The sequence below is a fragment of the Burkholderia ubonensis genome (genome assembly GCF_902833085.1).
GTDB lineage: Bacteria > Pseudomonadota > Gammaproteobacteria > Burkholderiales > Burkholderiaceae > Burkholderia > Burkholderia ubonensis.
The window spans coordinates 115,344-170,698 of record NZ_CADFEB010000005.1; the positions used below are offsets into that span (position 1 = coordinate 115,344).

General features: G+C 68.8%; 55 protein-coding genes, 1 pseudogene and 1 riboswitch (2 of these 57 cut by a window edge). Of the genes and pseudogenes, 31 read left to right on the forward strand and 25 right to left on the reverse strand.

Annotation, left to right across the window (positions count from 1 at the left end; genetic code table 11):
* Positions 1-245 carry the 5' portion of a hypothetical protein gene (locus HWX31_RS14930; protein WP_244143752.1) on the reverse strand. The gene continues 373 nt to the left of window position 1, outside the view, so the window shows 245 of its 618 coding nt (coding positions 1-245); the start codon lies at positions 243-245; its stop codon lies off the left edge, out of view.
* Positions 246-375: 130 nt separating this feature from the next.
* Here HWX31_RS14930 and HWX31_RS14935 point away from each other — a divergent pair, with 130 nt between their 5' ends.
* A complete protein-coding gene (locus HWX31_RS14935; protein ID WP_174965804.1) occupies positions 376-588 on the forward strand; it encodes a hypothetical protein in 213 nt (70 codons plus the stop codon).
* 56 nt (positions 589-644) lie between these two features.
* Here the strand turns inward: HWX31_RS14935 and HWX31_RS14940 are convergent, their stop codons facing one another.
* Both HWX31_RS14940 and HWX31_RS14945 read right to left on the reverse strand, forming a co-directional pair.
* Positions 645-917 (reverse strand): hydrogenase maturation factor, encoded by a 273-nt coding sequence (locus HWX31_RS14940; protein WP_174965805.1) that lies wholly within the window; start codon positions 915-917, stop codon positions 645-647.
* A 375-nt stretch (positions 918-1,292) separates the two neighbouring features.
* Entirely contained in the window at positions 1,293-1,607 is a 315-nt protein-coding gene (locus tag HWX31_RS14945) for a hypothetical protein (protein WP_059773803.1), read from the reverse strand.
* 274 nt (positions 1,608-1,881) lie between these two features.
* Between HWX31_RS14945 and HWX31_RS14950 the strand changes: the two genes are divergently transcribed.
* The 3 genes from HWX31_RS14950 to HWX31_RS14960 all read left to right on the forward strand — a co-directional run bounded on the left by HWX31_RS14950 (position 1,882) and on the right by HWX31_RS14960 (position 5,044).
* A complete protein-coding gene (locus HWX31_RS14950) occupies positions 1,882-3,036 on the forward strand; it encodes a CaiB/BaiF CoA transferase family protein (protein ID WP_174965806.1) in 1,155 nt (384 codons plus the stop codon).
* A 36-nt stretch (positions 3,037-3,072) separates the two neighbouring features.
* A complete protein-coding gene (locus HWX31_RS14955) occupies positions 3,073-4,239 on the forward strand; it encodes an acyl-CoA dehydrogenase family protein (protein ID WP_174965807.1) in 1,167 nt (388 codons plus the stop codon).
* Positions 4,240-4,300: 61 nt separating this feature from the next.
* Positions 4,301-5,044: an IclR family transcriptional regulator gene (locus HWX31_RS14960; RefSeq protein WP_174965808.1), complete on the forward strand. Its 744-nt coding sequence runs from the start codon at positions 4,301-4,303 to the stop codon at positions 5,042-5,044.
* Between the two features lie 141 nt (positions 5,045-5,185).
* Here HWX31_RS14960 and HWX31_RS14965 read toward each other — a convergent pair whose 3' ends face one another.
* The 5 genes from HWX31_RS14965 to cobG all read right to left on the reverse strand — a co-directional run bounded on the left by HWX31_RS14965 (position 5,186) and on the right by cobG (position 11,206).
* Complete coding sequence (locus HWX31_RS14965; protein ID WP_174965809.1) at positions 5,186-6,544, reverse strand: chitinase; 1,359 nt, start codon at positions 6,542-6,544, stop codon at positions 5,186-5,188.
* Positions 6,545-6,755: 211 nt separating this feature from the next.
* Complete coding sequence (gene cobJ, locus HWX31_RS14970; RefSeq protein WP_174965810.1) at positions 6,756-8,480, reverse strand: precorrin-3B C(17)-methyltransferase; 1,725 nt, start codon at positions 8,478-8,480, stop codon at positions 6,756-6,758.
* Positions 8,477-9,211: a precorrin-2 C(20)-methyltransferase gene (locus tag HWX31_RS14975; protein ID WP_174965811.1), complete on the reverse strand. Its 735-nt coding sequence runs from the start codon at positions 9,209-9,211 to the stop codon at positions 8,477-8,479. The genes cobJ and HWX31_RS14975 overlap by 4 nt, the downstream gene beginning before the upstream one ends.
* On the reverse strand, positions 9,208-9,834 hold the full coding sequence (locus HWX31_RS14980; protein WP_174965812.1) for a precorrin-8X methylmutase: 627 nt from the start codon (positions 9,832-9,834) through the stop codon (positions 9,208-9,210). Before HWX31_RS14980 ends, HWX31_RS14975 begins: the two co-directional genes overlap by 4 nt.
* Entirely contained in the window at positions 9,827-11,206 is a 1,380-nt protein-coding gene (cobG, locus tag HWX31_RS14985; RefSeq protein ID WP_279613153.1) for a precorrin-3B synthase, read from the reverse strand. The genes HWX31_RS14980 and cobG overlap by 8 nt, the downstream gene beginning before the upstream one ends.
* A gap of 104 nt (positions 11,207-11,310) precedes the next feature.
* Positions 11,311-11,501, reverse strand: a riboswitch (cobalamin riboswitch).
* A gap of 208 nt (positions 11,502-11,709) precedes the next feature.
* Here cobG and cbiE point away from each other — a divergent pair.
* The 4 genes from cbiE to cobM are packed head-to-tail and all read left to right on the forward strand — an operon-like array spanning position 11,710 to position 15,537.
* Positions 11,710-12,939, forward strand: a complete 1,230-nt coding sequence (gene cbiE, locus HWX31_RS14990) for a precorrin-6y C5,15-methyltransferase (decarboxylating) subunit CbiE (protein ID WP_174966169.1) — start codon at positions 11,710-11,712, stop codon at positions 12,937-12,939.
* Complete coding sequence (locus HWX31_RS14995) at positions 12,939-14,036, forward strand: cobalt-precorrin-5B (C(1))-methyltransferase (RefSeq protein WP_174966170.1); 1,098 nt, start codon at positions 12,939-12,941, stop codon at positions 14,034-14,036. The genes cbiE and HWX31_RS14995 overlap by 1 nt, the downstream gene beginning before the upstream one ends.
* Entirely contained in the window at positions 14,033-14,764 is a 732-nt protein-coding gene (locus HWX31_RS15000) for a cobalt-precorrin-6A reductase (protein WP_174966171.1), read from the forward strand. Before HWX31_RS14995 ends, HWX31_RS15000 begins: the two co-directional genes overlap by 4 nt.
* A 44-nt stretch (positions 14,765-14,808) precedes the next feature.
* The gene (gene cobM, locus HWX31_RS15005) at positions 14,809-15,537 is read left to right on the forward strand and encodes a precorrin-4 C(11)-methyltransferase (RefSeq protein ID WP_059617465.1); all 729 of its coding nucleotides are present in this window, start codon (positions 14,809-14,811) and stop codon (positions 15,535-15,537) included.
* 74 nt (positions 15,538-15,611) lie between these two features.
* Here the strand turns inward: cobM and HWX31_RS15010 are convergent, their stop codons facing one another.
* A complete protein-coding gene (locus HWX31_RS15010) occupies positions 15,612-16,787 on the reverse strand; it encodes an MFS transporter (protein ID WP_175933938.1) in 1,176 nt (391 codons plus the stop codon).
* Between the two features lie 129 nt (positions 16,788-16,916).
* On the opposite strand from HWX31_RS15010, the gene HWX31_RS15015 reads away from it, so the two are divergent.
* Positions 16,917-17,432 (forward strand): MarR family winged helix-turn-helix transcriptional regulator, encoded by a 516-nt coding sequence (locus HWX31_RS15015; protein ID WP_174966149.1) that lies wholly within the window; start codon positions 16,917-16,919, stop codon positions 17,430-17,432.
* Positions 17,433-17,534: 102 nt separating this feature from the next.
* On the opposite strand, the gene HWX31_RS15020 is transcribed toward HWX31_RS15015, so the two are convergent.
* From HWX31_RS15020 to HWX31_RS15030, 3 genes are all read right to left on the reverse strand, one after another.
* Positions 17,535-18,239, reverse strand: coding sequence for a glutathione S-transferase N-terminal domain-containing protein (locus tag HWX31_RS15020; protein WP_059654066.1), 705 nt, complete (start codon positions 18,237-18,239; stop codon positions 17,535-17,537).
* Positions 18,240-18,488: 249 nt separating this feature from the next.
* Positions 18,489-19,613: a porin gene (locus HWX31_RS15025; protein ID WP_174966150.1), complete on the reverse strand. Its 1,125-nt coding sequence runs from the start codon at positions 19,611-19,613 to the stop codon at positions 18,489-18,491.
* Positions 19,614-19,765: 152 nt separating this feature from the next.
* Entirely contained in the window at positions 19,766-22,471 is a 2,706-nt protein-coding gene (locus HWX31_RS15030; RefSeq protein ID WP_174966151.1) for a winged helix-turn-helix domain-containing protein, read from the reverse strand.
* 245 nt (positions 22,472-22,716) lie between these two features.
* Between HWX31_RS15030 and HWX31_RS15035 the strand changes: the two genes are divergently transcribed.
* The 6 genes from HWX31_RS15035 (at position 22,717) to HWX31_RS15060 (ending at position 28,661) form a co-directional block, all read left to right on the forward strand.
* Positions 22,717-23,616 carry a universal stress protein gene (locus tag HWX31_RS15035; RefSeq protein ID WP_175933939.1) on the forward strand — a complete coding sequence of 300 codons (900 nt, stop codon included), beginning with the start codon at positions 22,717-22,719 and terminating at the stop codon, positions 23,614-23,616.
* An 18-nt stretch (positions 23,617-23,634) separates the two neighbouring features.
* Positions 23,635-24,615 (forward strand): quinone oxidoreductase family protein, encoded by a 981-nt coding sequence (locus HWX31_RS15040; protein ID WP_174959899.1) that lies wholly within the window; start codon positions 23,635-23,637, stop codon positions 24,613-24,615.
* 10 nt (positions 24,616-24,625) lie between these two features.
* On the forward strand, positions 24,626-25,474 hold the full coding sequence (locus HWX31_RS15045; RefSeq protein ID WP_174959901.1) for a TauD/TfdA dioxygenase family protein: 849 nt from the start codon (positions 24,626-24,628) through the stop codon (positions 25,472-25,474).
* 51 nt (positions 25,475-25,525) lie between these two features.
* The gene (locus tag HWX31_RS15050; protein ID WP_059635605.1) at positions 25,526-26,581 is read left to right on the forward strand and encodes a beta-keto acid cleavage family enzyme; all 1,056 of its coding nucleotides are present in this window, start codon (positions 25,526-25,528) and stop codon (positions 26,579-26,581) included.
* A 157-nt stretch (positions 26,582-26,738) separates the two neighbouring features.
* Entirely contained in the window at positions 26,739-28,067 is a 1,329-nt protein-coding gene (locus HWX31_RS15055; RefSeq protein WP_174959903.1) for an MFS transporter, read from the forward strand.
* 18 nt (positions 28,068-28,085) lie between these two features.
* Entirely contained in the window at positions 28,086-28,661 is a 576-nt protein-coding gene (locus HWX31_RS15060) for an RBBP9/YdeN family alpha/beta hydrolase (RefSeq protein WP_174959905.1), read from the forward strand.
* Positions 28,662-28,761: 100 nt separating this feature from the next.
* On the opposite strand, the gene HWX31_RS15065 is transcribed toward HWX31_RS15060, so the two are convergent.
* Together HWX31_RS15065 and HWX31_RS15070 are read right to left on the reverse strand one after the other, a co-directional pair.
* On the reverse strand, positions 28,762-29,277 hold the full coding sequence (locus tag HWX31_RS15065; protein WP_174959907.1) for a hypothetical protein: 516 nt from the start codon (positions 29,275-29,277) through the stop codon (positions 28,762-28,764).
* Positions 29,274-30,482, reverse strand: a complete 1,209-nt coding sequence (locus HWX31_RS15070; RefSeq protein ID WP_174959909.1) for a DUF6402 family protein — start codon at positions 30,480-30,482, stop codon at positions 29,274-29,276. The genes HWX31_RS15065 and HWX31_RS15070 overlap by 4 nt, the downstream gene beginning before the upstream one ends.
* A gap of 484 nt (positions 30,483-30,966) precedes the next feature.
* Here HWX31_RS15070 and HWX31_RS15075 point away from each other — a divergent pair, with 484 nt between their 5' ends.
* The 5 genes from HWX31_RS15075 (at position 30,967) to HWX31_RS15095 (ending at position 35,825) form a co-directional block, all read left to right on the forward strand.
* Positions 30,967-32,133, forward strand: coding sequence for an extracellular solute-binding protein (locus HWX31_RS15075; RefSeq protein WP_174959911.1), 1,167 nt, complete (start codon positions 30,967-30,969; stop codon positions 32,131-32,133).
* 72 nt (positions 32,134-32,205) lie between these two features.
* The gene (locus HWX31_RS15080; RefSeq protein WP_174959913.1) at positions 32,206-33,285 is read left to right on the forward strand and encodes an ABC transporter ATP-binding protein; all 1,080 of its coding nucleotides are present in this window, start codon (positions 32,206-32,208) and stop codon (positions 33,283-33,285) included.
* A 151-nt stretch (positions 33,286-33,436) separates the two neighbouring features.
* Positions 33,437-34,306, forward strand: coding sequence for an ABC transporter permease (locus tag HWX31_RS15085; RefSeq protein WP_174959915.1), 870 nt, complete (start codon positions 33,437-33,439; stop codon positions 34,304-34,306).
* The gene (locus tag HWX31_RS15090; RefSeq protein ID WP_174959917.1) at positions 34,306-35,247 is read left to right on the forward strand and encodes an ABC transporter permease; all 942 of its coding nucleotides are present in this window, start codon (positions 34,306-34,308) and stop codon (positions 35,245-35,247) included. The genes HWX31_RS15085 and HWX31_RS15090 overlap by 1 nt, the downstream gene beginning before the upstream one ends.
* A 140-nt stretch (positions 35,248-35,387) precedes the next feature.
* Positions 35,388-35,825, forward strand: coding sequence for a hypothetical protein (locus tag HWX31_RS15095; protein ID WP_174959919.1), 438 nt, complete (start codon positions 35,388-35,390; stop codon positions 35,823-35,825).
* Between the two features lie 21 nt (positions 35,826-35,846).
* On the opposite strand, the gene HWX31_RS15100 is transcribed toward HWX31_RS15095, so the two are convergent.
* Positions 35,847-36,143, reverse strand: coding sequence for a DUF4148 domain-containing protein (locus HWX31_RS15100; RefSeq protein WP_174959921.1), 297 nt, complete (start codon positions 36,141-36,143; stop codon positions 35,847-35,849).
* 209 nt (positions 36,144-36,352) lie between these two features.
* Between HWX31_RS15100 and HWX31_RS15105 the strand changes: the two genes are divergently transcribed.
* Entirely contained in the window at positions 36,353-36,565 is a 213-nt protein-coding gene (locus tag HWX31_RS15105) for a hypothetical protein (RefSeq protein WP_174960185.1), read from the forward strand.
* A gap of 130 nt (positions 36,566-36,695) precedes the next feature.
* Here the strand turns inward: HWX31_RS15105 and HWX31_RS15110 are convergent, their stop codons facing one another.
* Positions 36,696-37,670, reverse strand: a complete 975-nt coding sequence (locus HWX31_RS15110) for a D-2-hydroxyacid dehydrogenase (protein ID WP_174959923.1) — start codon at positions 37,668-37,670, stop codon at positions 36,696-36,698.
* 278 nt (positions 37,671-37,948) lie between these two features.
* Here HWX31_RS15110 and HWX31_RS15115 point away from each other — a divergent pair, with 278 nt between their 5' ends.
* The 4 genes from HWX31_RS15115 (at position 37,949) to HWX31_RS15130 (ending at position 41,594) form a co-directional block, all read left to right on the forward strand.
* Entirely contained in the window at positions 37,949-39,139 is a 1,191-nt protein-coding gene (locus tag HWX31_RS15115; protein WP_174959926.1) for a CaiB/BaiF CoA transferase family protein, read from the forward strand.
* A gap of 24 nt (positions 39,140-39,163) precedes the next feature.
* Positions 39,164-40,141, forward strand: coding sequence for a hydroxymethylglutaryl-CoA lyase (locus HWX31_RS15120; protein WP_415493126.1), 978 nt, complete (start codon positions 39,164-39,166; stop codon positions 40,139-40,141).
* A gap of 31 nt (positions 40,142-40,172) precedes the next feature.
* Complete coding sequence (locus tag HWX31_RS15125) at positions 40,173-40,556, forward strand: VOC family protein (protein ID WP_059635626.1); 384 nt, start codon at positions 40,173-40,175, stop codon at positions 40,554-40,556.
* A gap of 141 nt (positions 40,557-40,697) precedes the next feature.
* On the forward strand, positions 40,698-41,594 hold the full coding sequence (locus HWX31_RS15130) for a LysR family transcriptional regulator (RefSeq protein WP_174959928.1): 897 nt from the start codon (positions 40,698-40,700) through the stop codon (positions 41,592-41,594).
* Positions 41,595-41,628: 34 nt separating this feature from the next.
* Here the strand turns inward: HWX31_RS15130 and HWX31_RS15135 are convergent, their stop codons facing one another.
* Together HWX31_RS15135 and HWX31_RS15140 are read right to left on the reverse strand one after the other, a co-directional pair.
* Complete coding sequence (locus HWX31_RS15135) at positions 41,629-43,506, reverse strand: sialidase family protein (protein WP_244143753.1); 1,878 nt, start codon at positions 43,504-43,506, stop codon at positions 41,629-41,631.
* Positions 43,507-43,542: 36 nt separating this feature from the next.
* Positions 43,543-43,896: a hypothetical protein gene (locus HWX31_RS15140; RefSeq protein WP_174959930.1), complete on the reverse strand. Its 354-nt coding sequence runs from the start codon at positions 43,894-43,896 to the stop codon at positions 43,543-43,545.
* 321 nt (positions 43,897-44,217) lie between these two features.
* On the opposite strand from HWX31_RS15140, the pseudogene HWX31_RS15145 reads away from it, so the two are divergent.
* The 3 genes and pseudogenes from HWX31_RS15145 to HWX31_RS15155 all read left to right on the forward strand — a co-directional run.
* Positions 44,218-44,307: pseudogene (locus HWX31_RS15145) on the forward strand (GntR family transcriptional regulator); the annotation flags it as partial.
* A 250-nt stretch (positions 44,308-44,557) separates the two neighbouring features.
* Positions 44,558-44,761, forward strand: coding sequence for a cold-shock protein (locus tag HWX31_RS15150; protein WP_013591514.1), 204 nt, complete (start codon positions 44,558-44,560; stop codon positions 44,759-44,761).
* A 280-nt stretch (positions 44,762-45,041) separates the two neighbouring features.
* Positions 45,042-45,266, forward strand: a complete 225-nt coding sequence (locus HWX31_RS15155; protein ID WP_059654025.1) for a hypothetical protein — start codon at positions 45,042-45,044, stop codon at positions 45,264-45,266.
* Between the two features lie 114 nt (positions 45,267-45,380).
* On the opposite strand, the gene HWX31_RS15160 is transcribed toward HWX31_RS15155, so the two are convergent.
* From HWX31_RS15160 to HWX31_RS15170, 3 genes are all read right to left on the reverse strand, one after another.
* Positions 45,381-46,829 carry an MFS transporter gene (locus tag HWX31_RS15160; RefSeq protein WP_174959932.1) on the reverse strand — a complete coding sequence of 483 codons (1,449 nt, stop codon included), beginning with the start codon at positions 46,827-46,829 and terminating at the stop codon, positions 45,381-45,383.
* Positions 46,830-47,088: 259 nt separating this feature from the next.
* Positions 47,089-47,700 carry a peptide chain release factor H gene (prfH, locus tag HWX31_RS15165; RefSeq protein ID WP_174959934.1) on the reverse strand — a complete coding sequence of 204 codons (612 nt, stop codon included), beginning with the start codon at positions 47,698-47,700 and terminating at the stop codon, positions 47,089-47,091.
* The gene (locus HWX31_RS15170) at positions 47,700-48,842 is read right to left on the reverse strand and encodes an RNA ligase RtcB family protein (RefSeq protein WP_174959936.1); all 1,143 of its coding nucleotides are present in this window, start codon (positions 48,840-48,842) and stop codon (positions 47,700-47,702) included. The genes prfH and HWX31_RS15170 overlap by 1 nt, the downstream gene beginning before the upstream one ends.
* A gap of 717 nt (positions 48,843-49,559) precedes the next feature.
* Between HWX31_RS15170 and HWX31_RS15175 the strand changes: the two genes are divergently transcribed.
* Together HWX31_RS15175 and HWX31_RS15180 are read left to right on the forward strand one after the other, a co-directional pair.
* Entirely contained in the window at positions 49,560-50,435 is an 876-nt protein-coding gene (locus tag HWX31_RS15175; protein ID WP_174959938.1) for an RNA ligase family protein, read from the forward strand.
* Between the two features lie 66 nt (positions 50,436-50,501).
* The gene (locus tag HWX31_RS15180) at positions 50,502-51,635 is read left to right on the forward strand and encodes an AAA family ATPase (RefSeq protein ID WP_174959940.1); all 1,134 of its coding nucleotides are present in this window, start codon (positions 50,502-50,504) and stop codon (positions 51,633-51,635) included.
* A gap of 103 nt (positions 51,636-51,738) precedes the next feature.
* On the opposite strand, the gene HWX31_RS15185 is transcribed toward HWX31_RS15180, so the two are convergent.
* Entirely contained in the window at positions 51,739-52,080 is a 342-nt protein-coding gene (locus tag HWX31_RS15185) for a DUF4148 domain-containing protein (protein ID WP_174959942.1), read from the reverse strand.
* Positions 52,081-52,363: 283 nt separating this feature from the next.
* Here HWX31_RS15185 and HWX31_RS15190 point away from each other — a divergent pair, with 283 nt between their 5' ends.
* Positions 52,364-53,383: an aldo/keto reductase gene (locus tag HWX31_RS15190; protein ID WP_174959944.1), complete on the forward strand. Its 1,020-nt coding sequence runs from the start codon at positions 52,364-52,366 to the stop codon at positions 53,381-53,383.
* 126 nt (positions 53,384-53,509) lie between these two features.
* On the opposite strand, the gene HWX31_RS15195 is transcribed toward HWX31_RS15190, so the two are convergent.
* From HWX31_RS15195 to HWX31_RS15205, 3 genes are all read right to left on the reverse strand, one after another.
* Positions 53,510-53,932 (reverse strand): hypothetical protein, encoded by a 423-nt coding sequence (locus tag HWX31_RS15195; RefSeq protein ID WP_174959946.1) that lies wholly within the window; start codon positions 53,930-53,932, stop codon positions 53,510-53,512.
* Positions 53,933-54,209: 277 nt separating this feature from the next.
* Complete coding sequence (locus HWX31_RS15200) at positions 54,210-55,154, reverse strand: cyclase family protein (protein ID WP_208456083.1); 945 nt, start codon at positions 55,152-55,154, stop codon at positions 54,210-54,212.
* A gap of 22 nt (positions 55,155-55,176) precedes the next feature.
* Positions 55,177-55,355, reverse strand: the end of a protein-coding gene (locus HWX31_RS15205; protein WP_174959950.1) for an alkene reductase. The gene runs 937 nt beyond the window's last position; 179 of the gene's 1,116 nt are visible here — the last part of the coding sequence; the start codon falls outside the window, past its right edge — the gene reads right to left on this strand; its stop codon occupies positions 55,177-55,179.

Here is a 55,355-nt window from a genome sequence, read left to right on the forward strand (position 1 = left end):
TCGACGTAGCCGCGCGACTGGCTCGCTTCGGCAAAGTCCTCCCAATCCTGATCCGCGATCAGATACGCCTTGTTGGCGAGGAAATCGGTTTGGTCGTAGATGACGGTTCCGCAGATGCAGGCGAAATTCATGGGTATTGGTAATGGTTTCGGAAATCGCTTCAGTTGGCCGACGTACAGCCGGAACAGCCGGACCGGATGATAGCAGCGCGGTCCCGCGTCGCGCCGAAACGACACCTCAAGCACGCATCGTCAGGAAAATCGTCGACCCATTTATGGCCGGATATAGTCGAGCACCGGAAGGTGACGATGCGCGGGCTCATGCTCGCTGCGCATCGCGCCTGACCAGAACAATATCGGCTACGGGTGTAACGACATGAGCGACTTCGACAAGACCACTTCCGGATCGATCGGAGCACTGATCGCGGGCATCGCGATGATTGCCGCCGGCATCGGCGTCGGCGTGTATCCGGCGTTGCGCGAAGCACCGGCCCGGCTCAGCGAATTCGTGGCCGTCGGCATCATGATGCTCGGCGCCTTCGTCGTCGTGTATCAAGGCCGCGAACTTCGGCGCAAACGATTGCGCTAAAGAGCACCTTCGCGTTTCTCGCCGGCGTCGGCGCGCCACGCCGCGCCCGGGCTGCGTCAATACGAGCCGGCGCTCGACAGCAGGTCGTCGACGATGATCTCGCCGGCCGTGCGGCCCGCGCTGAGCGCGTCCAGGCTGTCGGCGAACGGTTGCCCGCGATCGTCCGCGAGCCGCACCGGCGAGAAGAAGATCGACGTAGTATGGCCCGCCCGCACCTGGACCACGGCGACGTAGCCGGGGGCCGGCGCGGCCATGTCGGCCGCTTCGGCCGGCTGATGCTCGCAGCGCACTTCGATCGTGTATCCGCGGTAGGTGTACAGGCTCGTCATGTCGGGCTCGCTGAAAGTGACGCGACGTCACGCGCGCGTCGTGGGTGCAACCGGCTTGCTACGCACGGCGTCGGCGGAATCGCGATGCCGATGAAAAATCCTGGCGGCCGCGCACGTGCGCGGTGTCCGCACCTGTCGCACGCGAGCCGCTTGCAACAGGCCGATAACGGGTAACTGTCCTTCGTCTGACATATTCGGCGTGCCGCTGCCGCTGCCGATGCGGCAATCGGCGGCCGCTCTTCCCGGGACGCACGAAGATGCGTCCGACCGAGCGCTCACCGCCCACGCGTTGCCGAAAGAATAGGTTAACTCGTGCGAAATGGTGAGCAAAAAATGCATCGCATCCGAAACAATGGATAGCGTGCCGCCGCCGCTTCACGAATACCGGTAGATCCCGTGTCGCGTCGGCCTGACATGCCGCACGTGGTGGCGATGCCGTTTGACTGCCGCGTGGCGGTGATGCCGGTGCAGCCTCGCGTGCGGCCGCCGCGGCGCGGGCCGCGACGTCGGCACCGCGCCCTGCGGCAGCGGCGGCGTCTGCACCGCGCCCGGCAGCGGCGCGGGTTGCGCCGGTTGCGCCGCGCCCTGCGGCTGCGTCCCGCCTTCGCCGAATTGATAGGTCTGGGTCTGCGCGTGCGTGACGCTCAGCGTCGCCGCGATCGTCACGGCGGCCAGCAGCAAGCGTTTCATGAAAGCTCCGGATTCGGGACCGTCGGAATGCCAGCTTAGCGAACGGCAGCGCGGCGCGGCAACCGGATCGCGTCCGTCCTCCTCGAGGCTCGCCCAATGCGCCGCCGTCGCGCACGCGCTCGTGCGATCAGCATTTTCATCGCTTGACACGAATATTCCCGTGCGTGAATATAAATTCACATACAGGAATTCAGCGTCGAATCGAAGCCGGCCCGATCGCCACGCGGAGCCCGCCGATCCGGCGTGCCGATCGACCGGAGCAGGAGCGAGACACATGGCGGAACACGAACAGCAGGGTGCGCTGACGGGCTTGCGCATCGTCGATCTGTCGCGGGTGCTGGGCGGCCCTTATGCGACGCAGATCCTGGCCGACCACGGCGCGGAAGTGATCAAGGTCGAGCCGCCGTCGGGCGACGAGACGCGCACCTGGGGGCCGCCGTTCGAAGGCGACACGGCGTCGTATTTCCTCGGCGTGAACCGCAACAAGCTCGGCGTCGCGCTCGACCTGTCGCAGCCGGCGGACCGCGAACGGCTGCTCGGCCTGCTCGAGCACGCCGACGCGCTCGTCGAGAACTTTCGGATCGGCACGATGGAGCGCTGGGGGCTCGGCTTCGACGCGCTGCATGCGCGCTTCCCGCGGCTCGTCTATTGCCGCGTGTCGGGCTTCGGCGCGGACGGGCCGCTCGGCGCGCTGCCCGGCTACGACGCGGCGGTGCAGGCGTGCACCGGGTTGATGAGCGTGAACGGGGAGGCGGGCGGGCCGCCGCTGCGGATCGGCGTGCCGATCGTCGATCTCGTCACCGGGCTGAACGCCGCGCTCGGCGTGCTGATGGCGCTGCGCGAGCGCGACGCGAGCGGCGCGGGGCAGTTCGTCGAAGCGACGCTGTTCGACAGCGCGCTGTCGATCCTGCATCCGCACACGCCGAACTATTTCCATTCGGGCCGCGAGCCCGCGCGCACCGGCAACGCGCATCCGAACATCACGCCGTACGACAGCTTCCGCACCGGCACGGTCGACATCTTCGTCGCGGTCGGCAACAACGGGCAGTTCGCGGCACTATGCGCGGAGCTCGGCGCGCCGGCGTGGCTCGACGATCCGCGCTTCGCCGACAACCGCGCGCGCAACGCGAACCGGGCGGCGCTGCGCACGTTGCTCGAAACCCGGTTCGCCGCGCACGACGGCGCGGCGCTCGCCGACCGGCTGATCCGCCGCGGCGTGCCGTGCGCGCCGGTGCTCGGCCTGGCGGCCGCGCTCGACCACCCGCATACCGCGCACCGGGCGATGCGGGTCGAGCTCGGCAAGCATCGCGGGATCGCGTCGCCGATCAAGCTCGGCCGCACGCCCGCAACGTACCGGATGCCGCCGCCCGCGCTGAACGAGCATGCGCAGCAAGTGTTCGCACCGGCCGACGACCGCGCGCCGTCATGAGCGGCGCGGCCGCCCACGTGTCCCGGGAGGCATCCCATGCAATTCGACCTGACCGACGACCAGCGCGCGATCGAACGCGCGATCGAGCAAATCTGCGCGCGCTTCGGCGACGACTACTGGCTCGAGCGCGACCGTGAGGGCGGGTTCCCGGCCGACTTCCACGCGGCGCTCGCGCAGGCCGGCTGGCTCGGCATCGCGATGGACCCGGCCCACGGCGGCGCCGGGCTCGGCATGACCGAGGCCGCGCTGATGATGCGTGCGATCAGCGCGTCTGGCGCGGGGCTGTCGGGCGCGTCGGCCGTGCACATGAACATCTTCGGGCTGAACCCGGTGCAGGTGTTCGGCACCGACGCGCAGAAGGCGCGCTTCCTGCCGCCGCTGATCGCGGGGCGCGACAAGGCGTGCTTCGCGGTGACGGAGCCCGACGCGGGCCTCGACACGACGCACCTGACGACGCACGCGCGGCGCGACGGCGACCACTACGTGCTGAACGGCCGCAAGATCTGGATCTCGACCGCGCAGGTCGCGAACAGGATGCTGATCATCGCGCGCACGACGCCGCTCGAGCAGGTCGCGAAGCCGACCGACGGGCTGAGCCTGTTCTATACGGCGCTCGACCGCACGCGCGTCGAGGTGCGCGAGATCGACAAGATGGGGCGCAAGGCGGTCGATTCGAACATGCTGTTCATCGACGACCTGCGCGTGCCGCGCGACGACCTGATCGGCCACGAGGGCGAAGGCTTCCGGTATCTGCTGCATGGCCTCAATCCGGAGCGGATCCTGATCGCCGCGGAAGCGATCGGGCTCGGGCAGGCGGCGCTGCGGCGCGCGACGCAGTATGCGCGCGAACGCGTCGTGTTCGGCCGGCCGATCGGGCAGAACCAGTCGATCCAGCATCCGCTCGCGCAGGCGTGGATGCAGCTCGAGGCCGCATGGCTGATGGTGATGAAGGCCGCGACCCGCTACGACGCGGGGCAGCCGTGCGGCGCGGAAGCGAACGCCGCGAAGTACCTCGGCGCGGAAAGCGCGTTCCAGGCCTGCCAGACGGCGATCGCGACGCACGGCGGGATGGGCTACGCGAAGGAATACCACGTCGAGCGCTACCTGCGCGAGTGTATGATCCCGAGGCTCGCGCCCGTGAGCCCGCAACTGATCCTGTGCTACATCGCGGAGAAGGTGCTGGGCCTGCCGAAGTCGTACTGATCGTATCGACCGGGCGGCCCGTTCACGGCGCGGCGACCTTCCACCGTTTCGACCGCTCGTCATGGACGTCAAACTTGTCGCTCGGACGCTCGACCTGTTCGAGCTGTTCGCCGCCGAACGGCGGCCGCTGCCGCTCACCGAACTCGCGCGCCTGCTCAACGTGCCGGCGTCGAGCTGCCTCGCGATGACGCGCACGCTCGTCAGCCGCGGCTACCTGTACGAAGTGCGCAAGCGCGGCGGCTACTATCCGACGCGCCGCCTGCAGACGATCGCCGCCGCGATCGACGCGACCGACCCCGTGGTCGACATGGTGCATCCGCACCTCGTCGCGCTGCGCGACGCGAGCCGCGAAACCGCGGTGCTCGGCAAGATCCACGGGGCGTCGGTCACGTATCTGGACGTCGTCGAATCGGAGCAGGCGATCCGCTATACGCGCCAGCCGGGCGAACTGCGTCCGCTGCATGCGAACTCGATCGGCAAGGCGATCTTCGCGGAGTTGCCGCCCGACGCGCAGCAGGCGCTCGGCGCGGTGCTGTCGTTCGAGCGCTTCACCGACGCGACGGTGACGAATCTGCCCGCGCTGATCGAGCAGGCCGCGCGGTGTCGTGCGCAAGGCTGGGCCGACAATTTCGGCGAGAGTGCGCCGGAACTGTCGGCGGTCGCGGTCGCGCTGCCGATCGACGGCGACTGGTACGGGCTGTCGATCGTCGGGCCGACGGAACGGATTCGCCAGCATCACGACGCGCACGTCGCCGCGCTCGTCGACGAGAAGGCGCGCGTGCTCGCCGAGCACGCGCGCGGCTGAACGTTCACAGTGAGCGGGCAGGGCCGTCGAGCCGCGCTCGCTTGCGGCCGGGCCGCGCCGGCGAGGACTGTCGCCGACGCGCCCGGCTTGCATCACAGGAGCGCCATTAGCGGCCCGCGCTGACGGCCCGCATGCGCGCCGTCACGACTTCACCCACACGCCGCCCGCGCTCGGCGTATCGCCCTGGGTCCACCATTTCGCGCAGTACTTCGCGCCCTGGTACATCACGCACGCGCCGGCCTGATAGGCGGTGGTCGCCGACCAGGCGGGCGTGCCGCCGTTCACGGCCTTCCACACCGACGACTGGCCGGGGATGTCGCCCTTGGTCCACCATTGCGCCTGGTAGGTGACGCCCTGGTACGTGACCGTCGCGCCCGCCGTGTACACCTGGCTCGCGGACCACGGCGCGCCCGGCTGCGGCGTGCCGCCGCCGTCCGAGCCGCCGCCGTAGTTCGGGTCCTGCGTGACGCCGGTGCCCCACTTGGCGTCGAGCTTCTTGAAGATCGACGCGAACGCGTACGGCTGCTGCGTGACGCCCGAGCAGATCGGCGATGCATAGCCGCTGTTGCTGTCGCACTGCTTGTCGCGGGTCGCCGACCAGTAGCTGATGAAGCCGTAGCCGTTGTTGATGCCCGCGTTCAGCACGCTTTGCGCGTTGTCGAGCGTGAACGTCTCGCCCTGCGTGTCGTTCACGCCGATCATCGGCGTGACGCCCACCATCTGCCACAGCTGCGAGCTGCTCAACGGCCGGCCGGCGGACTTGTATGCGGTGTCGAGCTGCGAGTAGAGCCCCTGCGCCGCGCTGATCGCGGCCGCGCCCATGTCGATGCCGGCGGGACCGTAGTCCATCGTCATCACGTTCACCGCGTCGAGGTCGACCTTGCTCGCGATCGCCGCGTTCAGGACGTTCAGGCCGTCCTGGATGAGCCCGGTCGGCATCGCCGGCAGCGTCAGCGTGACGTGCAGCGGCTTGCCCTTCGCCGCATAGTCGGCCTGCAGCTGCGCGACCGCCTGGAAGTTGCGGGCGACGGCCGCCGAATCCAGCTGCGACGAGCCCTCGATGTCGAAGTCGACGTGCGTGAGGCTGTACGTGTCGATCACGGTCTGGAGCGCGGTCTTCAGCGCGGGGACGCTCGTGCACGCCTGCATCAGCGGCGTGCCGTTCGCGCCGCCGAACGACACGGCGACTTCGCCGCCTTTCGCGCGATAGTTCGTGACGGCGGTGCCGATCGACGTGAGCAGGTCGCCGGTCGCGCCGTTGCCGATGGCCTGTACGCCGCCCCACGACGGCGTGCAGCCGTTGCCCGCGACGACGAACGCGAGCGTGAATTGCTGGATGCCTTGCTGAACGCCGATGCGATCCACGAGCGGCGTCGGGTAGAGCGTCACGTCGACATAGGGCGCAAAGGCGCCCGCCGCCTGCGACACGCTCGCGCCGGCGAGCAGACAGCCCGCGGCGATCGCGCGCGGGATGAGATGCGACAACACGCTGTTTTGCATTGTGTTCTCCATGGTGATGAGCGCTACGCTGGTTTGCGTATCACCGCCGTAATCGGACCGGGCATGGGTTGGACCCGGACGGCGGCGTGCTCATCTTGGAGGATTGCAGATCAATCGGGAATCCTCGATTACGTTTTTATTTGGTTTGAATCGCGGTGCGAAATGATTGCGTGCATTCGATACGGCGCCGGGCGCGCGGCCCGGCGCGCATTCAGCGATACCAGCGCGGCGTGTAGACCCAATCCCGTCCATTGTTGACGGAAAAGCGCCGCGTGGTGGACGAGCCGACGATCACCATCGTGCGCATGTCGACCTGCTCGGCGCGCAACGCGCCGAGCGTCGTATTGACGAGCGTCGCGCCGGGCCGGCCGATGTCGCGGCCGAGCACGACGACGGTGTCCGGCGCGCGATGCGCGCGCACCACGTCGAGCGCGCGATCGAGCTGCCACGGCCGCGCGCGCGAGATCGGGTTGTAGAACGCCATCACGAGATCGGCCTCGGCCGCGTGCGCGAGGCGCGTCTCGATCACGTCCCACGGCTTCAGGTTGTCCGACAGCGAGATCACGCAGAAGTCGTGACCGAGCGGCGCGCCGGCCTGCGCGGCGGTCGCGAGCGACGCCGACACGCCGGGCTCGACGCGCAGGTCGACCGCGGCCCAGCGCGGATCGCGCGCGTCGTCGAGCGCTTCGAGCACGGCCGCGGCCATCGCGAACACGCCCGGGTCGCCCGACGACACGACCGTGACGCGCCGGCCCTCGGCCGCCAGCTCGAACGCGTGGCGCGCGCGCTGCATTTCCTCGCGGTTGTCGGTGCCGTGCACGCGCTGGTCCGCGCGGAACGGCCCGGCCATGTTCACGTAGGTCGTGTAGCCGAGGATGTCGGTCGCGTCGGCCAGCGCCGCGCGCGCGGCGGGCGTCAGCCATGCGGCGGCCCCGGGCCCGAGGCCGAGCACGGTGAGGCGGCCGCGCGCGCGGCCGAGCGTCGCCGGATCGACCGGCTGCGCGGCGACCGCGCAGGCCAGCCCGTCGAGCGGGGCCTGCCGCGTGTGCGGCACGCGCAGTGCGCGTTCGAGCACGTCGGACGCCACCGCATCGGGATCGGCATCGACGTCGGCATCGACGAAGCGCAGCGGCGCGCCCAGCGCATCGGCAGCCGCTTCGAGCGCCGCGTCGCCGATCATCGCCGCCGGCGCGACGAGCGCAGCCAGCGCTTGCGACGCGAGACCCTGTGCGTCGAGCAACGCGCCGATGCGCGCATCGAGCGGGGCGTCGTCGCTGGCCGATGACGGGAGGCGCGCACCGATGCCGATCACCACGCTGCGCGGATGGATCACGAGCTCGTCGCGCGCGCCGCGCCATGCAAGCGGCGTGACGCGGATCGCATGCGCGGCCGCGTCGTCGCGCGGCAGCGCGACGTCGTCGAGCCACGGCGCGGCGCCGTCGATGCGCGTCGGCGCGCCCGCGAGCAGGTCGGACACGAAGCGCTTGCCTTGCGCGAGATCCGCGAGCGCGTAGCCGTCGGGCGGATTGAGCACGCATGCGCCGAAGCGCAGCTCGCCGCTCGTCGTGATCGCGGGCGCGACGCCGAGCCAGTCGGCCAGCTCGCGCGCGATCAGGTTCACGCCGGTCAGGCCGCCGAGCAGCGGCACGACGGCCGAGCCGTCTTCCGCGACCGCCAGCACAGGCGGCTCGACGCCCTTGTCGGCGAGCGCGGGCGCGATGCAGCGGATCACGATGCCGGCCGCGCACAGCGCGACGATCGGCAGGCCGCGCGCATACAGCTCGCGCAGATGCGCGCCGAGCTCGTCGAACGGCACGTCGGCGGCGACGCGCGACGCGAGGCCGTGCACCTGCGCGCCCGGATAGCGCGCCTGGATGCGCCGCGCGGTGTCGAGCGCGCCGGCGCCGAGCACCACGATCGCGGGCGGGGTCGTCATCCTTGCCATCTTTCCCCCGGCACGACGAGCAGCGAAAAATACGGCGACGCCATCGGATCGACCGCGTCGAGCGGCACGATGCGCTGGTTCGCCATGGTCGCGCGCTCGACGTACAGCGCGCGTTTCGCGAGGCCGAGTTCGTCGAGCACGCGCCGCACCTTGTCGAAGTTGCGCCCGAGCTTCATGATCACGGCCGCGTCGGCCTGCGCGAGCCGCGCGCGCAGCTCGTCCTCCGGCAGCACGCCGGACAGCACCGACAGGCTCTGGTTGCGATACACGAGCGGCTGGCCGAGCACGGCCGTGCCGCCGAGCATCGAGCACACGCCGGGCACGACTTCGGTGTCGTAGCGCGGCGCGAGGCGGTCGTGCAGATACATGTACGAGCCGTAGAAGAACGGATCGCCTTCGCAGATCACCGCGACGTCGCGGCCCGCGTCGAGATGCGCGGCGACGACGTCGGCGGCCGTGTCGTAGAAGTCGGCGATCACGGTTTCGTAGCAGAGCGGCGGCGGCAGCGCTTCGGTCGTCACCGGATAGACGAGCGGCAACTGCACCTGCGCGTCGCGCAGATGCGCTTCGACGATGCCGAACGCATTGCCTTTCTTGCCCTTCGCGACGAAATACGCGACCACCGGCGCGGCCTGCAGCAGGCGCACCGCCTTCAGCGTCATCAGTTCGGGGTCGCCCGGGCCGACGCCGAGGCCGAACAGGCGTCCGCGCGCGGCCGTCATTCGACCTCCGTCGCGAGCGCGTTGACCGCGGCGGCCGCCATCGCGCTGCCGCCGCGCCGGCCGAGCAGCGCGACGTACGGCACGCCGCGGCTGTCGGCGGCGAGCAGCGCCTTCGATTCGGCCGCGCCGATGAAGCCGACCGGGAAGCCGAGAATCAGCGCGGGGCGCGGCGCGCCCGCGTCGAGCATGTCGAGCAGGTGGAACAGCGCGGTCGGCGCATTGCCGATCACGACGACGCTGCCCGCGAGGTGCGCTCGCCACAGTTCGAGCGCCGCGGCCGAGCGCGTGTTGCCGAGCTGCCGCGCGAGGTCGGGCACCTCCGGCTCGCCGAGCGTGCAGAGCACGCGATTGCCGGCCGGCAGCCGTGCGCGCGTGATGCCTTCCGCGACCATCTTGGCGTCGCAGAGGATCGGCGCGCCGGCGGCCAGCGCCGCGCGGCCCGCCGCGCCCGCACCGGCGGAGAAGCGCAGATCGTCGACGACGTCGACCATCCCGCACGCGTGGATCACGCGTACCGCGAGTTTCTCGAGGTCGGCCGGGATGCGCGACAAGTCGGCCTCGGCGCGGATCGTCGCAAACGACTGGCGGTAGATTTCCTGCCCGTCGCGTATGTAGTCAAGCATCGGTGGTGTCCTGGCATTGCCGCGGGTTGCCCAGTCGGGCCGCGGCCTGGTCGATCGTCAAGTGGCGCGCGAGCGGGGCGCCGAGGCCTGCTGCGCCTGCTGCATCGTCGCGCCGGTAAAGGTCGTAGCGCGCCGGCGCGACCGCGACGAGCGTGTGCTCCGCCGGGTGCGGCAGCGCGCAGTGGCGCTCGCAGCCGGTCAGGTGCACGAGGTGCGCGAGGTGCACGCCGCGCGCATGGCCGATGCGCGCGGCGAGCGCGAGCGCGTCGTGCTTCGTGTCGGCGCGCGCTTTCGCGCAGCCGGTGCTGCCCGCGCACGCGACGAGCTGCGCGAGCGGATGCGTCGGCTCGCACACGAGGCCGAGCGCGGCGAGCGCGTCGCGCAGCGCGGGCGCGTCACCGGCGGCGACGCCGTGGACGAACACGCCTTGCCACGGCGTCATCGACAGCGTGCCGTCGCCATGGGTGTCCGCGAGCGCCGCCAACTGGTCGAGGCTTTCGGCGTCGAGACGGCCGAGCGCGAATTGCGCGCCGACGCTGCAGCGCGCGGCGTCGCGCGACGCCTGCGCGCCGAAGCGCAGCGCGGGCGCCGACGGCGCGCGCCGCCATGCGGCGAGCGCGGGATCGGCGGCAAGCGGAAACGGCAGATACGCCTGCGCGCGTTCGAGCAGCGCGCGTTCGCCGTGCGTCGCGAGCAGCGCGCGCATGCGCGTCGTGTCGGCCGGCGCGAGATCGAGGAACGCGAGCATCAGGGCGCGCACGAGCGCAACGGCGTCGCCGGGCGCGACGTCGGCGCACGCAGGGGCATCGTCGGCGGCGACGGGCGGACAGCCGGCCAGCCCGGCCGCGACGCGCACGGCGCCGTCGCCGCGCCGCCACGCGGACAGCCAGATGTCGTGCGGATGATCGAGCGCCGCGACGGCCTCGCCGCCGTCGAGCTGGATCGAGAATTTCGGCGACAGCTCGAACCGGCGCGGCTCGCGCGCGAGCATGCCGAAGATCGGCGCGGCGAGCGCCGCACTGTCGATGAGCGCGGCCGGGTCGCGTCCCGCGAGCGGGCTCAGCATCAGATTGCGGACGTCGTCGCTGGCGGCCAGTGCGGCGGCGTCGCCGTCGGCGTCGACGAGCGGGCCGAGGCCGGCGCCGAGCAGCGCGGCGGTGAGCGCGGCCGCTTCGCCGTCGCGGATGCCGCGCAATTGCAGGTTCGCGCGATTGGTCGCTTCGATCACGCCCGAGCCGTGCGCGCGGGCGACGGCGGCGATCGCGCGCGCCTGCCGCGCGTCGAGGCGGCCGCCCGGCAGCTTGATCCGGCACAGGCCGCCGTCGGCGGCAGGGACGACGCGCACGAGCCCCGGGCAGGCCGATGGACGCACGACGGGTGAAGCAGACGGAACGGGGACGGAATTCAACGGGGCACCGACGCAGTGTCGCGCCGCGGCCAACGCATCGGTACACCCCGCCCGATGCCGGCTGGCACGCACGCACTTTCAAGCCGGCAGGTCTCCTGGCTGACAGGTCGACGCCCGCTCCAGGCCTTCCCGGACAAGCCAGTGGCGCGAGATGGAGGCGGGCTCGCTGCCTACAGTTGCGGGGGCAGCCACAGCGGCGCGGCATGCGCCCTGTGTTCCCTCTTGGGCCCCGAGGGGCGCCGGCGAACGAACGGGCGTAGGATACCCGATTTTTCGGGCGCCGCCGGCGCGAACGAGTGCCGGAAGGCGGGACTGGCGCGGCTTTCGGCCGGGAAGCGGGCAGTCGCCCGAATGGTACGATGGCGCCGTGACAGACTGGGATTGGGCAAGGCGGATCGGCGCGCGGCGGCGGAGCGCCGTGCAACGCAACGCAACTGAGCGGAACGACGAACGATGGGGAAGGGTGCATGACGGCGTGGCTGACGGTGGTGGGCATCGGCGACGACGGTTACACGGGGCTCGGGCGCGCCGCGCGCCGCGCATTGCTCGACGCGACGCTCGTGGTCGGCGCGCCGCGGCACCTCGACATGCTGCCCGCGCGGATCGCGGCCGCGCGCGAGGCATGGCCGTCGCCGTTCGATCTCGCGGGCGTGCTCGCGCGTCGCGGGTCGCCCGTCTGCGTGCTCGCGAGCGGCGATCCGATGCTGTTCGGCGTCGGCGCGACGCTCGCACGCCAGCTTGCGCCCGGCGAATGGCGCGTGCTGCCCGCGCCGTCGTCGCTGTCGCTGGCCGCGGCCCGTCTCGGCTGGGCGCTGCAGGACGTCGGCGCGGTGTCGCTGGTCGGCCGGCCGCTCGCGGCGCTCGCCGGCCATCTGCTGCCGGGGCGGCGCCTGTTCGTGCTGAGCGCGGACGGCCGCACGCCCGCCGTCGTCGCGGCCGAGCTGACCGCGCGCGGCTTCGGGCCGACCCGCATCAGCGTGTTCGAACATCTCGGCGGCCCGCTCGAGCGGCGCATCGACGCGCTCGCGCACGACTGGGCGATCAGCGAGACCGCGGCGCTGAATCTCGTCGCGCTCGACTGCCGCGCGGCGCCCGACGCACCGCGCCGCGCGCTGACGCCCGGCCTGCCGGACGACGCGTACCGCCACGACGGGCAGCTCACCAAGCGCGACATGCGCGCACTGACGCTCGCGCGGCTCGCGCCCGCGCCGGACGAACTGCTGTGGGACGTCGGCGCGGGCTGCGGGTCGATCGGCATCGAATGGATGCGCGCGCACCCGTCGTGCCGGGCGATCGCGATCGAATCGCACGCGGAGCGGCAGCGCTACATCGAACACAATCGCGACGCGCTCGGCGTGCCGGGCCTGCAGCTCGTCGCGGGGCGCGCGCCCGATGCGCTCGCGGGGCTCGCCGCGCCCGACGCGATCTTCATCGGCGGCGGCGCGACCGTGCCGGGCGTGCTCGACGCCTGCTGGTCGGCGCTGAAGCCGGGCGGCCGGCTCGTCGCGAACGCGGTGACGCTGCAGGGCGAGATCGCGCTGGCCGCGTGGCGCGACGCGCACGGCGGCACGCTCACGCGCGTGGCACTCGCGCACGCGGAGCCGCTCGGCCGCTTCGACACCTGGCGGCAGCCGTTGCCCGTCACGCTGTACGACGTGTGCAAGCCGGCGGAGATGCACGCAACGGCGGCGGCGTGATGCGCGACGAAACCCCCGAGCAACCCGCGCCGCTGCGCTTCGGCTACACGACCGGCAGCTGCGCGACCGCGACGTCGCTGGCCGCCGCGCGGCTGCTGCTGACCGGCGACGCGGGCGACGCGGTCGAGATCGTGCTGCCGAAGGGGCAGCGCGTCGTGATGCGCCTCGAATTCTGCCGACTAATCAGCGACGGGAACGGCGGTGCGGAGGCCGGCACGATCAAGGACGCCGGCGACGATCCGGACGTCACGCACGGCGCACTCGTATTCGCGCGCGTCGCGCTCGCGGCGGCGCCCGGCGTGCGCTTCCATGCGGGGCCGGGCGTCGGCACGGTCACGCGCGCGGGGCTCACGCTGCCGGTCGGCGAGCCGGCGATCAATCCCGTGCCGCGCCAGATGATGACCACGCACCTGAATGCGCTCGCAGCCGAACACGGCCATGCGGGCGGCTTCGACGTGACGATCGGCGTCGAGGGCGGCGAGGCGCTGGCGCTGAAGACGATGAACCCGCGCCTCGGCATCGTCGGCGGGCTGTCGATCCTCGGCACGACCGGGATCGTGCGGCCGTTCTCGTGCTCCGCGTACATCGCGTCGATCCATCAGGGCATCGACGTCGCGCGCGCGAACGGCGTCGCGCACATCGCCGCGTGCACCGGCAACGCGAGCGAGGACGCGATGCGCGCGCACTACCATCTGCCGGACATGGCGCTGATCGAGATGGGTGATTTCGCGGGCGCGGTGCTGAAGCATCTGCGGCGCGCGCCGGTTGCGCGGCTGTCGATGTGCGGCGGCTTCGGCAAGCTCAGCAAGCTGGCGGCCGGCCATCTCGACCTGCACAGCCGCCATTCGAGCATCGACCTGCCGCTGCTCGCGCAATGGGCCGCGCAAGCGGGCGCGAGCGACGCGCTGCAGGCCGCGATGCTGGCCGCGAACACGAGCCAGGAAGCGCTGAAGCTCGCGCAGGCGGACGGCGTGCCGCTCGGCGACATCGTCTGCGCGCACGCGCTCGCCGTCGCGCGCGACATCGTGCCCGCGTCGGTCGCGCTCGAGATGTTCGCGATCGACCGGCAGGGCCGTTTCGTCGGGTGCGCGCGATGAGCCCGCGCATTTTGCTGCTCGGCGGCACCGGCGACGCGTTGAAGATCGCGCGCGCGCTCGGCCCGCGCCACGTGTACAGCCTCGCGGGGCTCGGCAAGGTGCCCGGCGATCTCGCGTGCGAGGTGCGGGTCGGCGGCTTCGGCGGCGCGCAGGGGCTGGCCGCGTACCTGCGCGAAGCCGGCATCGGCCTCGTGATCGACGCGACCCATCCCTATGCCGCGCGGATCAGCGCGAACGCGGCCGCCGCCGCGCGCGACGCGGGTGTGCCGCTCTGGGCGCTGCGCCGCGCGCCATGGCAGCCGCAGCCGGGCGACGACTGGCGGATGGTCGACGACTGGGCCGGCATCGAGGCCGCGCTGGCGCCGTTTCGCCGGCCGCTGTTCACGCTCGGCCGCGAGCCGCTCGCGCATCTCGACGCGATTCCGGTCCACCAGTTCTGGCTCGTGCGCTGTCTCGATCCGCATCCGGGCAACGCGCGCGCGCAGATCGTCGCCGCGCGCGGGCCGTTTACGCTCGACGGCGAGCGCGCGCTGTTCGCGCTCGCGGGCATCGACGTCGTCGTCAGCAAGAACAGCGGAGGCGCGGCGACCGAAGCGAAGCTCGACGTCGCGCGCGAACGCCGGCTGCCGGTCGTGATGCTGCGCCGGCCGCCGCTGCCCGACGCGGACCGCGCGTTCGACTCGGCCACCGCGCTGCTCGACGCGCTCGATCCGGCCGCGCGCGCGTGACGCCGGACGGCGGGTCGTCCCCATGAACTGACGGAGTGTTATCGATGACGGTGTATTTCATCGGCGCGGGTCCCGGCGACCCGGAGCTGATCACGGTGAAGGGCCAGCGCCTCGTGCGCACGTGCCCGGTGATCCTGTATGCGGGGTCGCTCGTGCCCGCGGCGGTGCTCGACGGGCATCGCGCGGAGCAGGTCGTCAACACGGCGGAGCTCGACCTCGACGCGATCGTCGCGCTGCTCGCCGGCGCCCATGCGAAAGGGCAGGACGTCGCGCGCGTGCACTCGGGCGACCCGTCGCTGTACGGCGCGATCGGCGAGCAGATCCGCCGGCTGAAGGCGCTCGGGATTCCGTATGAAATCGTGCCGGGCGTGACGGCCGCCGCCGCGTGCGCGGCGACGCTCGGCTGCGAGCTGACGCTGCCCGGCATCGCGCAGACGGTGATCCTCACGCGCTTCGCGGGCAAGACGACGATGCCCGAAGGCGAGTCGCTCGGCTCGCTGGCCGCGCACCGCGCGACGCTCGCGATCCACCTCGGCGTGCGGCATCTCGCGCGCATCGTCGACGAGGTGCTGCCGCACTACGGACCGGATTGCCCGGTCGCGGTGATCTACCGCGCGAGCTGGCCGGACGAGGCGCGCGTGACGGGCACGCTCGCGGATATCGTCGCGAAAGTGCAGGGCACGCGCATCGAACGCACCGCGCTGATCCTGATCGGCCGCGTGCTCGATGCGCAAGGGTTCGCCGATTCGACGCTGTACGCGAGCGCGGACTGACGGCGCTTGCCGTTGCTACCCGCTGCTGATCGGCGGCGGCTGGGTTGCGCGGGCAGCCGATTCCGCGCCTGCGCTCACGCGCGCGCGACGCGCCGCGCAACGTGCGGCGCGAAGCCGGACGCCAGCGCGCACAGCACGACGCACAGGCACGCCATCGCGATCCACGCCGGCGTCAGGTCCGCGAGATGCTGGCGCACGATGCCGGCCGCGAACGGGAACAGCCCCGCGATCAGGTAGCCGATGCCCTGCACGAAACCGGTCAGCGACGCGGCATCGGCCGGCGTCGCCGCATGGTCGACCGTGACGATCAGCGACAGCGGGAACAGCGCGCCGATGCCCGCGCCCATCAGCAGCGCGACGGGCAGCGCGAACCCCTCCGGCGACGCGAGCATCAGCACCAGCCCGACGAACAGCGCCGCGATCGCCGCGAACAGCGCCGCCCGGCGATCGGGCATGCGGTCGATCGTGGCGGACACCGCCAGCCCGGCCACGACTTCCGCGAGCGTCACGCCGCCGAGCAGCCCGCCGGCCGCCGTGGGCGACCAGCCGAGCCGCATGTAGAACGGCGGCAGCCACGCGAGCACGAGCGTGTACGCGCCGGTCGCGATCCCGAAGAACAGCGCGAGCCGCCATGCGCGCGGCGAGCGCGACGGCCGCGCGAGCACCGGCGATGCGGCGGCGGAGATCGGCGCGCCGTCGCGGCTCGCGAACGGCCACACCGCCGCCGCGACGACGGCCGGCAGCGTCCAGCAGGCGAGCGCCGCGAGCCAGCCCCAGCGCGCGGCGGCAAGCGGCGCCGCGACGCTCGCGAGCACCGCGCCGCCCATGATCGACGTCGAGTAGACGCCCATCACGCCGCCGATGCGCGTCGCGAAGTTCGCCTTCACGAAACCGGGCAGCAGCGCCTGCACCATCGCAATGCCGATGCCCGCGCAGCACGCGCTCGCAAGCAGCAGCCACGCATGCTGCGCGCCGACGCGCGCCGCACACGCGAGGCCGATCAGCACGATGCCGATCCCGACGCCGGCGGCGATTCCGGGCGAGCGCTGCAGGCGGCGCGCGCACAGCGCGCCGAGGCCCATCAGCACGATCGGGATCGTCGTCAGCAGGCTGGCGGTGCTGTCGTCGATGCCGGTCGTGCGCTGGATCATGTCGAGCAGCGGGCCGACCGCGGCGAGCGCCGGGCGCAGGTTCAGCCCGACGAGGACGATGGCGGCGAGCCGCCATCCGGGGGAAGTGAAGCGATTCATCGTGTGGCCCTCGGTGACGTGCGCGGCGTCGAGGCGGACGCCGCGCGTTTTTCAGGTAAATTATCTTGACGTCAAGATAAATGCTGATTTATCTCGACGTCAAGATAACTTGTTGGCGGAGGAGGGTTAATGGAACGAAGGGATCGAGCCGCGCACGCGGTCGCGCAATGGCGCGACGAACGCCCGGATCTCGACGCGTCGTCGATGCTCGTGATGGGCAGGCTGCAGGAAGCGGCGCTCGCGATCGGGCGGGACCGTCTCAATCCGCTGTTTGCGCGCTACGGGATGCAGCCCGGCGAATTCGACGTGCTGGCGACGCTGCGTCGCAGCGGCGCGCCGTTCGCGCTGACGCCGACGGCGCTGTACGACGCGCTGATGATGTCGTCGGGCGGGATGACGGCGCGCATCGACCGGCTGCAGAAGGCGGGCTGGGTCGAGCGCCGCCCGAATCCGGCCGACGGGCGCGGCACGCTCGTCGCGCTGACGGAGGCCGGCCGCGCGCTGATCGACGAGGCCGTCGTCGCGCACGTCGAGAACCAGCGCGCGATCCTGGACGCGCTGTCGGCGTCGGAGCAGGCGCAGCTCGCGCGGCTGCTCGGCAAGCTGCTGGCGGGGTTGGGAAACGGGGACGGCGGGGCAGGTTAGTCCCGCCGAGCGGCCGGGCGTCGATCGGCCGCATCGGCCCGCCGCGCGAGGCGGCGGGCGGTCAGGTTGCCGGCGCGACGGATGCGCGGCCGGCCGCGCGGATCAGCCGCGCGCCGGGATGTTGAGCCCGCGTGCGACGGCCGGGCGGGCGACGAACGCGTCGAGCGCGCGCGCGACGTGGCGGAATTCGCTGAAGCCGACGAGGTCGCCTGCCTCATAGAAGCCGATCAGGTTGCGCACCCACGGGAAGATCGCGATGTCGGCGATCGTGTACGCGTCGCCCATCACCCACTTGCGCTCGGCGAGGCGCGCATCGAGCACGGCGAGCAGCCGCTTCGATTCGGCGACGTAGCGGTCGCGCGGGCGCTTGTCCTCGTAGTCGCGGCCGGCGAACTTGTGGAAGAAGCCGACCTGGCCGAACATCGGGCCGATGCCGCCCATCTGGAACATCACCCACTGGATCGTCTCGTAGCGGCCCGCCAGATCCTTCGGGATCAGCTGGCCGGTCTTGTCGGCCAGATAGATCAGGATCGCGCCGGATTCGAACAGCGGCAGCGGCTTGCCGTCCGGGCCGTTCGGATCGATGATCGCCGGGATCTTGTTGTTCGGGTTCAGCGACAGGAACGCGGGCGAGAGCTGGTCGTCCGTGTCGAAGCGCACGAGATGCGGCTCGTACGGCAGGCCGGTTTCCTCGAGCATGATCGACACCTTGACGCCGTTCGGCGTCGGCAGCGAGTAGAGCTGGAGGCGGTCGGGATGCTGGGCCGGCCACTTTTGCGTGATCGGGAAGGCGGACAAATCGGACATGGAGGGGTTCGCTCGTCGGGGTGAATCATCCACGGCCCGCAGCGCCGCCGCGCGTGGGCGGGCCGTTCGTGGATTCGGGAACGGCAGGCTCACGCGAGAGCGGGCGCGGCCGGCCGCGCCAAAGCGCCCACTGTAGCCGATTCGACGAATCGGTGCAGTCGGTGCTCCGGCTGGCTTGCGGAAAGCTTGCCGCCGGGTGCTACCGGCCAGGCGCGCCCCGAGCTAGGCGCCCCCGGCTAGGCGCCCCCCTCAAAAGCTATGCCGCAACCCGATCATCGCAGCGGTGGTTCCGACACCCGGCGCGACCGGCTGCCCGTACACGAGCATCTGGTTCATCGTGCCGCGGTTGTTCACATGCCCGACCTGCGCGTAGACCATCGTGCGCTTCGACAGGCTGTAGTCGGCCGCGAGCACGACCGACGTCGACTTGTTCGCCGACCGATTGCGGTCCTTCAGGTAGTACACGGCCGACGTGACCTGCAGCGCGGGCGTGAAGCGATAGCCGACGCCCGCCGACATCATGTCGAAATTCGCCCGGTCCGCGTGCGCGGGATTCTTGCCGTTCGCGTACGACGCGGACACCGAGAAATCGTGAATCGTGTATTTCGCGCCGACGTACACGAACCGGTTGTTGTTCACGCCGGTCGGGGTCGAGCCGGGCGCCGGATTCGCGTCGTGACCGTTGTAGTAGACCGCCGCGGCATTCAATCCGTAGTTCGAATACTTGAGCACGACTGACTCGCGCGTGCCGCCCTGAAATTGCCCGGCGACGCCGCCCGGCGCATATTCGAGCGCGACCGACACGCCGCCGAACGTCGGCGACTGGTAGACGAGCGCATTGCTGTCGTACAGCGCGCCGATCGCGCCGTTGGTGCTCGTGCCGGGCCAGCCCGCCGCGGTATTGATGCCGAGCCACGCGGTCAGGATGCTGCCGAAGAACTGCGCGTTGCGCACGTCGGTGTCGGCCATCGCGTAGATCATCGGCACGATCTGGCGGCCCGCCGTGAAGCTGCCGAACGGGCCCGACACGCCGACCGACGCGATCTGGTTGAACATCGCGACCGCGCCCGGCGTGTCGCTCAGCTGGAACCGGCCGGTGCCGCTGTCGAACGAGCCCTGCAGCTTGAAGTTGACCTTGTAGCCGCCGCCGATGTCCTCGCTGCCCTTGATCCCCCAGAAGCTCGAATAGATTCCGCCGTCCTTCATCCGGAACACCTTGCCGGTGTTCGGCGCGCTCGGGCTGAACGACGAGGCGGACGTGCTCTGGTACAGCATGCCGGTGTCGATCACGCCGTACAGCGTGACGGAGGATTGCGCGTGCGCGAGCGCCGACCAGGCGGCAAGCGCGGCGAGCGCGGCCAGTTTCGTCTTCATCCGAGTCTCCGGGATCGTGTTGTTCCCGGGCGGGATCGAGCCTGCCCGGGTGATGCTCAAAGACTACGCAACGACGCGCGGCCGCTCCCCCCCACGCGCGGGGGGCAGGGTTGCGGAGAATCGACGGGACGAAGGTGTGCTGCTGCGGCGCGCTACGGCGCGTTTTCAAGCAGGCCGAGCACCAGCGCGCGGCGCACCGCGTGCTTGCGCGAGCTGGCGTCGAGCTTGCCGAACAGGTTCTTCAGGTGCCATTTCACGGTTTCCTCGCCGACGGCGAGCGCGACCGCGATTTCCTTGTTCGACAGGTTGCGCGCGAGCAGTTCGAGGATCGCGCGCTCCTTCGGCGTCAGCACGACGCTCGGCACCGCGCGCGGCCCGGCCGCGCTGCGTGGCGCGGGCGGCACGACGCGCGGCTGCGGCAGCGCATGGCGGGCCTGGCCCATCGGGCTCGCGCCCGCCTCGTCGCCGACCCGGCGCGCCCAGTCCGCGACGGCCGGATGCGCGTCGGCGAGCGTGCGCGTGAGGCCGAACACGTCCGCGAGGTTCATCGCCTCGACGAGCCGCGCGCGGCCGCCCTGGCCCGACTGCTCGAGCGCGAACGCGCCGAGCGCCATGATCTCGATGCGCGCGCGGCCGACGTTCATTTCGCGGGCGAGCGCCGCCGCCTCGTCGAGCGCCGCGCACGCGTCCTCCCAGCGGCGCGCGGCCAGCGCCGCGCCGGCATGCGCGGTCGCCTGCAGCAGCACGACGGGGCGCCGCCACAGCGGCCCGTGGGCCGGGAACTCGGCGGCGGCGATCGCATCGATCCGCTCGACCAGCGCGTGGCAGGTCGCCTCGCGGTAGCGCGCCGCATGGATCCGCACCTGCTCGGCGAGGCTCGCGACCGACAGGCGCGGCAGCCGCCGCGCGACGCCCATCGCGTCCAGTGCTTCGAGCAGGTCGATCGCGCGGTGCTCGAGGCCGCGCAGCATCGCGATGCGCGCCGCGGTGCAATAGCCGAGCAGCACCGTGTCGGGGATGCCCGCGTGCTCGAGCACGTCGAGCCGGTTCGCGAGCAGCGCGGCCGCCTGGTCGACGCGATCGGCCTCGTACGCGAGCGCCGCGCACAGCGCGGCGAACATGCAGGTCAGCGGATGGCGGCGGCCGAGATCGGCTTCCGCGCGGGCCAGCGCAGGCGACAGCACGTCGTCCGCGAGCTGCCGCTGCCCCTCGCACAAGTAGCTGAAGCCCGTGATCAGCTCGCCCCAGCGCGCGACGTAGCCGAAACCGGCCGCCGTCTCGCTTCTCGGCGCGGCTTGCTGGAAGCGGCGCGCCTGTGCCGGCTCGCCGAGGATGATCGCGCGCGCCGACAGCCGGTTCGCGTGCATCTGCGCGAGCCAGGTCGCGGGCGGCGGCGCGAAGTCGGCCCACGGTTCGAACAGCTCGACGAAGCGGTCGATCTCGTCCGCGTAATACGCGGCCGCGCTCAGGATCAGCGCGCATTCGTAACGCATCGCGGGCGGCGTGTCGGGCGCGGCGAGGATGCCCGCGATCTGGCGGCGCGCCTCGACGTGCCGCTCGCCGAGCGCGAGCGCCCACGCGACCGCGATCCGCAGCGCCGGGCGCTTGTCGAGCTCCGCGTCGGGCAGGCGCGCGAGCCAGTCGAGCACGTCGTCGATGCGGCCTTCCTTGATCGCGTCCTCCAGGCAACGCTGCGCGAGCGCATAGGCGAGCTCGAACTGGCCGGCCGCATACGCGTGGCGGGCTGCTTCGTCCGTCATCCCGTGCGCGTCGAGCCAGCCGGCCGCGCGCGCGTGCAGCACGCCGCGCGCGGCGTCGGGGCCGGCCGCGAGGCGGTCGCGCAGCGCGTCGCGCACGAGCGGATGCAGCCGGCACCAGTCGGAATCGTCCGACGTGATGAAGAGCGGCGTGTCGCGCGCGAGGCGCGCAAGGCGCGCGGCCGCGCCGGCGTCGTCGAGCAGCGCGCCGCACAGCGACGGATGCAGCCGGTCGACGATGCTCACCTGCGTGAGGAACGCGGTGTCGTCGACGGACAGGTTCGCGAGCAGCAATTCGACGAGCCTATCGCGGGTGCCGCCCGCGCGCGCGGCGAGCGCATCGACGGCCTGGCGCGGATCGGCCGCGCGCGCCGTCGCGGCCATCGCGAGCTGCAGCCCGAGCGGCCAGCCGTCGACGCGCTCGAACAGCCGCGCGCACGCATCGGCATCGACGCGCTGCGCGAAGCGCGCGCCGACGAGCGCGATCGTCTCGTCGAGCGTGAAGCGCAGCCAGTCGGCGCCGACCAGCAGGCATTGGCCGCCGGCGAGCAGGTCGGCCGCCGCGTGGTCGAGCCCGCGCCGCGCGGCGACGACGACGCGCAGGTTCGGCGGTGCGTTGTGCAGCACGTAGGTCAGCGCGTCGAGGCCGGCGGCGGGCAGCCGCTCCGCATCGTCGACGATCAGCAGCGCGTCGATCGACAGTTGCGCGACTTCGGCGAGCCACGCGGTCATCCCTTCCAGCGCGCGCGCCGCATCGGGCGCGCCGCGCGCGATCAGGCGGCCGAAGCCGGGCCTGGCGCACCCGGTCCGCACGGCCTGCACGAGCCCCTGCAGCAGCCGCGGCGCGTCGTCGCGCTCGTCGGCCGACAGCCAGATGACCGCGCGGCCGAGCGCCAGGCATTCGCGGCGCCATTGCGCGAGCAGCGACGTCTTGCCGTAGCCGGCCGGCGCCTGCACGAGCGTGATCGGGCGTTCGTCGAAGCCGGGCGCGGCCAGGCTCAGCCGTGCGCGGGCGAGCAGCTGCGCCGGCACGCGCGGCGCGGTGGTCTTCAGCACCAGCTCGGTGGGGGCGGTGTCGGCGCGATCGGGTGGGTGGGCCATCGGGGGAGCAGGTCGGAATCCCGGCGGTGCCTTGCAGGCCGGCGTCCGGTATGGAACGTGGGGGAAGGATCGGCCGAACACCGTGCGGGCGTCAATCCCCCCCGTCACGAGTGGGGCCGCAACGATCCCGCGCCGATAGCATGGGTGCCGATGAATCACGAATGCGACGAGGAGAGCGCCCATGACGACTGCATCGACCGGCACGCCCGCCAGCGCGTCGCTCGCCGGATAAGCGGAGCCGCGTGATGTATCGCCATCTGCTCGTGACGGTCGACGGCGCGCCCGGCGGCATCGACGCGGTCGGCCATGCGCTGGAGCTCGCGCGGGCCGTGAGCGCGCGGGTCACGTTCGTGTTGTCCGGCACGCCGCCGGACGCGTATTTACCCGGAGCGCGGATGCCGGAGCACGGTGCGAAAGTGGAAGCGGCCGCGCGGGCGCAGGGCGTGTCGTATGCGATCGCGCCCGCCGGCGGCACGCCGCTGCCGGACCTGGCCCGCGTGCTCGGCTGCGACCTGATCTGCGTCGCGGCGCTGCCGCACGGCGCGCCCGCCGACGCAGGCGCGCAGCGGCGGCGCCTGTTCGCGGCAAGCGGCGTGCCGGTGCTCGTGTGCGCGGCTTCGCACCCGCCGGCCGCGGCGCGCGTGATCGCCCGCTGTCTCGACGCGCATCGCGTGGTGGCCGCGCTGCTGCATGCGTTGCTGCGGCATGCGGCGCACGCGGGCGAACCGGGGCCGGATGCCGCCGCGTGCCGCCGCGTGCTCGCGGATCTCGCCGGCCTGCAGGCGCAGCATTTCGGCGCGGGCGCGGAAGCGCGGCTGTTCGCGACGCTGCGCGCACGCACGGAGAGCGTCGAAGCCGAGCTGGACGAACTCGAGCGCCAGCAGCGCCGCGATGCGCAAGCGCTCGACGCGCTGGCGCGGATGGCCGGCGACGCGCAGCCGGACGCCGCGTTCGACGCGGCGCTCGCCCGCTACGCACGCGGCGTGTTCGAGCAGATGGGGCGCAAGGAAGGCGTGATTTTCCCGGCGGCGCGGCGCTACCTGAGCGACGCCGACTGGACGGAACTGGATGAGGGCCCGGCCGAGCGCGCAGCCGCGACGCCGGGTGCGGACGAACCCGAGGATGCGCGGCGCGCGTCCGACTGAACCACCACGGAGAAACACATGGCACATGCAGTGCGATTCCATCAGACCGGCGGCCCGGACGTGCTGCGCTGGGAGACCGTCGAGGTCGGCGACCCGGGGCCCGGCGAAGTGCGCGTGAAGCACGCGGCGGTCGGCCTGAACTTCGCGGACACCTATTTCCGCAGCGGGCTTTATCCGGTGCCGCTGCCGTCCGGCATCGGCGTGGAGGCGGCAGGCGTGGTCGAAGCGGTCGGCGACGGCGTGACCCACGTCGCGGTCGGCGATCGCGTGACCTACACGGGCTTCATCAACACGCTGGGCGCGTACAGCACCGAGCGTCTCGTGCCGGCCGCGCCGCTGATCCGGCTGCCCGACGCGATCGCCTGCGACACCGCGGCAGCGATGACGATGCGCGGCCTCACGTCGGCCTACCTGTTGCGCCGCATCCATGCGTTCAACGCGGGCGACAGCATTCTGCTTCATGCGGCGGCGGGCGGCGTGGGCCTGATCGTGTCCCAGTGGGCGAAGCTGCTGGGGCTGACCGTGATCGGCACGGTGTCGAGCGAAGCGAAGGCGGAAGTCGCGCGGGCGCACGGCTGCGATCACGTGATCCTGTACCGGCAGGAAGACATCGCCGGCCGCGTGCGCGAGCTGACGGACGGCAAGGGCGTCGACGCCGTGTTCGACAGCATCGGCAAGGACACCTTCGACGCGTCGCTGGATTCGCTGAAGCGCCGCGGCCTGATGGTGTGCGTGGGCACCGCGTCGGGCCCGATCCCGCCGTTCAATCCGCAACTGCTCGCGATGAAGGGATCGCTGTACCTGACGCGCCCCGCGCTCGCCGACTACATCGCCGACCCGGCCGAGAAGGCGGCGCTGGCGGGCGAGCTGTTCGACCACGTCGCCGCGGGCCGCATCCGGATCGAGATCAACCAGCGCTACGCGCTCGAGGACGCGGTGCGCGCGCATCGCGACCTGGAAGCGGGCAAGACCACGGGTTCGTCGGTATTCGACGTCTGAGGAGCCGGCCATGCGAGTCGAACCACTCACTTGCGCGATCGGCGCGGAACTGTCCGGCGTGAGCCTCGCCGACGCCGTGCACGACGACGGCCTGTTCGCCGAGATCCGCGCACTGCTGCTGAAGCACCGCGTGCTGTTCCTGCGTGACCAGGACATCACGCGCGCCGAGCACGTCGCGTTCGCGCGGCGCTTCGGCGAGCTCGAGGCCCACCCGGTCGCGGGCAGCGATCCCGAGCATCCGGGCCTCGTGCGGATCTACAAGTCGCCCGACCAGCCGAACGACCGCTACGAGAACGCGTGGCACAGCGATGCGAGCTGGCGCGTGGCGCCGCCATTCGGCTGCGTACTGCGCTGCGTCGAGTGCCCGCCGGTCGGCGGCGACACGATGTGGGCGAACATGGTGCTCGCGTACGAGAACCTCCCCGGGCACATGAAGCGGCAGATCGACGGGCTGCGCGCGCGCCACAGCATCGAGGCGAGCTTCGGCGCGGCGATGCCGATCGACAAGCGGCTCGCACTGAAGGCGCAGTACCCGGACGCCGAGCATCCGGTCGTGCGCACGCATCCGGAGACGGGCGAGAAGATCCTGTACGTGAACGCGTTCACGACGCACTTCACGAACTTCCACACGCCGGAGCGCGTGCGCTTCGGGCAGGACGCGAACCCGGGCGCCGGGCAACTGCTGCAGTACCTGATCAGCCAGGCGTATATCCCCGAATACCAGGTGCGCTGGCGCTGGACGAAGAACAGCGTCGCGATCTGGGACAACCGCAGCACCCAGCATTACGCGGTGATGGATTACCCGCCGTGCGTGCGCAAGATGGAGCGCGCGGGGATCGTCGGCGACATGCCGTTCTGAGCACGGCATCGACACGAAACACAAGCACAACGATTCAATCTGGAGGACGACATGCAATTTCTCGACGATTCGCTGCACCCGGAGAACCAGGACAAGGTGGTCATCACGGTCGCGCCGTACGGCCCCGAATGGATGCCGGCGGATTTCCCGGAGGACATTCCGGTGACGATGGACGAGCACGTGCAGAAGGCGGTGGACTGCTACGACGCGGGCGCGACGGTGCTGCACCTGCACGTGCGCGAGCCGGACGGCAAGGGCAGCAAGCGGCTGTCGAAATTCAACGAGCTGCTCGGCCGGCTGCGCGACGCGGTGCCCGACATGATCCTGCAGGTCGGCGGCTCGATCTCGTTCGCGCCGGAAGGCGAGGGCGCCGAAGCGAAATGGCTGTCCGACGACACGCGCCACATGCTCGCCGAGCTGAGCCCGAAGCCCGACCAGGTGACGGTCGCGATCAACACGGTGCAGATGAACATCACCGAGCTGATGGATCGCCGGGACATCGCGGGCACGTCGCTGAACGAGGCCGCATACTGGGAAGCGTACCGCGAGATGACCGTTCCGGCCGGGCCCGGCTGGGCCGACGAGCACCTGCGCCGGCTGCAGGCGGCCGGCATCCAGCCGCACTTCCAGCTCACCGGCATGCATGCGCTGGAAACGCTCGAACGGATGATCCGCCGCGGCGTGTACCGCGGTCCGCTGAACGTCACGTGGGTCGGCATCGGCGGCGGCTTCGACGGCCCGAATCCGTACAACTTCATGGAATTCGTGCGGCGCTGCCCGGACGGCGCATGCATCACGCTCGAATCGCTGATGAAGAACGTGCTGCCGATCAACACGATCGCGATGGCGATGGGTCTGCATCCGCGCTGCGGGATCGAGGACACGATCATCGACCAGAAGGGCAACCGGATGACGTCGGTGCAGCAGGTCGAGCAGTGCGTGCGGATCGCGCGCGAGCTGGGGCGCGACGTCGCGACCGGCAAGGAGGCGAAGGCGATCTACCGGATCGGCGTGCAGTACGACGGCGTCGACGAGACGCTCGCGCAGCTCGGGATGGCGCCGAACCGCCGGCCGGGCCAGGTGAACGTGCCGCTGCGCGCGGCCTGACGCGGCGCGCAGCCGGGCGGCCGGCGCTCGCCGATCGCAGATTGCTGTAGCGCGGCGCCCACCCTTGCGCGCGGCGCAAGGCGGACTCCGGGAAACGGAGCGGGGCCGCGCAAATCGTGCCGACGCGCGAGTGCGCGCGGCACCGGAGGAGACACCCATGCTGATTCATCACGTCGAGCCGTCGATGCAGGACCTGAGCGTGGGCCGCCGCCGCACGCCCGCGTTCGCGTGGCTCGTGTTCGGGCTGACCGTCGGCCTGCTGCTGTCCGACTACATGTCGCGGCAGGTGCTCAATGCGGTGTTTCCGCTGCTGAAACACGCGTGGGGCCTGTCCGACACGCAGCTCGGCTCGCTGAGCGGGATCGTCGCGCTGCTGGTCGGCGTGCTGACGTTCCCGCTGTCGGTGCTCGCCGACCGCTTCGGCCGCGTGCGCAGCATCGTGCTGATGGCCGCGCTGTGGAGCCTCGCGACGCTCGGCTGCGCGCTGTCGACCAATTACGCGGAAATGCTCGCGGCGCGCGGGCTCGTCGGGCTCGGCGAGGCCGCGTACGGCAGCGTCGGCGTCGCGCTGATCCTGAGCATCTTCCCCGCGCACCTGCGCGCGACGCTGACCGGCGCGTTCATGGCCGGCGGCGCGTTCGGCTCGGTGTTCGGGATGGCGCTCGGCGGCCTGGTCGGCGCGCATCTCGGCTGGCGCTGGTCGTTCGGCGTGATGGCCGCGCTCGGGCTCGTGCTGCTCGTCGCGTACCGCTGCGTCGTCACCGAGCGGCGGCTCGCGGCGTATCGGCCGGAGCCATGCCGGCGCGACGGCGCTGCGCCGCGCGGGATGCGCGGCAGCCTGCGCGTGCTGATGACGGGGCTGTTTGCGTCGCGCTCGGTGATCTGCGCGTATGTCGGCAGCGGGCTGCATCTGTTCGTGCCGGGCGCGATGTTCGCGTGGCTGCCGAGCTACCTGAACCGCGACTACGCGATGGCGCCCGACCGGGCCGCCGTGCTCGCGGCGGGGTTCGTGCTGCTCGCGGGCATCGGGATGGTCGGCTGCGGGATCATCACCGACCGGCTCGGCAAGGCCGACGGCGCGCGCAAATGGCTGACCGCGATCGCCTATTGCCTGCTGACGTGCGGCAGCCTCGCGGTTGCGTTCCGGCTGCCGCCCGGGCCGCTGCAGCTCGCGCTGATCGGCGTCGGGATGCTGGTCGGCGCGGGGGCGTCCGGCGCATCGGGCGCGATGGTCGCGAACCTCACGCCCGCCGCGATCCACGCATCGGCGTTCGCGACGCTCACGCTCGCGAACAACCTGCTCGGCATGGCGCCCGGGCCGCTCTTGACCGGCTGGGTCGCCGATCACGTCGGGCTCGGCGCGGCGCTGCAATGGATTCCCGTCGTGCCGCTCGCGGCGGCGGCGACGTTCGCGATCGGGCGCGCGAGTTATGCGGCCGATCTCGCGCGTCTCGAACGCGGGCAGCGTGTGACTGCTCGTTCCTGAACCTTTGTCGGAGACTGCATGACCCTGGCGAACCTACCCACCATCCTGATCGTGCCCGGCTTGCGCGATCACGTCGAAGACCACTGGCAGACGCATCTCGAACGGCGCCTGCCGAATGCGCGGTCGGTCGCGCCGCTGGAGCACGACAAGCTGAGCCGCGCCGCGCGGGTTGCGGCGCTCGACGCGGCGCTGGCGGCGATCGACGGCCCGGTGATCCTCGTCGCGCACAGCGCGGGCGTGATGATCGCCGTGCATTGGGCGCGGCGGGCGACGCGCCCGATCCTCGGCGCGGTGCTCGCGACGCCGGCGGATCTCGATACGCCGATGCCTGCGCCGTATCCGTCGATTGATGCGATTCGCGACAACGGCTGGCTGCCGGCGCCGCGCGAACGCCTGCCGTTTCCGAGCCTCGTCGCGGCGAGCCGCAACGATCCGCTCGCGCGCTTCGAGCGCGTCGAGGCAATGGCGGCGGAGTGGGGCAGCCGGTTCGTCGATCTGGGGGAGGTCGGGCATCTGAATCCGGCGTCGGGGTATGGCGAGTGGCCGGGGGCGCTTGCGCTGATCGGCGAGGTTCAGGCCAGCGGCGCGCATTGACGCGTAGATGCCGGACGGACGTGGACGGCGCGTCGGCCGCCCGATGCGACTGGCGACCGGTAGTCGGCACGCTCTCATGGGTTGTAGCGGCGCGAGTTTGTTAGGGAAGCCTTGCCATAGAACGATCGTAAAGCGTTGGTGGCAGGTTGATCGTGCCTAGGTCTTGCCCTTCGGGATACATCAATGTCTCCTTCGCCCAATGGAGGTTAACAGGCATGCCAGACGTGTCTCGATACGTTCGCTCAGCAAGGAGGCGCTTTCTTTCTTTGTCGTAAAGTCTGAGAATGACCGTGTCTCCAAAATAACAATATCGAGCCCAGTAACTACCGTCCGGAGAGCGCTCGCTGTTTCGCTCTTTCGGCTCGCAAATCGCCCGCAGTCGCGCATCCTTCCAGTAGCCCCACGCAATTCCGAGGGGAACAACGATAGCAATTAATGTGGCTGAGCGTCGAATAAAGGTTATTGCCACCTCTTTGACAGTGCCTCTCCAATGGCCTGGATTGGGTAAGATCGTATGCATCAATTCCACAAGTGAGGCGAGCGCGATGACGGGTAATATTAATATCAGAACAATTGCCATTAGTCCGATGCCGGCTTCATTGATTGTCGAGTTCATGTGAATCGCAGTTGAATAGGTTCTCGTAACGTAATGTATCGGTGGTCAGAAAAAATGACAAAATCACCGCCGCGATTATGGCGCTGCCGCCATTCGCGGAAAGAACTATTCCGGACCGGGTAGTAGACGTTTCCTGGAATTCGCGTGTCGCCAACCGCAACAGGATAATCCACCCATGGAATGCCAGCCACAACAGCGGCCATCGATGCGGGCACAATGACTACACCATTACGATTCCAATGTCCAAGATACTGCGATGGTTGGGCGGCCTCCGTGGTGAATGTGTAATTATCTTTAATGTAGATGATGATGGATGTGATTGCTGCGTGGCTGCCGTTTTGATTGAAGTTCGCATAACCAATTGCTGCGTAAAAATTGAACGAGCCAAGCGCGCCGGTCAAATCATCGGGTATTCCGCTATTGCGCGCTCGTTGAGCAATGAACGTACCAATCTTTTGACTGAGTGAGCTTTCCACTCCTATGCGCTGGAACTGGAAACGCTTGTGCAGTTCCTTCAAGTCTCCATTGCAAAGGTCGAGTGCGTCGATTTCTCCATACGGAGCTCTGAGCGAGAACAGGGCTTCCCCAATCGATTTTAGTGATTTTGGAGTAAGCAAGTATTCAGTTTTTTGAAGGGCGTCATACTGTGCTTTTGCTCGCTCATATTTCAACACCCAATCGAGCTTGACCGTTGTTGTGTCGTACATTTCCAACGGGTACGGCATGCCATCCTGATTGATGTATGCCGCCTCATCATCATCGGTTGGCGAATAGTTGAGCGCTCCAGCAAACCATCGCTCCATCAATTTTGCCGATATCGGCATCCAGAGTTTACGCATTGCACTGGGAATTTCCTGAAGATCAAATGGTGGTACGGTTTCCTTCTTTTTTTCAATAGGGGCCGGTTTAGGGACTTTCGGCGGGTCCGGTGTGTTCAGCCAGGTCTTGAAGCGTGAGATTGCATTGGACACACGCTCGATATCATCGACCATCTTGTCAAACGCATGGGGCTTCGGAGGCTTTGGTGCGGGCTTGGTCGGTACGGTTTTTGGTGCCGGCTGTTTGGGTAATGGTGGCGGAGCCATGTCCATTGATAACGCGATATCGGGAACAATCTTGCAACCATCAGTGCCGTCGCGGAGTTTCCATCGCCAAAGCAGTTTGTCAACTCTGTAATAACTTATTCTTTCGTTATTGAGTGGCATCACAGTCCTGAATATGCTGATTACTCTGCGCTATCGGAGAGTGATTGACACGCTACTGCCATTCATGTGTGAGATCAATCGGACTGGTCTGATATTGAATGGCCTCAAAAAATCTCAGCACTGGTGTGCACGAAACATCTCGTCGACGCTAGTGCTTCTCCGTTACGGAGCGTGCCTACGCCAAAACGCTCCCGCCCAGCGGGAGCGCTGGATCGGCGGCTCGTCCTGTGCAGGCGACCTCGCGTCATGGCCAGCGCGTATCGATTCCATCTCTCGATTTCTAATATCTGACGTCGTAACACTATGGTTTCGCCGACCTGCGTGATGCGCTTAGACTTTTCCGCCGGATAACGACGAACAATAGGGCAATCGATCAGGGAAACCCCCATCCCGCCCCCGAAGCTTTTTTGTTGACCGACATCGTATAACAAAGTCATGATTTCCCAAAAGAAAGGTCCCATCCACCCGACCGCAGAGAGGAGACATGAACTCATCCAGGATCGCGCGCCGCGTCCGCCGCATTGCGTTGGCGCTGGGTTTCACGCTGTCGGCCACGGCCGCCGTCGCCGCGCCGGTGTCGATCAACGTCGTCGACGTCGCGGGCAACCTGCAGCTCACGCAGAAGGCGATCGAGGCGTTCAGGGAGAGGAACCCGAACCTCGTCGCGAGCGTCACCTTCACGAACGCGCCGGCGCCGCAGCTGCCGGGCAAGATCAAGGCGATGCAGGCGGCCGGCCGCTCCGACATCGACCTCGTGCTGACCGGCACCGACGCGCTCGCGGCCGGCATCGAGCAGAACCTGTGGCTGAAGCTGCTGCCCGACAACGCGGGCGCGCTCCCCGGCGTGCTCGACAAGTACGCGCCCGGCCCGCGCAAGATGCAGGATCTCGCGCAAGGGTTCGGCCTCGAAGTCACGTACATGCCGGCCGGGCCGCTGCTCGAATACAACCCGGCGAAGGTCGCCGATCCGCCGAAGACGCCCGCGCAGCTGCTCGCGTGGTGCAAGGCGCACCCGAACAAGCTGATCTACGCGCGTCCGGCGAACTCGGGCCCGGGCCGCACGTTCCTGATGGGGCTGCCGTATGTGCTCGGCGACAAGAATCCGCAGGACCCGATCAACGGCTGGGACAAGACCTGGGCGTTCCTCAAGCAACTGAACGACTGCGTCCCGTACTACCCGGGCGGCACGTCGGCCGTGATGAAGGAGCTCGGCGAGGGCACGCGCGACATGACGGTGACCGTCACCGGCTGGGACCTGAACCCGCGCGCGCTCGGCATCGTGCCGGCCGACTTCAAAATCCAGGCGTTCGACGACATGACGTGGGTCAACGACGCGCACTACATGGTGATTCCGAAGGGCGTGCCGAAAGAGAAGCTCGACGTGCTGTTCAAGCTGATGAACTTCCTGCTCGAACCCGCGCAGCAGGCGATGACCTACGACGACGGCTACTTCTATCCGGGCCCGGCCGTGAAGGGCGTGACGCTGGAGATGGCGCCCGCGCACAGCCAGGAAGTCGTCCGGAAATTCGGCCGCCCCGAGTACGCGAAGCTGCTGGCCGAGCGTCCGCACGTGCAGCCGCTCGGCGCGCAGGCGATGGTCGCCGCGTTCCAGAAGTGGGACCGCGAGATCGGCTCGCAGAAATCGAAGTAGCCCGCCGCCATCCCGCATGACCCGGCGGGCGCCGCGGCGCCCGCACCATCGGAGGCCGTCAGGAAGATCGCGATGAAGCACACTTTCGAACAGCTGCGCCTCGACGCGGTATGCCGCAGCTTCACCAATGCGGAAGGCGCGCAGGTCGCCGCGCTGAGCGGGCTCGACCTCGACATCCGGCGCGGCGAGTTCATCGCGCTGCTCGGCCCGTCCGGCTGCGGCAAGTCGACCGCGCTGAACTGCATCGCGGGCCTGCAGCCGCTCACGAGCGGCGGCATCTGGCTCGACGACGAACGCATCGACGTGCTGCCGCCCGAGCGCCGCGGCTTCGGCATGGTGTTCCAGAACTACGCGCTGTTCCCGCACATGTCGGTGCTCGACAACGTCGGCTTCGGCCTCAAGATGCGCGGCGTGTCGAGGCAGGAAACCCGCAAGCGCGCGCAGGAGGCGCTCGAGCTCGTGCAGCTCGTCGGCCACGAGGGCAAGCTGCCCGGCCAGCTGTCGGGCGGCCAGCAGCAGCGCGTCGCGATCGCGCGCGCGATCGTGATCGAGCCGCCGCTCGTGCTGATGGACGAGCCGCTGTCGAACCTCGACACCAAGCTGCGCATCGAGATGCGTGCGGAAATCCGCCGCATCCACACGCAGCTCGAACGCGCGACGATCTACGTGACGCACGATCAGGACGAGGCGCTGTCGATGGCCGACCGGATCGTCGTGATGAAGGAGGGCGTCGTCCAGCAGGTCGCGTCGCCGAAGGAGGTCTACACGCGGCCGCACAACCTGCACGTCGCGCGCTTCATGGGCTATCGCAACGTGCTGCCGTTCACGCTCGAAGGAATGGCGGGCGAGCACGTGGCGGTCGCCGCGTCAGGCGTGCGGCTCACCGGCGTGCCGATGGCCGGCTTCGATCGCAAGGACGTCGCGGTCGCGCTGCGCCCCGACGATTTCGCGCGCGCCGGCGCCGCCGACGACAATGCGTTCGACGCGACGGTCGAGACCGTCGAGTACGGCGGCCGCGATTCGCTGATCCGCGCGGTCGCGCCGTTCGGCAAGATCTGGGCGCGCGTGGCCGGCGAATTCGGCGAGGGCGAGCGGCTGCGTCTTCGTATCGCCCCGGAGCGCACGCTGGTCTATGCGGGAGAAGCAGAATGAACCGCCCCCACGCTCACATTCGTTCGCTGCCCCCCAAGGGGGCGGCTACCGTCCACGGCCGGCTTTGCAAAGCCGGCCGGCTGCGCGGGCGCGGAGCGGTGCTCCGCGAATTCCCCGCTACGCCCCTTGGGGCGGCCCGGCGGGGGGCAGCATGAGCACGCTCGTCGCGCCCGGCGCGCCGCGCGACGCGAAAGGCTGGCTCGTCACGCCCGCGCTCGGCTTCATCGTCGCGCTGTTCATCTATCCGTTCGCGTACGGCGTCGTGCTGTCGTTCCAGCCGATGAACGGCGGCGCGCTCGCGAACTACGTGCAGTTCTTCACCGACACCGCGATGTGGCCGACCGTGATCGTCACGCTGAAGCTCGCGGTGCCGGCGACGCTGATCAACGTCGGCGTGTCGGTGCCGGTCGCGTTCGCGCTGCGCCGCCATTCGCCGTACCAGAAGCTCGTGACGACGCTGCTCGTGATTCCGGTCACGCTCGGCACGGTGCTCGTCGCCGACGGGATGCTCACGTACTTCGGCCCGAACGGCTGGTTCCCGCAGGCGCTGCAGGGGCTGCACCTGTACTCGGACGAGGTGCGCCTCACGCACAACTACTGGGGCGTGCTGCTGTCGCTGATCGTGTCGGGCTTTCCGTTCGCATTCCTGCTGATGCTGTCGTACGTGAGCGGCATCGATCCGACGCTCGCGCGCGCGGCCGCGACGCTCGGCGCGAACCCGTGGCAGCAGTTCCGGCAGATCTACCTGCCGCTGCTGGTGCCGGGCCTGACGATGGCCGCGTGCCTGTCGTTCGTGCAGGCGTTCTCGGTGTTCCCGTCGGCCGTGCTGCTCGGCGCGCCGGCCGGGCCGACGCGCGTGATCTCGATCGCCGCGGCCGAGGCCGCATTCGAGAGCTACGACTATTCGCTCGCGTCGGCGATCGCGATCGTGATGGGTTTCGTGCAGCTGGTGGTGGTCGCGTCGATGCTCGGCGCGCGTCGTTTCTTCTATACGGGGCCGGTGACGGGAGGCAAGGGCTGATGGCGACCGACAATCATGCCGCGCGGACGTGGCCGTCGCAGTCCGGCCCGCACGACGCGCGACGCGGCGACGGCGCACGGCCCGTCAACACGATGAAGCCGCAGAAGGCGCGCCGCAGCATGGCCGCCCGCGCATGGCAGGCGCTGGTCTGGGGCGTGATGACGTTCTTCCTGCTGAACGTGATGCTGCTGATCGCGACCGTCGCGGTGAACTCCGTCGCGACGCGCTGGTTCGGCACGCCGCTGCCGCAGGGCTTCACGCTGCACTGGTACGCGAAGGCGTGGGAGGACTTCCAGCTCGCGAGCGTGCTGTGGGTGACGGTCGAGGTGGTCGGCGCGGTCGTGCTGCTGTCGATCGCGCTCGGCGTGCCGGCCGCCTATGCGCTCGCACGCGCGCGGTTTCCGGGCAAGCGCTTCGCGCTGCTGGTGTTCCTGCTGCCGCTGATGGTGCCGCCCGTCACCTACGGGATTCCGATGGCGACCGTGATGTACAAGGTCGGGCTCGCGGGCACGCTGTCCGGCGTGATCCTCGCGAACCTCGTGCCGGCGCTGCCGTTCGTGATCCTCGTGATGACGCCGTTCATCGAGCAGATCGATCCGAACCTCGAAGCGGCCGCGCGCATCTTCGGCGCGAACACGTGGCGCTATTTCCGCTACGTGCTGCTGCCGCTGCTGGTGCCGGGCATGCTCGCGGCGGGGCTGCTCGTGCTGGTGCGCACGATCGGGATGTTCGAGCTGACCTTCTTCACCGCCGGGCCGAGCACGCAGACGCTCGTCGTCGCGCTGTACTACGCGGTGTTCTCGACCGGCGTGCGCGCGCCGCAGTCGATCGACGCGATGGCGATGATCTACATGGCGATCACGCTCGCATGGGTCGTGATCGCGCTGCAGTTCGTGAGCCCGACGCAGCTCGTGAGCCGCGTGAAGCAGGAGCGGCCGTAGCGCGCCGCGCAATTGGTTACAAATGGATACCGCATACGGGGCGCGAACGTTGCAGACTACGCGCAATACCGGCGCGCGGCCGGCGTCCTGCGGGGCGCGGGCGCGGCGCGTTTCCCGTCGCTCACCGGATCGCGAATCACATGAAGTTTCAAACGCTGCTGACGCTCGGCGTCTCGACGATGCTCGTCGCCGCCTGCAACCTGTTCCACGAGGGCCCCGGCGCACGCGACATCGACGCGGCCGTGCGGCGCTCGCTCGAAGCCGAAAACCACGGCGGCCTCAATGCGCTGCTCGGCCAGCCGCTGCCGGTGTCGGCCGACGTCGTGTCGGTCAAGCCCGACGGCGACTGCAAGAAGGCCAGCGAGCGCACCTACACGTGCAACGTCGTGTTCACGTGGCGCAACACCGACAACGCGCCGACGCGCGCGGAGCTGACCTTCGTGCAGGGCGCCGACGGCGCGTGGCAGACGTCGAACGTCGACGCGGCGCTCGCGGCCGGCGCGGCGAAATCGATGATCGACCGGATCGGCAAGGCGTGGCCGGGCAGCCCGGCGAGCGCGGCGTCGGACGCGCACTGACGCGTCGACGCGTATTGCGGGTCAGTGGTGGCTGAACAGCATGTCGGCGCCATGCGCCGGCATTACGCGCGTGCCCGACTGGGCAGTCGCGCCGGCTTCGCTGCCGACGCCCGAGGTTTGCGCGACGCGCGCCTCGGCGGCCTGGATGTCGGCCGGGTACTGATTGCGTGACGGCTTGTAGCCGGCTTGTTCGAGTTGCTGCAATTGGGACACGACTTCGGTGCGCGTGACCGGATCGCTGGCCGGTTGCGATTGCGCGAACGAAGCAACAGGGGCCGCGAACGCGGCGGCAACGAGCAGGGACAGGGCGGATTTCATGATTGGAACCTCCGAAAGAGATAGTCGGCAGGAGCAAACACACCCGCAACCGACATTCCCATCCTGACGATCCGCACTTAAGCGAATATTAACGGCGGCCACATGAGCGGGCGGCGCACGCAGGGAGGCACGCCGCCGTGTATGCCCGCTCCGCCCTAGGGAAAACCCTTATTTGAGATATAATGTCGACCTCGAAGAAAGGTCGAATCATGCCTGAACGCTTACAAGCCTTTGAAAGAATTGCATTTTCGCTGGTCTGCATGTCCGCGGTCGTGTGTTCCGCATTCCTCGCCTACGCGCAGCATCCTGAAATCAAGGATGCGCTCCGCCAGGGCGAAGCCCTGATGCGCGAAAGCGCCAAGTACTCGGCGATCTGCTCGCCGAGCAAGGTCGATCCCTGCGCTGAACTGTCCACGTATTGAACCGGACGGCGTGATGCCCGCGAGCGGGGTTATCGAACCCGTCGCGCGTTGCATCTGCCGCTTCCCCTGCGGCGCCGTTCCGGGCACCCGATCCTCCAGTCCCCGATTCCCCGAGCCGGTGCCGTACCGCTCAACCCGCGGTCACGACGTTGCGCGGCGCGCCGTCGACGAACGCGGCGACGTTGTCCACCAGTTGATCCGCGAGCGCCTGCACGGCTTCGTCGCTCGCCCACGCGACATGCGGGGTGAGGATGAACCCCGGATGCGACAGGATCGCCTGGAACGGATGCGCGGCCGGCAGCGGCTCCTCGCCGACCACGTCGAAGCCCGCGCCTGAAATCTGCCCCGACTGCAATGCATCGACGAGCGCCGACTCGTCGACGAGCCCGCCGCGCGCGGTGTTGATCACGAGCGGCCGGCGCGCCATCCGCGCGAACGCGGCCGCGTCGATCAGGTGCCGGGTCGCGGGCGTGAGCGGGCAGTGCAGCGACAGGATGTCGCTGTCGCGCAGCAGCGTGTCGAGCGGCGCGTAACCCGTTTGCGGATCGGTGTGGCCGCCGTGCGCGGCGAACCGCACGCGCATCCCGAGCGCATGCGCGATGCCGGCCACCGCGCGCCCGAGCGCGCCGTCGCCGACGATGCCGAGCGTCGAGCCCGCCAGATCCCGGATCGGAAAATCGAAGAAGCAGAACTGGCCGCTGTCGAGCCAGCGGCCCGCGCGCACCGCGTCGCGATACGCGACGAGGCTGCGGCGCAACGCGAAGATCAGCGCGAACGTGTGTTCCGGCACCGTGCGCACCGCGTAGCCGCGGATGTTGCTCACGACGATGCCGCGCGCCGCGCAGGCGGCGAGGTCGACGTTGTCGGTGCCGGTCGCGGCGATCGCGACGAGCCGCAGGCGCGTTGCGCCGGCGAGCGCCGCCGCGTCGAGCCGGACCTTGTTGGTGATGACGATATCGGCGTCGCGGATGCGCTCGGCCGTCTCGCTCGCCGCGGTGCGCTCGAACGCGTGCAGCACGTGCGGAAACGGCAACGGCTTCAGCATCGTGCGCGGCGACAGCGTCGCGCGATCGAGGAAGACGATGTTCACGGGGGCATGGGTCATGGTCGGGCCTGTCGGTGTCGGTGACATGCGTCCGCAGGAGAGAGGGACGCGGCAAGCGCACGATTGTGCGCACCGCGTCCGCGCGTGATTTGATCGTTGCGCGAGTGTGCTTTCCCGCCGGGAAAGCCCGGGCCGTCCGTCCGCCCGGCATGGGGCCGCACTGCGCACCGCCTGCCTTTCCATTCCGGCAAGGCTGCTTGACCATCGATCGATTTTCGGGCGGAGCGATCCCGGTCATGATCGCCGTCATCGACAACACGACTTCATCGGAGACAGTCATGACGAGACCGCTGGACGGCATTCGCGTGCTGGAGCTCGGGCAACTGATCGCCGGGCCGTTCGCGGGCCGGATGCTCGCCGAGTTCGGCGCGGACGTGATCAAGGTGGAGCCGCCCGGCACCGGCGACCCGCTGCGCAAATGGCGGATGCTGCACGACGGCACGTCGGTCTGGTGGGCCGCGCAATCGCGCAACAAGACGTCGCTGACGCTCGACCTGCGCACGCCGGAAGGCCAGGACGTGATCCGCCGGCTCGTCGCCGATGCCGACGTGCTGATCGAGAACTTCCGGCCCGGCACGCTCGAAGGCTGGGGGCTCGGCTGGGACGCGCTCTCGGCGATCAATCCCGGGCTGATCATGCTGCGCGTGTCGGGCTACGGGCAGACCGGCCCGTATCGCGACCGGCCGGGCTTCGGCGTGATCGCCGAGGCGATGGGCGGCCTGCGGCACCTGACCGGCGAGCCGGGGCGTACGCCGGTGCGCGTCGGCGTGTCGCTCGGCGATTCGCTGTCGGGACTGCACGGGCTGATCGGCGTGCTGCTCGCGCTGCGGCATCGCGAGCAGCAGGGCGGCAACGGGCAGGTCGTCGACGTCGCGCTGTACGAGTCCGTGTTCAACATGATGGAAAGCCTGCTGCCCGAATACGCGGTGTTCGGCGCGGTGCGCGAGGCGGCCGGCAGCAGCCTGCCCGGCGTCGCGCCGACCAATGCGTACCGGTGCCGCGACGGCCGCTACGCGCTGATCGCGGGCAACGGCGACAGCATCTTCCGGCGGCTGATGGCGCTGGTCGGGCGGCCCGATCTCGGCGACGATCCCGCGCTCGCGCACAATGACGGGCGCGTCTCCCAGGTCGAGCGCATCGACGCGGCGATCGGCGCATGGACGGCTCTTCAGGACCGCGACGACGTGCTGGCCGCGCTGAACGAAGCGCGGATTCCGGCCGGCCGGATCTACGACGTTGCCGACATCGCGGCCGATCCGCATTACCACGCGCGCGGGATGATCGTCGACGACACGCTGCCGGACGGTACGCCGGTGCGGGTGCCGGGCATCGTGCCGAAGCTCGGTACGACGCCCGGGCGCATCACGCGCTCGGCACCCACGCTCGGCGAGGGCACCGACGCGGTGCTCGACTCGCTCGGCATCGATGCGGCGACGCGCGACGACTGGCGCGCGCGCGGCGTGATCTGAATTCTCACGGCTTTCGAGGACGACATGACGATGACAGGCAAACGGCACGCCAGGCTCTACATCAACGAAGTCGCGACGCGCGACGGTTTCCAGAACGAGGCGCGCTTCGTCGACACCGACGACAAGATCGCGCTCGTCGACGGGCTGAGCGCATGCGGGTACGCGAAGATCGAAGTGACGTCGTTCACGTCGCCGAAGGCGATTCCGGCGCTGCGCGACGCGGAAGGCGTGATGCACGGCATCGCGCGCGCGCCGGGCGTCGTCTACACGGCGCTGGTGCCGAACGTGCGCGGCGCCGAGCGCGCGCTGTCGTGCCGCGTCGACGAAGTGAACCTCGTGATGTCGGTCAGCGAGACCCACAACCGCGCCAACCTGCGGATGACGCGCGAGCAGTCGTTCGCGCAGCTGCGCGACGTGATCGATGCGGTGCGCGGCGCGGGCGCGGGCGTGGCGACCAACGTGTCGCTGTCGACCGCGATGGGCTGCCCGATGGAAGGCGACGTGCCGGCCGAAGCGGTGCTCGCGTGGATGCAGCGCTTCGCGGACCTCGGCGTGCACGGCTTCACGCTGTGCGACACGACCGGCATGGCGTATCCGTCGCAGGTGCGCGCGCTGTGCGAACGCGCGGCCGAGCGCTTCGGCGCGTTCGAGCTCACGCTGCATTTCCACAACACGCGCGGGATGGCGCTCGCGAACACGCTCGCGGCGCTCGACGCCGGCATCGTCCGCTTCGACGCGTCGCTCGGCGGCCTCGGCGGCTGCCCGTACGCGCCCGGCGCGACCGGCAACGTGTGCACCGAGGAGCTCGTGCACATGCTCGAGCTCGACGGCTACGATACGGGGGTCGACCTCGCGGCGGCGCTCGCCGCGGCCGCGCGCCTGCCGGCGTTGCTCGGGCACGACGTGCCGAGCCAGATCCTGAAAGCCGGGCGCCGTTCGGACCTGCATCCCGCGCCCGCGTCGACCGCGGACGGCATGCCGGCGCAGCGGGCGTGCGCGTGACGCCGTCGATTTTCATCACAAGGAGAACCACATGGCGCTGATCGATCATCTCGACCACCTCGTGCTGACCTGCGTCGATCCCGACGCGACGAAGCGCTTCTATGTCGACGTGCTGCAGATGCGGCTCGAGACCTTCGGCGCGGGACGCATCGCGTTCCGTTTCGGCAACCAGAAGATCAACCTGCACGTGCGCGGCGCGGAGTTCGAGCCGAAGGCGCACCTGCCGGCGCCGGGCGCGCTCGACCTGTGCTTCATCGCGTCGGTGCCGCTCGACGACGTGATCGCCCACCTGAAGCGGATGAACTGGCCGATCGTCGAAGGGCCGGTCGAGCGCACCGGCGCGACGCAGAAGATCCGCTCCGTCTACGTGCGCGATCCCGATTTGAACCTGATCGAGATTTCAGAGCTGATCTGACGCGCGCCGTCGTCGCGTGTTTCTCTCGCCCGGTCCCGCCGCGACCGGGCTTTCCGCACTTTCGCCGCACGGCCGGTTGACGCACAATCGGTCACGCCGCGCATCGCGCCGCCCCCATTCCCGGCAAACACGCAACCCGACATGGTGAATCCGCTTCATTTCGACCTGCAGTCGCTGCGGGTTTTCGTGCTGGTCGCGGAGCACGGCAGCCTGACGAAGGCGGCCGAGCACGGCCAGCTCACGCTGTCCGCGGTCAGCAAGCGCATCGCGGAGCTCGAGAGCGTGACCGGCAGCGCGCTGTTCGTCCGGCACGCGCGCGGCGTCGAGCTGACGCCGGCCGGCCGCGCGCTGCTCGACCATGCGGCGAAGGTCATCGACCAGGTGAACCGGATGGCGCACGAGATGAGCGATTACGTCGCGGGCGTGCGCGGCCATATCCGCGTGTGGGCGAACACGTCCGCGATCGTCCAGTTCCTGCCGGTCGATCTTGCCGGTTTTCTCACGTCGAACCCCGGCATCAAGGTCAGCCTCGAGGAGCGCCTGAGCCACGAGATCGTCGACGCGCTTTCATCGGACAAGGCCGATCTCGGCGTGTTCGCCGACAACGTGCCCGCGCCGGGCATCGAGCGCCGGCTGTACCGGCGCGACGAGCTCGTGCTGCTGGTGCCGCGCGGCCATCGTTTCGCGGAGCGCGGGACGGTTCGCTTTGCGGACACGCTGGACGAGGATTACGTCGGGCTCAGCGACGGCAGCTCGCTGCTCGCGCGCATGACCGACGCGGCGTTCGCGGCCGAGCGCTCGCTCAAGCTGCGGATCCAGGTGTCGAATTTCGACGGCGTCAGCCGGATGATCGAGGCCGGGCTCGGGATCGGCATCCTGCCGCGCGACGCGGTGACGACCGAGCGCGCGGGGGCGAGGCTGTGCGTGGTGAAGCTCGATGACGCGTGGGCGACGCGCACGCTGTGGGTCGGCGTGAAGGCGGGCAGCGTGCTGACGACGGATATCGCGAAGCTGTTCGACTTCATGTCGGCGCGCTGACAGGGCGGCGACCGAAGGCCGTCGCCCCTTGTGCTTACTGCAGCCCCGAGATCTTGCGGGTGAATTCGGCCGTCACGTTGTGACCCGTTGCGATGCCGAACACCGGGTACACGGTCGTCGGCCCGCTCGCGGTCAGGCCCATGTAATCGCCGAGGAAATGGCCACGCGCCACGGGGGCGTCGAGTATGTTGAACGAGGCCGTGGTCAGTCGCTGCTCGTTGCCCCAGTTGGCAGCATTCGTGCATGCGGTCGCGGTCGAGCAGAAGAGCGCGAAATAGTCGGTGCCCTCGAAGCCGACCGGCGTATTGGTGTCGTTACGAAAGTCGTAGTAGGTCACCACGACCGTCTTGCCGTCGCCCGACGCCACCACGGCAGGAATGAAAGCCTGCTGCCGGCACCGGTTCACGGCGTTCGCCGGCGTCTTGTTGATCATCACCGGCGTCGACCAGGTCGCCCCGCCGTCATCCGACTCGCTGAAAGCGATCCCGTCGACCGGGATCGAGCCGGTGGGCGTGGTGCAGTCGGCGGTCGAAAAGCGATCGTCCTGCCACGCGAGATAGATTGCTCCCGTCGCCGGGTTCACTGCGACGCTGTAGAGAATGGAGGCATCGCGTATCGGCTGGCCGGAGTCCGGCGTGACCACGCCGACCACCCGAATATCGGTGGCGAACGCCGCCCCCGTCCAGTTCCCGCCCTTGTCCGTCGACTTGATATAGCCGATGTTGAGCACCTGCGGCGTGACGTTGATCGCCGTGAAGAAATCGAGCAGGGTTCCATCGGGCAATGCCCGGACGATGTTGTCGATCGTCTGCTTGTTCGTCCCCGGCTGGTAGATCGGCGCGGCCGTGCTCCAGGTCACGCCGTTGTCGGTGGATCGCGAGAAGAAGGTCGGGCCGGTGAAGTTGAACTTGAAGGCCGGAGCGCCGCCCTTGCACGGCGGACTCGTGAACGGCTCGCATACCGACGATGCGCCCGCCGTGGAATTGAGCAATTGGCGCGCGATCGCGACGCCATCGTTGCCCGCGAGCAGCTGTGCAGCGTCTTTGCTCGGCGGGAAAACGCTCAGCTGATCCCACACCGCGTAGACGTAGCCGTTCGCGGTCGGATCGGCGGTGAGCGAGTTCTTGTCGTTCAGCACGTGGGACGAGGTGTTGTGGATCAACTCGACGGGAGCCTGCCACGTTGCGCCGTGATCGACGGAGCGGCTGACCAGCATCCCGCTGTTTCGTGCGCCGAATGGCGACGTCGGCTGCATGGGGTCCAGCACCAGCGAGAAGAAGAAGGCTGTTCCGTCCTGCGCGAAGTCGACCCAGGGATCGGACGCGCGACGGAAGTTGCCGCCGGTGCACTCGGTCACGCCGGTCGGGATCGAATTGGCCCAGCTGCTGCCCGCATCGCCGGAGACGACGCCGACGAGGCCGCGTGAGCCGCCGTCGCTCCAGCGGTCCTGCTGGTGGCCGACGAGCAGGCGGGACGCATTGGTCGGGTCGGCCGCCACCCACGGCTCGATCGACGTCGCCGGATAAAGGACGCTCCCGAACGCGGCTTCCTGCGCATGCACCTGGTCGGCGGTGCATCCGCTGAATGGATCGCCCGCGGCCACCTGGACGAGTGGGCCGAGCACTTGCGCCTGCACGCCCGGGCCGAGCGTGGATGCGAGCGCGATGACGCCGCCGGCCGCGAGACTCTGGGAAACGGAGCGGGACAGGCGTCTGCAAATGGAATTCATCTTGTACCTCCGATAAGCCGTACAACGCCTTTGCACAGCCGGCCGTACAGGGCCGGCATCCTGACTCTCGCACGCGAAATCCATCCAGGTGCGAAAGCGACTTCCCCCCGACAAAACCAATGCTTGCGGTGCAAATATGTCCGATGGCAGGGTTCGCCGCTTCAGAGTCAGCGGCAACGACATTCAGTCGCAAACGCATCTCACGCGTCGAGCGCGTGATCAGTCGCGTTTGATACGTGCCATGTGGCGGGAGATGTCCCTGACAACCGTCAACCTCGGAGCCGGCCGGGCGATCGGGCGCGAAACCGCTGCTTCAGGATTCGAGACCAATTCCAGATGGAACGTGGTGAGTGTCATGTGCAGCGGCACTTCACCGAGCGCAGCGGCGATGTCGGCCGTGCGCAGCAGGCCGGATTCGACGATGTCGACGTTCATCGACTCGATCCCCGTGTTGAGATCGACATCGATCCGCACGCGGCGAACTTTCGCGCCGCGATTTGCCAGGCAGCGCCATATCGACACCGCCTGAAGCTTGCCCGAGGCAGCCAGGATCGAGAGCCTTTGTACGACCATTTTGATTACCTGTCGTCGTGTCCGCCTTGGCCAAGAGAAGACAGTACCAAGCATATGTCGGAAAGGTGGAAACGTACATGCGCGAGCGTGTTCGTATGTTCAGCTTTGCGAACAGGAACGGTGCTTGCAGGGAGCTGTGATATCGCCGAACCCTTCGCTTTCGAGAGAAGTTGACAGCGCATCGAATGGCAGGTCGATATCGGGCGAGTCGGCAGTGTCGCGATGGATTGCGTCAGACGATTCGGCGGACAGCATGCCGGCGCGTTCATATAAGAACCGGAAAAAGCGGAGCGCTCGCGCGGCGCGTACCGCTGCGCCGCCGAGTTGACGCCGGCCGGCCGTGCGCTGCTCGACCATGCGGCGAAGGTCATCGACCAGGTGAACCGGATGGCGCACGAGATGAGCGATTACAGGTAGGGCGCTCAGCCAGACAGGGCCGCATCGCTTCGTCAGCAAAACTGACCGCCTGGTGAAACAGTTACAAGATAACTATTGACGCTGGTGCTACCCAGCGGTTAGTGTGTCGTTCGAAGTTCAAGAAGTTCGATTGCTGTTCATCAATTGCTCGCTCCTTAGCGGTATTCGTTGTCCTCTCCCTCCTTGACGCTTCACGCGCTCTTTAACAGAGCAGATCTTCGTATTTTTTCCTCAAGGATTCTTCATGGATACCGGTACCGTTAAGTGGTTCAACGACAGCAAGGGCTTTGGCTTCATCACCCCGGATAAGGGCGGCGACGACCTGTTCGCTCACTTCTCCGAAATCAGAGCCGACGGCTTCAAGACGCTGGCTGAAAATCAGAAGGTGAGCTTCGAAACGAAGCAAGGCCCGAAGGGTCTGCAAGCGGCTAACATCAAGCCGCTGTAAAGTTTGAAGGACCCGGCCTCCCGCGACGGACGCCGGGTTGCAGCGACACCCTCGCGGAGCCTTGTCTCCCAAAGCTGGCGCGATCGCTCTTAGCTGCATCGGTTTTTTCAGCAGCTGGCCAAGCGCCACACGCCTCGTTTCGCTTCATTCCCCCCCCCTGGCTGCAACGCCCTTTTTTCGCTTTCCGACTGCTTCAGATTCGGCTCGCAATGGCTTTGAATCGGCGCACCCGTGCACATTTCGCACGGCACGCGCGCACTCGAACATCATTAAAATTAAAATGCAGAACAAACAAATTCAACAGTACAACGGCTATGCCGTCCAACCCTCGGCGCATCGTTTGCCCGACGGTAGTTTTTCATCCAACCTGCTGCTCGAACGCACCGATAGCGCGTGCGCCGAAGGCAGCTACCAGTTTTATTCGCTCGATTACTTCACGAGTGAAAAACAGGCGCTGCAGCACGCGACGCGCTGGGCACGCAACTGGGTCGACACGCGCGGTTAAAGGCGACGCCCCGGTTCGAGACAGCCAATGCATTTCTCAGTACGTGAAATTCCTGGCACCTCCCGCTCGCGACGCGCACCGCCGTACGGCCCAGCGCCCCCGATCCACATCGAATCACACCGGATTGATCTCATCCTGACTCCGCCGCGTCGTCAACGGCCCGAGCGCACGCAACGTAACGGCAACGATCCCGAGCGCGACCGAGATCACGCCGAACATCGCGCCGGCCCCGTACCGGACGAGCACCGGCAGCAGGATGAACGGCAACGCGCCGCTGACGATGCGCGACAACGCATAGGTGCTGCCGATCGCGGTCGAGCGCACGCGGGCGGGGAAGATTTCCGCCTGATAAACGTGGTACGCGTTGCTGAACACGTTCGACGCGCAGGTCGTCAACACGCCGAAGCAGACGATCAGTGCGGTGTTGCCCGAGTACGCGAAGCCGAGGCCGAACACCGCGATCGACAGAATCGAGCCGATCACCAGCGTGCGGCGCTCGATCCAGTTGAGCAGCGGAATCGACAGCAGCGAGCCGATCGGATAACCGACGAACGACAGCGCGATGAACAGCGTGCTGTTGGTCACGTCGAAGCCGCGGCTCTTGACCACCACGCCCGCCAGCGCGCCGAAGCCGTAATAGCCGAAGCCCTGGAACAGGTGGAAGATCGCCAGCATCAGGTAGCGCTTGCCGTACGGCCGGCGGCGCAGCAGCGCGACGCGCTCGCGCAGCGCGAGCGGCCGCTGCGGCTCCGCCGAGGTCGCGAAGCGCGCCGGCATGCTTGCGCCGGCGCTGTCGGCGAAACGGCGCAGTGTCGCTTCGGCCTCGCCCGCGCGCCCCTGGGCCAGCAGCCAGCGCGGGCTTTCCGGCAGGCGGCGCTGGACGAACAGTACGTACACGGCGCCGAGGCTGCCGATCGCGAGAATGATGCGCCAGCCGGCCACGCCGCCAACGTGCAGCGGATTGAGCCACACCGCGAGAAAGCCGACGAGCGGCACGGCGACGTAGGACGTCGTGTACGCCCACGCGGCGAGCCGGCCGCGGCGCGCCTTCGGCAGGATCTCCGACAGGAAGCTGTCCGCGACCGGATAGATCGCGCCGACGCCGATGCCGGTCAGGAAGCGGCAGATCACCAGCATGTCGGCATTGACCGAGAACGCGCCGATCAGCGAGAACGCGCTGTACCAGCTGAGAGTCAGCAGGAACGCCTTGCGCCGGCCGATGCGGTCGGCGAGGCTGCCGAGGCACATCGCGCCGAAGAACATGCCGATGAACGCGGACGCGAGCAGCAGCTTGAAATCACCGCTCTGCGGGTTCAACCCGTATTCGTGCTGCAGCGCGGTGCCTATCGTGCTGACGAGAAAAATCTCGTACATGTCGAAGAACAGCCCGACGCCGATCACCCACACGACGAACCGGTGCAGCGCGCCGACCGGCAGGTCGTCCATGAAATCGCCCAGCGTGACGTCGCGGTCGGCGGGGCGCGCCGCGGCTGCATCGGCGGCGCGAGCGGGCGACGCGGGCAAGCCTGTGTCGCCGCCCAGGTCGAGGGATTGGCTGTTCATCGCGTCTCCTGATTTTCGATTTGCCGCGGCGCGGGGCCGGGACGCGCCGGCGTCCGGGATGCGCCGATCGTCCGGCACATAGTGGGCGATTTCGGCGCGCACGAAAATTGAGCAAGCCTCAAGCGTCCTTTCCCGGCGAGAAAGGCTGGCGAGCGCGCCTGTCAGCAGAGGCGCGCCGGGGGACCGACCCGACCGGGAATGGCCATCGCGCCCCCTCATGCCGCGCGATCGCGCCCGTGGTTCGCCCGAGCGCCCGCGCTCAGCCCGACGGCGTGAACGCGACGCCGTGAAACACCCGCACCGGATTGCCGCGTTCCAGTGCGAAATGCTGCATGCGTCGCTGCTCGCGCGCATGCCCGGCTTCGCGGTCGGCCTGCTCTTGCAGGCGCGCGTGCAGCTGCAGCGCCAGCCGCTTGTTCGCGTGCTGGCTGCGTTCGCTTTCGACCCGGACCGACGTGCCGGTCGCGAGATGCGTCGCGCGAATCGCCGAGCTGGTCTTGTTGACGTGCTGCCCGCCGGGGCCGCGCGCACGCATCGCTTCGAACTTGACCGCGCCGTCCGGCAACGGCGGCGCGTCGGCGCAGCGGGTGACGCCGACGAACCAGTTCTTGCGCGGATGACGCAACCGGTAAGGGCTCGCGCAGATCCACTGCAGCGTGCCGGTCCAGCGGTCCGCGAGCGCGGCGGCGTCGGCGCCGTCGAGATCCAGCAGCACGGAGCGCACCGTGCCTGGGCGCTCGCCCGGTTGCAGGTCCAGCACCGTCAGCGCGACGCGGCTCGCGCCGGCTTCGACCTGCAGGCGCTGCAGCGCCTTCGCCGCGGCGAGCTGGCACTCCGCCGGGCCGTGTGCGGAAGAAATCTGGAGCAGCATCAGCAACACTCCCCGGACGTCTTGTAGGTCAGCACCGGCGTGAGCCGCGCGAGCTTGCGCAGCAGTCCCGCCGCTTCGAGCGCGTCGACGACGCTGTCGATCGGCTTGTACGCCTGCGGCGCCTCCTCGTACAGCAGCTCGCGATTCTCGCAGACGACCTGGCTGCCGAGCCGCGTGCGGATCAGCTGCCACGGCGCGAAGCGCCGTTCGAGCCGGCCCTTGCAGTCGGCGCGCGACCACTTGCGCCCGGCGCCGTGCGCGAGCGACGCGAGAGTCGCCGCGTCGTCGCGCGGCAGCGGCTCGACGAGATAGCTGTAGTCGCCGCGCGAGCCCGGGATCACGACCGGCCCCGCGTCGGCGGGCGTCGCGCCCTTGCGATGCAGCCAGCCCGGCACGCCGTCGACGACGGCGCGGCTGACCAGGTTGTGATTCACGTCGAGAACGCACCGGCCGCTGCTGCGCCACCGCGCGAGCATGCGGCGCGCGATCAGGTCGCGATTGGCGATCGCGTAGCGCAGCGCTTCGTCGTGACGCTGCAGGTAGTCCGCGCACTCGGCGAGCGTGTCGTCGAGCGCGTTGTAGCCGTGCGCGGCCATGTGCCGCTCGAGGATCGACTGGCCGAAGCCGCGCGAGCCGCTGTGCACGAGCAGCTGCAGCCGGCCGCGATCGAGGCCGAGCGCCTGCACGGCCTCGGCGTCGTACACGGTGTCGAGCTTCTGAAGTTCTGCGAAGTGATTGCCGCTGCCGATCGTGCCGAGCGACGCGGCGAACGCGTGGCCCGCCAACCCGGCGTCGGCGATCGACGCTTGCCAGCTGTCGTCGAGACGCGCGTCGATCGAGCCGAGCCGGCCGACGAGCCGCACCGCACTCGCGCGCCGCGCGTCGAGCGCGGTTTGCCACAGTGCCATTCCGCAGCCGATGTCGCCGCCGATCAGCGCCGGATACAGGCAGCCGGTCGAGAAGAATGCGGCGCCGACCGGATAGCCGCGCCCGGGGTGTAGATCCGGCATGCCGGCGACGCGCCGCATGCCGGGAAGGGTGGCAGCCAGTTGCAGCTGCCGGATCGCTTCACCTTCGATCCAGGTGTCGGCGGATGCGCACAGCGTGACGCGTTCCGCCAGATATTGCAGGGTATTGCCCATGGAATAGTCCGTTCAATGCAGAAAGGGAACGGCGGGCCATGGCACGGGCAGCGCGCGCGAATGCACTGCCTGACATCGGATGTCGGGAGAACGGCAGACTGAACCGGGTCAGGACGACCCGCCGCATCGCCGGAACGGCGATGCAATCGACTGCGATGCGTGAACGATGAAACGAACGGACGCGATGAACCCGAACTACGACCCGCGACGGGAGGAGAGCTGGCGTGACGTCATGTTTTTTTCTCCTTGCGGTGAGTGGGGGAATCGGAATGGCGGCGACTCTAGCATGGGGTGAACGGAATTCGCAAGAGGGCGGTGTTGCGTGGTGGCGCGGATGCGACAGCGGGAGGGCGGTCGGTCGTATTTCCGTTCCATGCGCAATCACGCGTGAAGGCAGGAATCCTGAGCATTTGCGATGCGGCATCCGGTTCGCCGCCATCGCTTGACAATGTCGGACGCCTTTCGTAGCATCCGCCTCGTTTGCTCTCAACCCTCATCGAACCGGTGATCCAAGTGCCCGTAGTCATTCGTCAATTCGCCTGATACGCCGACGACTGTCGTCCTGGTCGCGCGCCGTCCTGCCCGTTTCCGCCATTCGCTCTTGCGAGCCGGTGACGCATCGCGCAGGTCCGCGTCCGGGAACGCACTGCACACCGCAACGCTTTTCATATCGTTCGTTCACGTCGTCGGCTCTTCCCACCTTGCTGGAGAAAGACCATGACGCTGGATTTTCGCGCCTACGCGCAATCGCTCGACCTCGCCCGCTATCCCCGCACGCCGCATCTCGAAGGCTCGCGGTTGCAGGACGGAGACGAGGGCGACGCCCACATTCCGTATCGCGCCCTTGCGGGCACGCATATCGTCGTCGAGGAAAAACTCGACGGCGCGAACACGGGCATCAGTTTCAGCGCTGCGGGTGAACTGCTGCTGCAGTCGCGCGGCCACTACCTGGCCGGCGGCGGCCGCGAACGCCAGTTCAGCTTCGTGAAGGCGTGGGCGTCCGCGCACGCGGACTGGCTGCTCGAACGGCTTGGCGATCGCTACGTGATGTACGGCGAGACGATGAGCAAGAAGCACGCGGTCTTCTACGACGCGCTGCCGCATCACTTCTTCGAATTCGACGTGCTGGACCGCGTCACCGGCCGGTTCCTGTCGACGCCGGCCCGCCGCGCGTTGCTCGCGGGCGGCCCGGTGTTGTCGGTGCCGGTCCTGTACGAAGGCGTCGCGCCGGCGAGGCTGGCGGACCTGAAGGCGCTGCTCGAGCCGTCGCTCGCGAAGACGCCGGAGTGGCGGCGCGCGTTCGAGCAGACCGTGCACCGTCAGGGCCTCGATCTCGCACGCGCGTGGCGGCAATGTGACAAGTCGGACCTGTCGGAAGGGCTCTACGTGAAGATCGAAGCCGGTGACGCGACGACCGGACGCCTGAAATGGGTTCGCCGCGACTTCGTGCAGGCGATCATCGAATCGGACCGGCATCACTCGGAGCAGCCGTTCATCCCGAACCTGCTGGCGCCCGGCGTGGACCTGTATGCGCCGCAGCCGGCCGTCACGTGGGCGACGCTCGGCACGCCGGAGATCGCCGCCGGCCGCTGATGAATGCCGCGGGGCGCAGGAAAGCCATACGACGCATCCGCGCCGCCGCTCGAAAGAGGAACGAACATGAAATACGAACAATTGCAGGCGCTGGTGCCTGCGCCCGGCCAGGCGCCGGATTATCACGCGTGCCTGGCGGCTTTTCCGGCGCTCGAGCACGCGAAGACGACGCCGCAGGAGCCGGCGCATCACGGCGAGGGCGATGTCTGGACGCATACGACGATGGTCGTGGACGCGCTGCTCGCGCTGCCGGAATATCAGGCCGCGTCACGCGCCGATCAGGAGATCGTGTTCCTGGCCGCGCTGCTGCACGACATCGCGAAGTACAGCACGACGACGATCGATCCCGAAACCGGCGCGATCGGCCATCCCGGGCATTCGCGCAAGGGCGCGATCGACGCGCGGATCGCGTTGTGGGACGCGGGCGTGCCATTCGATACCCGCGAGGCGATCTGCCGCCTCATCGGCATCCACCAGGTGCCGTTCTTCGCGATCCGCGGGGCGCGCCGGGGATCGCCCGAATTCCTTGCGCGCGAGCTGTCGTGGCAGGTGAGCCTTCCGCTGCTGTGCCTGCTCGCGGAGGCCGACATGCGCGGCCGCATCTGCGACGACGCGCCCCGCGTGCTCGACGACATCGAGCTGTTCCGGGAACTCGCGAGGGAGGAGGGCTGCTACGGCCGGCCGCGCGCGTTTGCCGATGCGCACACGGCAGTCAGCTACTTTCGCGGCGCGGACGTGCATCCGGATTACCCGTTGTTCCAGCCGCCCGGCTCGAAGGTCATCGTGATGTCGGGGCTGCCGGCGTCGGGCAAGAACACGTGGGTCGCGCAACACCACCCGGATCTGCCGGTCGTTTCGTTCGACGATGCGCGCGAGGCGCTCGGATTGCGCCACGGCCGGAACGAGGGGCGCGTCGCGCATCGCGCGATCGACAACGCGAAGGCGCTGCTGCGCGACGGCAGGCCGTTCGTCTGGAACGCGACGAATCTTTCGGCGCTGATGCGCAAGAAAACGCTGGACCTGCTGTTCGCGTACCACGCGGAAGTGACGCTCGTCTATCTGGAGCAGCCGCGCGCGACGCTGCTGCGCCGCAACGCCCGGCGCGACACGTCGCTGTCGAACCGGACGCTCGAAGGGATGCTGCTGCGCTGGGATTTGCCGCTGCCGACCGAAGCACACGCGGTGATCTACGGTGGCTGACGCGACGACGGCCACGCGTCGCAAGAGGGCGCCGTAGCGCGTTGGCGCGTTGGCGCGGATGGCGCGAGCCGGGGGCAAGCCGTCTCGCGCGTATCGACCGGCATCAATGACCGCGATAGAGCGCGTTGCGGCTGTCGGGGATCGCCGGGCGGCCGGATTCGGTTGCGGCGCGGGCGTCGCTCCCGAAATCCGTCGCGGCAGGCTCCGGCGCTTCGGCTGCGCCGCTTTGAGCGGCCGGCTGCGCGTTGACTCGCTGAAGCGCAGACTGAACATCGTCCGGATAAGGCGTTTGGGCCAGGGTCGGGTGGTATCCGACGGCCGCGAGGCGAGCGAGTTCCGCCTTGACCTCGGCGCGAGACAGCGCGTGATCGGCCTGCTGGGCGGACGAGTGGATGGGCGCGGCAAGCGCCAGCGCGGCGACAGCCGAGAAGACGAACGATTTCATGATGGGCATCTGTGCAGGGTGAATCAGGGGCAATGACATCGACGTCGATGTCGCTGCGAGTGGCGCCAATATAGGATTCCCGTCGCCGCGGAAAAACCGGCTCTGCGTGAATTTAAATTTGATCTTTATTCAAGAGTCGAGCGCCGCCGGCTACGCGCCAGCAACGGCAACCCAGTCGGGCATATGAGACCTTCGGCGACTCAAGTTTGTCGAATCCGGTCTTGGACACTCCGGTGCGGGCTACTTAGACTCGGCTCACGTTTTGTCACGCCTGGAGAAATTCGTGAGCCTCAAAGACACGCTGTCCGCCGGCAGCGCCTTGGGTTTCGGCGCAGCGCCGCTCGGCAACATGTTCCGCAACATTCCCGACGAGGAAGCCGCGGCCACCATCGAAGCCGCATGGCAGCACGGCATTCGCCTGTTCGACACGGCGCCGTCATACGGCGCAGGTCTTGCCGAGTTGCGTCTCGGCGAAGCGCTGGCCGGCCATTCGCGCGACGACTATGTGATCAGCACGAAAGTCGGCCGGCTCGTCCTCGACGAGCTCGAAGACGCGAAGCTGCGCGACTACGGCGAGAAAAACGGGATTTTCGAGCACGGCCGGCCCAATCGCCTCGTCAGCGACTACTCGGCCGATGCAACGCTGCGCTCGATCGAAGACAGCCTGAAGCGCCTTCGCACCGACCGCCTTGACATCGTCTGGGTGCATGACATCGCGCAGGACATCTACGGCGACGAATGGATCGCGCAGTTCGAGATCGCGCGCAAAGGCGCGTTCCGCGTGCTGACGCGGCTGCGCGATGAAGGGGTGATCAAGGCATGGGGCCTCGGCGTGAATCGCGTCGAGCCGTGCGAGCTGACCCTGGATCTCGCCGAGGCGAAACCGGACGGTTTCCTGCTGGCCGGGCGCTACACGCTGCTCGACCACGAGCGCGCGCTGCAACGCCTGATGCCGGCGGCCGGGGCCAACGAAGTCGGGATCGTCGTTGGCGGTCCTTACAGTTCGGGTGTGCTCGCAGGCGGCACGCATTTCGAATATCAGAAGGCCCCGCCCGAAATCCTGGCCAAGGTCGAACGGATCAAGGCGATCGCCGAGCGTCATGGCGTGCCGGTCAAGGCGGCCGCGCTGCAATTCGTGCTCGCGCATTCGGCGACCGCGGCAGTCATTCCGGGCGCGAGCCGTCCGGAGCGGATCGCGGAAGACCAGGCGGCGCTGAAGGCGGACATCCCGGCCGACTTCTGGCACGAGATGCGCGAGCAGGGGCTCGTCGCGGGCGATGCGCCGCTGCCGATCGACCGTTGAGCCCGACGCGATGAAACCGCACCGGCATTCGCAAGCATTGCGATGCCGGTGCCGAACCGGGAGCGTCAGCCCGTGGTCGATGTCCGCACTTCTCAGTGCAACGGATTCTGGCCGAAACGGGCGGCCTTACTGCCATTCACCGGGATGGCAGATCACCCAACCCGGGTGATAGCTATCCATGTCCGTATGACCCCAGCACCAGCCGTGCTGGCGAATGGTCTTCATCAACTGTTCGCGTTGTGCGCAGGCGCTCCCCGGAGCATATTGCCCGTCAGGCAATAGTCTTGGTGCCGGGCCGTTCCGGCATGTGCCATCGACCACTTCTTCCTGATGCATCAGTGCCTGGACGGCGGGTGGAATGGTGCGGGCCAACGTGGCCTTGTATTCGATGCAGGCCGGCGCCTTGGGATCGTTGGACTTGCGGGCACATTTGGACTGGAGTTTGTCGATGTTTCTCGATACTTCCGGCGGGTACGTCTCGGCGTGCGCTGTAGCAATACATCCAGCCAGCAACAGGCAGGCGGCGGCAAGTGATCTGATCAAAATCATTTCGCGTAGGACACGATGCGTTCGGTAGCTCAGGAACTGGCGAATTATGGCATGTGCGTGTTTCAACGACCCGGCCGGCAATGGCGTTGAATTGATACTTCGCACAATGTGAAGTCGATTGACCGCTCGGGAGAAGTCTGAAGGGCCGTTCCGGGTGGCGGAGCGGCGCGCGGCGGGAAGCCCGTCGTGCGGGCGACCCGCCATTCGACAAGCGCACGCGGCGAATGAGCCGCGTCGCTCGTCGGGATGGCTCGGCACCGGCGGCCGAGCCGTTGCGTTACCGGATCGCGACCGGGTTGATGTTGACCTGCGTCGAGCCGATGTACAGCGGCTGGCCCAGCACGAACAGGAACTCCCACGCCTTGTCGCGCACGAGCGCACGACTGTCGATCAACTCCAGGTTGTAGATGCCGCGCTTCGCGAGCATGTACTGGTTGATCGGGAATTCCTCCCTGGTACCGGGGTTCGGATAGACCTCGGACGCCCAGGTGTCGCCGCCGAACGCGACGATGCCCTGGTCGGCCAGCCACTTCGCGGCTTCCATGCCGATGCCCGGCTCCACTTCCAGGAACTGCTTGTTGTCCCTGCCGATCAGCTCCAGCCAGCCGGTGTTGAACAGCACCACGTCGCCCTTGCGCAGGGTCACGCCTTCCTGCTTCAGCACGGCCTTGATGTCGGCCACGGTGAACTCGGTGCCGCCCGGGACGATCGGCTTGCCGTAGTACGCGGTCATGTCGAGCACCACGCCGCGCGTGACGATCGGCGGCACCTTCTCGACGCCGAGCTTCTTCACGCCGTCGACGGTGACGAAGTCGGCCGCCTTGTTGCCGTTGTAGTAGACGTTGTCGATGCCGATGTGGCCGATGCCGTTGAGCTGCGTGCCGACGCCGGTCCACGCGTTGACGAGTTCGTCGTTGAAGGTGAACTTGTTCGGGCCGAGGCTCTTGCCGGCCTGCTGGCCGACCTGCACGTTGTACAGGCGGAAGCTGCGATGGCGGAACGCCGGCAGGTTCTTGTCCACCGGCACGGCCAGCGGGTAGGTCTTGCCGGCCTTCACGAGGCCGACGGCCTGCTTGATGACGTCGGGCGTCAGCAGGTTGGCCGCGCCGATCTCGTCGTTCGGGCCGTAGACGGACGGATACCAGTCCGCCGCATGCGCCGCTTGCGCGGCAGCGAACGGCAGCAGCGCGGAGAGTGCGAGTTTCGCGAGGGTTTTCTTCATCATCATCGGTTAGCGCGTTCGTTCAGGCCGCGGCTTCGGCCAGCGTCGGATAGTCGGTCAGGCCGCGCGCGTCGCCGCCGAACAGCGTGTTGCGGTCGTGCGACGCGAGCTCGGCGCCGATGCGCAGGCGTTCGGGCAGGTCGGGGTTCGCGACGAACGGACGGCCGAACGCGATCAGGTCGGCCCAGCCGGCGGCGATCG

Coding starts and splice junctions, on each gene's coding strand:
- HWX31_RS14935 (WP_174965804.1), top strand. CDS start 376: ATGAGCGACTTCGACAAGACCACTTCCGGATCGATCGGAGCACTGATC.
- HWX31_RS14940 (WP_174965805.1), bottom strand. CDS start 917: ATGACGAGCCTGTACACCTACCGCGGATACACGATCGAAGTGCGCTGC.
- HWX31_RS14945 (WP_059773803.1), bottom strand. CDS start 1,607: ATGAAACGCTTGCTGCTGGCCGCCGTGACGATCGCGGCGACGCTGAGC.
- HWX31_RS14950 (WP_174965806.1), top strand. CDS start 1,882: ATGGCGGAACACGAACAGCAGGGTGCGCTGACGGGCTTGCGCATCGTC.
- HWX31_RS14955 (WP_174965807.1), top strand. CDS start 3,073: ATGCAATTCGACCTGACCGACGACCAGCGCGCGATCGAACGCGCGATC.
- HWX31_RS14960 (WP_174965808.1), top strand. CDS start 4,301: ATGGACGTCAAACTTGTCGCTCGGACGCTCGACCTGTTCGAGCTGTTC.
- HWX31_RS14965 (WP_174965809.1), bottom strand. CDS start 6,544: ATGCAAAACAGCGTGTTGTCGCATCTCATCCCGCGCGCGATCGCCGCG.
- cobJ (WP_174965810.1), bottom strand. CDS start 8,480: ATGACGACCCCGCCCGCGATCGTGGTGCTCGGCGCCGGCGCGCTCGAC.
- HWX31_RS14975 (WP_174965811.1), bottom strand. CDS start 9,211: ATGACGGCCGCGCGCGGACGCCTGTTCGGCCTCGGCGTCGGCCCGGGC.
- HWX31_RS14980 (WP_174965812.1), bottom strand. CDS start 9,834: ATGCTTGACTACATACGCGACGGGCAGGAAATCTACCGCCAGTCGTTT.
- cbiE (WP_174966169.1), top strand. CDS start 11,710: ATGACGGCGTGGCTGACGGTGGTGGGCATCGGCGACGACGGTTACACG.
- HWX31_RS14995 (WP_174966170.1), top strand. CDS start 12,939: ATGCGCGACGAAACCCCCGAGCAACCCGCGCCGCTGCGCTTCGGCTAC.
- HWX31_RS15000 (WP_174966171.1), top strand. CDS start 14,033: ATGAGCCCGCGCATTTTGCTGCTCGGCGGCACCGGCGACGCGTTGAAG.
- cobM (WP_059617465.1), top strand. CDS start 14,809: ATGACGGTGTATTTCATCGGCGCGGGTCCCGGCGACCCGGAGCTGATC.
- HWX31_RS15010 (WP_175933938.1), bottom strand. CDS start 16,787: ATGAATCGCTTCACTTCCCCCGGATGGCGGCTCGCCGCCATCGTCCTC.
- HWX31_RS15015 (WP_174966149.1), top strand. CDS start 16,917: ATGGAACGAAGGGATCGAGCCGCGCACGCGGTCGCGCAATGGCGCGAC.
- HWX31_RS15020 (WP_059654066.1), bottom strand. CDS start 18,239: ATGTCCGATTTGTCCGCCTTCCCGATCACGCAAAAGTGGCCGGCCCAG.
- HWX31_RS15025 (WP_174966150.1), bottom strand. CDS start 19,613: ATGAAGACGAAACTGGCCGCGCTCGCCGCGCTTGCCGCCTGGTCGGCG.
- HWX31_RS15030 (WP_174966151.1), bottom strand. CDS start 22,471: ATGGCCCACCCACCCGATCGCGCCGACACCGCCCCCACCGAGCTGGTG.
- HWX31_RS15035 (WP_175933939.1), top strand. CDS start 22,717: ATGTATCGCCATCTGCTCGTGACGGTCGACGGCGCGCCCGGCGGCATC.
- HWX31_RS15040 (WP_174959899.1), top strand. CDS start 23,635: ATGGCACATGCAGTGCGATTCCATCAGACCGGCGGCCCGGACGTGCTG.
- HWX31_RS15045 (WP_174959901.1), top strand. CDS start 24,626: ATGCGAGTCGAACCACTCACTTGCGCGATCGGCGCGGAACTGTCCGGC.
- HWX31_RS15050 (WP_059635605.1), top strand. CDS start 25,526: ATGCAATTTCTCGACGATTCGCTGCACCCGGAGAACCAGGACAAGGTG.
- HWX31_RS15055 (WP_174959903.1), top strand. CDS start 26,739: ATGCTGATTCATCACGTCGAGCCGTCGATGCAGGACCTGAGCGTGGGC.
- HWX31_RS15060 (WP_174959905.1), top strand. CDS start 28,086: ATGACCCTGGCGAACCTACCCACCATCCTGATCGTGCCCGGCTTGCGC.
- HWX31_RS15065 (WP_174959907.1), bottom strand. CDS start 29,277: ATGAACTCGACAATCAATGAAGCCGGCATCGGACTAATGGCAATTGTT.
- HWX31_RS15070 (WP_174959909.1), bottom strand. CDS start 30,482: ATGCCACTCAATAACGAAAGAATAAGTTATTACAGAGTTGACAAACTG.
- HWX31_RS15075 (WP_174959911.1), top strand. CDS start 30,967: ATGAACTCATCCAGGATCGCGCGCCGCGTCCGCCGCATTGCGTTGGCG.
- HWX31_RS15080 (WP_174959913.1), top strand. CDS start 32,206: ATGAAGCACACTTTCGAACAGCTGCGCCTCGACGCGGTATGCCGCAGC.
- HWX31_RS15085 (WP_174959915.1), top strand. CDS start 33,437: ATGAGCACGCTCGTCGCGCCCGGCGCGCCGCGCGACGCGAAAGGCTGG.
- HWX31_RS15090 (WP_174959917.1), top strand. CDS start 34,306: ATGGCGACCGACAATCATGCCGCGCGGACGTGGCCGTCGCAGTCCGGC.
- HWX31_RS15095 (WP_174959919.1), top strand. CDS start 35,388: ATGAAGTTTCAAACGCTGCTGACGCTCGGCGTCTCGACGATGCTCGTC.
- HWX31_RS15100 (WP_174959921.1), bottom strand. CDS start 36,143: ATGAAATCCGCCCTGTCCCTGCTCGTTGCCGCCGCGTTCGCGGCCCCT.
- HWX31_RS15105 (WP_174960185.1), top strand. CDS start 36,353: ATGCCTGAACGCTTACAAGCCTTTGAAAGAATTGCATTTTCGCTGGTC.
- HWX31_RS15110 (WP_174959923.1), bottom strand. CDS start 37,670: ATGACCCATGCCCCCGTGAACATCGTCTTCCTCGATCGCGCGACGCTG.
- HWX31_RS15115 (WP_174959926.1), top strand. CDS start 37,949: ATGACGAGACCGCTGGACGGCATTCGCGTGCTGGAGCTCGGGCAACTG.
- HWX31_RS15120 (WP_415493126.1), top strand. CDS start 39,164: ATGACGATGACAGGCAAACGGCACGCCAGGCTCTACATCAACGAAGTC.
- HWX31_RS15125 (WP_059635626.1), top strand. CDS start 40,173: ATGGCGCTGATCGATCATCTCGACCACCTCGTGCTGACCTGCGTCGAT.
- HWX31_RS15130 (WP_174959928.1), top strand. CDS start 40,698: ATGGTGAATCCGCTTCATTTCGACCTGCAGTCGCTGCGGGTTTTCGTG.
- HWX31_RS15135 (WP_244143753.1), bottom strand. CDS start 43,506: ATGTCGTTGCCGCTGACTCTGAAGCGGCGAACCCTGCCATCGGACATA.
- HWX31_RS15140 (WP_174959930.1), bottom strand. CDS start 43,896: ATGGTCGTACAAAGGCTCTCGATCCTGGCTGCCTCGGGCAAGCTTCAG.
- HWX31_RS15150 (WP_013591514.1), top strand. CDS start 44,558: ATGGATACCGGTACCGTTAAGTGGTTCAACGACAGCAAGGGCTTTGGC.
- HWX31_RS15155 (WP_059654025.1), top strand. CDS start 45,042: ATGCAGAACAAACAAATTCAACAGTACAACGGCTATGCCGTCCAACCC.
- HWX31_RS15160 (WP_174959932.1), bottom strand. CDS start 46,829: ATGAACAGCCAATCCCTCGACCTGGGCGGCGACACAGGCTTGCCCGCG.
- prfH (WP_174959934.1), bottom strand. CDS start 47,700: ATGCTGCTCCAGATTTCTTCCGCACACGGCCCGGCGGAGTGCCAGCTC.
- HWX31_RS15170 (WP_174959936.1), bottom strand. CDS start 48,842: ATGGGCAATACCCTGCAATATCTGGCGGAACGCGTCACGCTGTGCGCA.
- HWX31_RS15175 (WP_174959938.1), top strand. CDS start 49,560: ATGACGCTGGATTTTCGCGCCTACGCGCAATCGCTCGACCTCGCCCGC.
- HWX31_RS15180 (WP_174959940.1), top strand. CDS start 50,502: ATGAAATACGAACAATTGCAGGCGCTGGTGCCTGCGCCCGGCCAGGCG.
- HWX31_RS15185 (WP_174959942.1), bottom strand. CDS start 52,080: ATGAAATCGTTCGTCTTCTCGGCTGTCGCCGCGCTGGCGCTTGCCGCG.
- HWX31_RS15195 (WP_174959946.1), bottom strand. CDS start 53,932: ATGATTTTGATCAGATCACTTGCCGCCGCCTGCCTGTTGCTGGCTGGA.
- HWX31_RS15200 (WP_208456083.1), bottom strand. CDS start 55,154: ATGAAGAAAACCCTCGCGAAACTCGCACTCTCCGCGCTGCTGCCGTTC.